45 protein-coding genes are annotated in these 57,671 nt (G+C 65.1%); 24 read left to right on the forward strand and 21 right to left on the reverse strand.

Features of this window, described 5'->3' with window-relative positions; genetic code table 11:
* Positions 1 to 891, reverse strand: an 891-nt coding sequence (locus tag LB515_RS24370; RefSeq protein WP_224709216.1) for an ABC transporter substrate-binding protein, incomplete at its 3' end; no start/stop codon positions are given.
* Positions 892 to 1,170: 279 nt separating this feature from the next.
* The gene (locus tag LB515_RS24375; protein ID WP_224709217.1) at positions 1,171 to 2,088 is read right to left on the reverse strand and encodes an AraC family transcriptional regulator; all 918 of its coding nucleotides are present in this window, start codon (positions 2,086 to 2,088) and stop codon (positions 1,171 to 1,173) included.
* A 241-nt stretch (positions 2,089 to 2,329) separates the two neighbouring features.
* Between LB515_RS24375 and LB515_RS24380 the strand changes: the two genes are divergently transcribed.
* Positions 2,330 to 3,733 (forward strand): MATE family efflux transporter, encoded by a 1,404-nt coding sequence (locus LB515_RS24380; RefSeq protein ID WP_224709218.1) that lies wholly within the window; start codon positions 2,330 to 2,332, stop codon positions 3,731 to 3,733.
* A gap of 39 nt (positions 3,734 to 3,772) precedes the next feature.
* Here the strand turns inward: LB515_RS24380 and LB515_RS24385 are convergent, their stop codons facing one another.
* The 4 genes from LB515_RS24385 to speB all read right to left on the reverse strand — a co-directional run bounded on the left by LB515_RS24385 (position 3,773) and on the right by speB (position 7,159).
* Complete coding sequence (locus LB515_RS24385) at positions 3,773 to 4,420, reverse strand: amino acid ABC transporter permease (protein ID WP_224709219.1); 648 nt, start codon at positions 4,418 to 4,420, stop codon at positions 3,773 to 3,775.
* Complete coding sequence (locus LB515_RS24390; RefSeq protein ID WP_224709220.1) at positions 4,417 to 5,085, reverse strand: amino acid ABC transporter permease; 669 nt, start codon at positions 5,083 to 5,085, stop codon at positions 4,417 to 4,419. The genes LB515_RS24385 and LB515_RS24390 overlap by 4 nt, the downstream gene beginning before the upstream one ends.
* A 77-nt stretch (positions 5,086 to 5,162) precedes the next feature.
* Entirely contained in the window at positions 5,163 to 5,963 is an 801-nt protein-coding gene (locus LB515_RS24395) for a transporter substrate-binding domain-containing protein (RefSeq protein ID WP_140846404.1), read from the reverse strand.
* A 140-nt stretch (positions 5,964 to 6,103) separates the two neighbouring features.
* Positions 6,104 to 7,159 carry an agmatinase gene (speB, locus tag LB515_RS24400; RefSeq protein WP_224631519.1) on the reverse strand — a complete coding sequence of 352 codons (1,056 nt, stop codon included), beginning with the start codon at positions 7,157 to 7,159 and terminating at the stop codon, positions 6,104 to 6,106.
* A 214-nt stretch (positions 7,160 to 7,373) separates the two neighbouring features.
* Here speB and gcvA point away from each other — a divergent pair, with 214 nt between their 5' ends.
* From gcvA to LB515_RS24440, 8 genes are all read left to right on the forward strand, one after another.
* On the forward strand, positions 7,374 to 8,348 hold the full coding sequence (gene gcvA, locus LB515_RS24405; protein ID WP_095768121.1) for a transcriptional regulator GcvA: 975 nt from the start codon (positions 7,374 to 7,376) through the stop codon (positions 8,346 to 8,348).
* Between the two features lie 189 nt (positions 8,349 to 8,537).
* On the forward strand, positions 8,538 to 9,842 hold the full coding sequence (pncB, locus tag LB515_RS24410; protein WP_224604491.1) for a nicotinate phosphoribosyltransferase: 1,305 nt from the start codon (positions 8,538 to 8,540) through the stop codon (positions 9,840 to 9,842).
* Between the two features lie 184 nt (positions 9,843 to 10,026).
* On the forward strand, positions 10,027 to 11,469 hold the full coding sequence (locus LB515_RS24415) for a hypothetical protein (RefSeq protein WP_224709221.1): 1,443 nt from the start codon (positions 10,027 to 10,029) through the stop codon (positions 11,467 to 11,469).
* A gap of 153 nt (positions 11,470 to 11,622) precedes the next feature.
* Positions 11,623 to 12,927: an ABC transporter substrate-binding protein gene (locus LB515_RS24420; protein WP_095768124.1), complete on the forward strand. Its 1,305-nt coding sequence runs from the start codon at positions 11,623 to 11,625 to the stop codon at positions 12,925 to 12,927.
* 16 nt (positions 12,928 to 12,943) lie between these two features.
* Positions 12,944 to 13,825, forward strand: a complete 882-nt coding sequence (locus LB515_RS24425; RefSeq protein ID WP_224629665.1) for a branched-chain amino acid ABC transporter permease — start codon at positions 12,944 to 12,946, stop codon at positions 13,823 to 13,825.
* Positions 13,822 to 14,784, forward strand: coding sequence for a branched-chain amino acid ABC transporter permease (locus LB515_RS24430; RefSeq protein WP_224629666.1), 963 nt, complete (start codon positions 13,822 to 13,824; stop codon positions 14,782 to 14,784). The genes LB515_RS24425 and LB515_RS24430 overlap by 4 nt, the downstream gene beginning before the upstream one ends.
* Positions 14,781 to 15,509 (forward strand): ABC transporter ATP-binding protein, encoded by a 729-nt coding sequence (locus tag LB515_RS24435; RefSeq protein WP_224629668.1) that lies wholly within the window; start codon positions 14,781 to 14,783, stop codon positions 15,507 to 15,509. Before LB515_RS24430 ends, LB515_RS24435 begins: the two co-directional genes overlap by 4 nt.
* On the forward strand, positions 15,502 to 16,230 hold the full coding sequence (locus LB515_RS24440; RefSeq protein ID WP_224629669.1) for an ABC transporter ATP-binding protein: 729 nt from the start codon (positions 15,502 to 15,504) through the stop codon (positions 16,228 to 16,230). The genes LB515_RS24435 and LB515_RS24440 overlap by 8 nt, the downstream gene beginning before the upstream one ends.
* 237 nt (positions 16,231 to 16,467) lie before the next feature.
* Here the strand turns inward: LB515_RS24440 and LB515_RS24445 are convergent, their stop codons facing one another.
* Both LB515_RS24445 and pncA read right to left on the reverse strand, forming a co-directional pair.
* Positions 16,468 to 17,850: a sodium:proton antiporter gene (locus LB515_RS24445; RefSeq protein WP_224629671.1), complete on the reverse strand. Its 1,383-nt coding sequence runs from the start codon at positions 17,848 to 17,850 to the stop codon at positions 16,468 to 16,470.
* Between the two features lie 289 nt (positions 17,851 to 18,139).
* The gene (gene pncA, locus LB515_RS24450; protein WP_224709222.1) at positions 18,140 to 18,754 is read right to left on the reverse strand and encodes a bifunctional nicotinamidase/pyrazinamidase; all 615 of its coding nucleotides are present in this window, start codon (positions 18,752 to 18,754) and stop codon (positions 18,140 to 18,142) included.
* 301 nt (positions 18,755 to 19,055) lie between these two features.
* On the opposite strand from pncA, the gene LB515_RS24455 reads away from it, so the two are divergent.
* The 6 genes from LB515_RS24455 (at position 19,056) to LB515_RS24480 (ending at position 26,180) form a co-directional block, all read left to right on the forward strand.
* Positions 19,056 to 19,913, forward strand: a complete 858-nt coding sequence (locus LB515_RS24455; protein WP_224709223.1) for an FAD binding domain-containing protein — start codon at positions 19,056 to 19,058, stop codon at positions 19,911 to 19,913.
* A gap of 62 nt (positions 19,914 to 19,975) precedes the next feature.
* Positions 19,976 to 22,723, forward strand: coding sequence for a molybdopterin-dependent oxidoreductase (locus LB515_RS24460; RefSeq protein ID WP_224709262.1), 2,748 nt, complete (start codon positions 19,976 to 19,978; stop codon positions 22,721 to 22,723).
* Positions 22,720 to 24,261, forward strand: a complete 1,542-nt coding sequence (locus LB515_RS24465; RefSeq protein WP_224709224.1) for a 6-hydroxynicotinate reductase — start codon at positions 22,720 to 22,722, stop codon at positions 24,259 to 24,261. The genes LB515_RS24460 and LB515_RS24465 overlap by 4 nt, the downstream gene beginning before the upstream one ends.
* The gene (locus LB515_RS24470) at positions 24,261 to 25,145 is read left to right on the forward strand and encodes a UPF0280 family protein (protein ID WP_224709225.1); all 885 of its coding nucleotides are present in this window, start codon (positions 24,261 to 24,263) and stop codon (positions 25,143 to 25,145) included. Before LB515_RS24465 ends, LB515_RS24470 begins: the two co-directional genes overlap by 1 nt.
* A complete protein-coding gene (locus LB515_RS24475; protein ID WP_224545264.1) occupies positions 25,138 to 25,722 on the forward strand; it encodes an amino acid synthesis family protein in 585 nt (194 codons plus the stop codon). Before LB515_RS24470 ends, LB515_RS24475 begins: the two co-directional genes overlap by 8 nt.
* Positions 25,719 to 26,180 carry a MarR family winged helix-turn-helix transcriptional regulator gene (locus LB515_RS24480; RefSeq protein WP_095768135.1) on the forward strand — a complete coding sequence of 154 codons (462 nt, stop codon included), beginning with the start codon at positions 25,719 to 25,721 and terminating at the stop codon, positions 26,178 to 26,180. Before LB515_RS24475 ends, LB515_RS24480 begins: the two co-directional genes overlap by 4 nt.
* Before the next feature lie 261 nt (positions 26,181 to 26,441).
* On the opposite strand, the gene LB515_RS24485 is transcribed toward LB515_RS24480, so the two are convergent.
* Together LB515_RS24485 and LB515_RS24490 are read right to left on the reverse strand one after the other, a co-directional pair.
* On the reverse strand, positions 26,442 to 28,130 hold the full coding sequence (locus LB515_RS24485) for a hydantoinase B/oxoprolinase family protein (RefSeq protein WP_224709226.1): 1,689 nt from the start codon (positions 28,128 to 28,130) through the stop codon (positions 26,442 to 26,444).
* A 1-nt stretch (position 28,131) separates the two neighbouring features.
* Positions 28,132 to 30,204 carry a hydantoinase/oxoprolinase family protein gene (locus tag LB515_RS24490; protein ID WP_224709227.1) on the reverse strand — a complete coding sequence of 691 codons (2,073 nt, stop codon included), beginning with the start codon at positions 30,202 to 30,204 and terminating at the stop codon, positions 28,132 to 28,134.
* A gap of 221 nt (positions 30,205 to 30,425) precedes the next feature.
* On the opposite strand from LB515_RS24490, the gene LB515_RS24495 reads away from it, so the two are divergent.
* The 5 genes from LB515_RS24495 to LB515_RS24515 all read left to right on the forward strand — a co-directional run bounded on the left by LB515_RS24495 (position 30,426) and on the right by LB515_RS24515 (position 37,172).
* The gene (locus LB515_RS24495) at positions 30,426 to 31,253 is read left to right on the forward strand and encodes a ferredoxin--NADP reductase (RefSeq protein ID WP_224709228.1); all 828 of its coding nucleotides are present in this window, start codon (positions 30,426 to 30,428) and stop codon (positions 31,251 to 31,253) included.
* A 448-nt stretch (positions 31,254 to 31,701) separates the two neighbouring features.
* On the forward strand, positions 31,702 to 32,748 hold the full coding sequence (deoC, locus tag LB515_RS24500; RefSeq protein WP_224709229.1) for a deoxyribose-phosphate aldolase: 1,047 nt from the start codon (positions 31,702 to 31,704) through the stop codon (positions 32,746 to 32,748).
* Positions 32,749 to 32,764: 16 nt separating this feature from the next.
* Positions 32,765 to 35,140 carry an aldehyde dehydrogenase family protein gene (locus LB515_RS24505; RefSeq protein WP_224709230.1) on the forward strand — a complete coding sequence of 792 codons (2,376 nt, stop codon included), beginning with the start codon at positions 32,765 to 32,767 and terminating at the stop codon, positions 35,138 to 35,140.
* 280 nt (positions 35,141 to 35,420) lie between these two features.
* Positions 35,421 to 36,152, forward strand: a complete 732-nt coding sequence (locus LB515_RS24510; RefSeq protein ID WP_224638021.1) for an SDR family oxidoreductase — start codon at positions 35,421 to 35,423, stop codon at positions 36,150 to 36,152.
* Positions 36,153 to 36,326: 174 nt separating this feature from the next.
* Positions 36,327 to 37,172, forward strand: coding sequence for a fumarylacetoacetate hydrolase family protein (locus LB515_RS24515; RefSeq protein ID WP_224709231.1), 846 nt, complete (start codon positions 36,327 to 36,329; stop codon positions 37,170 to 37,172).
* A 204-nt stretch (positions 37,173 to 37,376) separates the two neighbouring features.
* On the opposite strand, the gene LB515_RS24520 is transcribed toward LB515_RS24515, so the two are convergent.
* From LB515_RS24520 to LB515_RS24545, 6 genes are all read right to left on the reverse strand, one after another.
* Positions 37,377 to 38,375 (reverse strand): ABC transporter ATP-binding protein, encoded by a 999-nt coding sequence (locus tag LB515_RS24520; protein ID WP_224709232.1) that lies wholly within the window; start codon positions 38,373 to 38,375, stop codon positions 37,377 to 37,379.
* A 15-nt stretch (positions 38,376 to 38,390) separates the two neighbouring features.
* On the reverse strand, positions 38,391 to 39,404 hold the full coding sequence (locus LB515_RS24525; RefSeq protein ID WP_263490402.1) for a Gfo/Idh/MocA family protein: 1,014 nt from the start codon (positions 39,402 to 39,404) through the stop codon (positions 38,391 to 38,393).
* A gap of 130 nt (positions 39,405 to 39,534) precedes the next feature.
* On the reverse strand, positions 39,535 to 40,374 hold the full coding sequence (locus LB515_RS24530; RefSeq protein ID WP_140546948.1) for a carbohydrate ABC transporter permease: 840 nt from the start codon (positions 40,372 to 40,374) through the stop codon (positions 39,535 to 39,537).
* 8 nt (positions 40,375 to 40,382) lie between these two features.
* On the reverse strand, positions 40,383 to 41,312 hold the full coding sequence (locus LB515_RS24535) for a carbohydrate ABC transporter permease (RefSeq protein ID WP_095768146.1): 930 nt from the start codon (positions 41,310 to 41,312) through the stop codon (positions 40,383 to 40,385).
* Positions 41,313 to 41,553: 241 nt separating this feature from the next.
* Positions 41,554 to 42,813 carry an ABC transporter substrate-binding protein gene (locus LB515_RS24540; RefSeq protein ID WP_224709234.1) on the reverse strand — a complete coding sequence of 420 codons (1,260 nt, stop codon included), beginning with the start codon at positions 42,811 to 42,813 and terminating at the stop codon, positions 41,554 to 41,556.
* A gap of 114 nt (positions 42,814 to 42,927) precedes the next feature.
* Entirely contained in the window at positions 42,928 to 43,878 is a 951-nt protein-coding gene (locus LB515_RS24545) for an N-acetylmuramic acid 6-phosphate etherase (RefSeq protein WP_224709235.1), read from the reverse strand.
* Positions 43,879 to 44,078: 200 nt separating this feature from the next.
* Here LB515_RS24545 and LB515_RS24550 point away from each other — a divergent pair, with 200 nt between their 5' ends.
* The 4 genes from LB515_RS24550 to nagA are packed head-to-tail and all read left to right on the forward strand — an operon-like array spanning position 44,079 to position 47,921.
* Positions 44,079 to 44,960 (forward strand): BadF/BadG/BcrA/BcrD ATPase family protein, encoded by an 882-nt coding sequence (locus LB515_RS24550; RefSeq protein ID WP_224545274.1) that lies wholly within the window; start codon positions 44,079 to 44,081, stop codon positions 44,958 to 44,960.
* Complete coding sequence (locus LB515_RS24555; protein ID WP_224531693.1) at positions 44,957 to 45,736, forward strand: GntR family transcriptional regulator; 780 nt, start codon at positions 44,957 to 44,959, stop codon at positions 45,734 to 45,736. The genes LB515_RS24550 and LB515_RS24555 overlap by 4 nt, the downstream gene beginning before the upstream one ends.
* Positions 45,733 to 46,764 (forward strand): SIS domain-containing protein, encoded by a 1,032-nt coding sequence (locus LB515_RS24560; RefSeq protein ID WP_224709236.1) that lies wholly within the window; start codon positions 45,733 to 45,735, stop codon positions 46,762 to 46,764. The genes LB515_RS24555 and LB515_RS24560 overlap by 4 nt, the downstream gene beginning before the upstream one ends.
* Complete coding sequence (nagA, locus tag LB515_RS24565) at positions 46,761 to 47,921, forward strand: N-acetylglucosamine-6-phosphate deacetylase (protein ID WP_224709237.1); 1,161 nt, start codon at positions 46,761 to 46,763, stop codon at positions 47,919 to 47,921. The genes LB515_RS24560 and nagA overlap by 4 nt, the downstream gene beginning before the upstream one ends.
* Before the next feature lie 182 nt (positions 47,922 to 48,103).
* Here the strand turns inward: nagA and LB515_RS24570 are convergent, their stop codons facing one another.
* From LB515_RS24570 to LB515_RS24590, 5 genes are all read right to left on the reverse strand, one after another.
* Positions 48,104 to 49,621 (reverse strand): malonate--CoA ligase, encoded by a 1,518-nt coding sequence (locus LB515_RS24570; protein WP_224709238.1) that lies wholly within the window; start codon positions 49,619 to 49,621, stop codon positions 48,104 to 48,106.
* A 108-nt stretch (positions 49,622 to 49,729) separates the two neighbouring features.
* The gene (locus tag LB515_RS24575) at positions 49,730 to 50,467 is read right to left on the reverse strand and encodes a GntR family transcriptional regulator (RefSeq protein WP_224709239.1); all 738 of its coding nucleotides are present in this window, start codon (positions 50,465 to 50,467) and stop codon (positions 49,730 to 49,732) included.
* 261 nt (positions 50,468 to 50,728) lie between these two features.
* The gene (gene rpe, locus LB515_RS24580) at positions 50,729 to 51,406 is read right to left on the reverse strand and encodes a ribulose-phosphate 3-epimerase (protein ID WP_224709240.1); all 678 of its coding nucleotides are present in this window, start codon (positions 51,404 to 51,406) and stop codon (positions 50,729 to 50,731) included.
* Between the two features lie 292 nt (positions 51,407 to 51,698).
* Entirely contained in the window at positions 51,699 to 55,541 is a 3,843-nt protein-coding gene (locus tag LB515_RS24585) for a DUF11 domain-containing protein (RefSeq protein ID WP_224709241.1), read from the reverse strand.
* Positions 55,542 to 55,552: 11 nt separating this feature from the next.
* Entirely contained in the window at positions 55,553 to 57,514 is a 1,962-nt protein-coding gene (locus LB515_RS24590; RefSeq protein ID WP_224709242.1) for a hypothetical protein, read from the reverse strand.
* Positions 57,515 to 57,671 lie beyond the last annotated feature (157 nt).

Below are 57,671 nucleotides of genomic sequence, written 5' to 3' on the forward strand. Positions count from 1 at the left end.
CCCGCCCGGCAGTGGCGACGGCGGCGGCAGGAAGCCGACCTCGCCGACCACCTGCGAGGTCTTCGGGTCCACCGCCATGCCCGACAGCGGCGTCGATTCGACGAGGATGGCGACCTGGCCGGAGAGGAAGGCGCCGGTCGATTCATCCCAGCTGCCGGTCTGCGTGCCGGGGGCCGAGTCTTTGAACAGCTTGAGATAGGTCTCCGTTGCCTTGACTGCGGCGTCCGAATTGAAAGCCGGCTTGTCGCCGTCGAACCACTTGCCGCCATAGGCCTTGAAGAAAGGCATCCAGCGCCAGACATTGGCGCCCGAGCCGCGCGCGCCGCGCAGCGCGATGCCGTACATGCCCTTGTCGGCATTGGTCAGCTTCGGCACGTCGGCGATCAGCTCGTCCAGCGTCTTCGGCGGCTGGATGCCGGCGGCCTCCAGCACGTCCTTGCGATAGACCATCAGGTCGCCGCCGCCGGTCAGCGGCGCGAACCAGACCTTGCCGTCATAAGTAGCGACCTTCTGGCGGCCCGGATCGAAATCGGCGAAATCGTATTCAGCCGGATAATAATCGGTCAGCGGCGCGATCCAGCCCGAGGAAGCGAACAGCGCGACATTGGCCTCGTCGACATAGTAGACATTGTAGTTGCCGACGGTGGAGGCGTCGGCGCGCGACTTGGCGCGGCGGTCGTTCTCGTTGAGATAGTCGATCTGGAACGAGGCGCCGGACAACTTCTTGAACTCGTCCTTGGAGTCCTCCAGAAGCGTCAGCCCGTCGCGCGGCTGCGCCAGCACCTTGACCGGCGCCGAGCAGACCGGCGCTTGCGCCAGTGCTGCGGTTGAAACGGAAGCGGTAAGCACGAAAGCTGCACCGAGGCTGGCAGCGAGCCGGGTTGATTTCATTGATGTTTCTCCTCCAGGAACAAGCAAGTCCGCGGGCTAAGCGACCCTCACCGTCGCCCGCATGACTGCGACCCGCCGCCAAAATGAGGAGTTGGAAGGGGCGAAACTAGAAGCCCCGTTGCAGCAGACCTGTACTTTTATGCATTGTGCGGCGCAAAAAACGGCGCCGGCAGAGTCTGCTCGTCACACGAGTATCAGTACGATCAGAGCAATTCCAGGAAAAGTGCGCAGCGGTTTTCCGTCCGGAATTGTGATGAAACAAAAAGCTAGGTGACGAAATCAGGCCCGCAGCGTCAGCCGCTGTCGCGACAGCCTGCGGTAGGATGACGGCGTCATCTTGTGCTTGCGCAGGAAGGCGCGGTTGAAGTTCGAGATGTTCATATAGCCGACCTGGAAGCAGATGTCAGTGATCGGGATCTCGGTGTCGGCGAGCAGCTTGCAGGCCTGCCAGAGCCTGAGCTTGGCGACGTGGTCGCTGAACGAATTGCCGGTGTTCTTCTGGAAGAAGCGCGAGAAAGTGCTTTCGCTCATCCCGGCCAACGCCGCCACCTCCGGCAGCTTCAGATCCTCGGCAAAGTGCTGGAACAGATAGGTCAGCGAGCGCTGGATAATATCCAGCGATTCCGCGTCGAGAAGCGGAGAAAAATCCGGCGACGACAGAAGCTCGTATTCCTGGGTGGTGGCCAGAAGGTCCAGCAGTTCGAGGAACATGCGGAACCTTGCCAGCCCATGCACCTCGCCCATTCGTTCCATCAGCTCGGCGCCGTCGAGCGCCGTCTGGCCATGGAAGACCATGCCGCGCAGCGAGCGTTCCAGGAACGGCTCCAGCTCGCGCAGCTCCGGCAGCAGCCCCGAGGAGCCGCGCAGCCGTTCGGGATCGAATTGCAGCACGATATCGCGGCCTTCGATAAGCTCGCCGGGTTGCACTGCCGTCACCCAGTCATGCGGCAGCCCGCCGCCGACGATGGTCAGATAGCCCGGCCCGAACTCGCCGATATGGTCGCCGACCAGCACGACGCCGGACGATTTCCGCAAGAGATGGATTTCGTATTCGGGATGGAAATTCCAGACATTGCGCTCCCACGGATAATCGTCCAGCCGCCACAGGAAGCTCTCGCTGGCCTCCGTCACGATGTGCTCGAAGGCGGGCGCCGTGCGCGGGATCGCGGCTGTGTTCTTTCTGCGCCTGAACGGCATTCGTTCCTCCCGGCATGGCGCGCCGGCTGCATATGCCAGGGCATCCGTAGCAGCCCCCGGCCGGCAAATGAAAGAGGCGTCGCGGAATCCCGGCTTCGCCTGGATCAATCGCTAGCCGGGCCTCTGCCCTTGCCATGATGTCGCATTTCGTTCACAAGGCGACGCAAATGGCGCCATTTTGCGCCGTGTGTGCGGCTTCCGGCCCTTTGGCCGACGCGCCGTGTTCTGAAAGAGCGGAACAATGTCTGCGATCGAAGCCGGCGCTCGCGCGCCGGAAAACCTTTGGCGTCAGGAAATCAGGGCAACGATCGCGCTCGCCTGGCCGATGGTGCTGACCAATCTCGGCCAGACCGCTATGACCGCGACCGACGTCATGATGATGGGCCGCCTCGGGGCCGATACGCTCGCCGCAGGCGCGCTCGGCTCCAACCTCTATTTCATGCCGCTGATCTTCGGCCTCGGCCTGATGCTGGCGACCTCGCCGATGATGGCGACCGAGCTCGGCCGCCGCCGCCATTCCGTGCGCGACCTGCGCCGCACCGTGCGCCAGGGCCTGTGGCTGGCGATCCTCATCTCGATCCCGATCTGGATTTTTCTCTGGCATGGCGAAGCGGTGCTTCTGGCCATGGGCCAGAAGCCGAAGCTCGCGCATGAGGCCGGCATCTATCTGCATTGGCTGCAATGGGCGGTGCTGCCTTTCTATGGCTATATCGTGCTGCGCTCCTTCATCTCGGCGCTGGAACGGCCGGGCTGGGCGCTGATCATCGTTTTCGTCGCGGTCGCCTGCAACGCCTTCTTCAACTGGGTGTTCATGTTCGGCAATCTCGGCGTCAGGTCGATGGGCATCGCCGGCTCGGGCCTCGCCACGACTTTGTCCAGCACCCTGATGTTCGTCGGCCTCGCCGCCGTGGTGATCAAGGAGAAAAAGTTTCGCCGTTACCGTCTGTTCGGCCGCTTCTGGCGCGCCGACTGGCCGCGCTTCCGCGGCCTGTTGAGGCTCGGCCTGCCGATCGCTGGCATCCTCGCCTTCGAGGTGACGATCTTCAACGCAGCGGCCCTGCTGATGGGCCTGATCGACGCGGGTTCGCTGGCCGCCCACGCCATCGCCATCCAGATCGCCTCGATCTCCTTCATGGTGCCGCTCGGTCTCAACCAGGCGGTCACGGTCCGGGTCGGGCTGGCGCATGGCGCCGGCAACCCGGAAGGCGTATCGCGCGCCGGCTGGACCGCCTTCGTCATCGGCGTGTCCTTCATGGCGCTGATGGGATTGGTGATGATTCTCTGGCCGCACACGCTGATCAGCGCCTTCATAGATCTTGCCGATCCCGCCAATGCCCGGGTGATCACGCTTGCCGTCTCGTTCCTTGCCTTCGCCGCGCTGTTCCAGATTTTCGATGGCGCCCAGGCCGTTGCGGCCGGCATGCTGCGCGGCTTGCACGACACGAAGGTGCCGATGATCTACGCCGCGATCGGCTATTGGGGCGTCGGCCTGCCGCTCGGCGTGCTGCTCGCCTTCCATTTCGGCCTGAACGGCGTCGGCATCTGGATCGGCCTGGCCTCGGGACTGGCCGTGGTGGCGGCGCTGCTGCTCGCGCGCTGGCTCAGGCGCGACCGCATCGCGCCGGCGCTCGCCTTCGGGCATTGATCGACAAGGCTGCGGGTCCAGTCGGCAGCCTTCGTCGGCTCAGCGCACCCCCGCGCGTTGCTCCAGCCGCCGTGCGTATTGCGTCAGCGGGAAGCACATGACGAAAAAGATCAGCGCCACCAGCCCGTAGACCTTGAACGGCTCGAAGGTCGCATTGTTGATGGCGTTGGAGGTCCTGACCAGTTCCTCGAAGCCGATGATCGAGGTCAGCGCCGTCGATTTGATGAGCTGCACCAGGAAGCCGACGGTCGGCGCGCGGGTGATGGCGAAGGCCTGCGGCAGGATGATCAGCCTGAGCTCCTGCAGATAATGCAGCCCGAGGCTGGCGCCGGCGTCCCACTGGCCGCGCGGCAGCGCGTCGACGCCGCTGCGCCAGATTTCAGCCAGATAGGCGCTGGCGAAAAAGGTGAGGCCGAGCGCCGCTGCTGTCCACGGTTCGATGCGCAACCCCAGCATCGGCAGCCCGAAGAACATCAAAAAGAGCTGCATCAAGAGCGGCGTGCCCTGGAAGAGCGCGATATAGCCCGAGGCTATCCGTTTGACCCATTTGTTCTTGGCGATGCGAAAGAACAGCACCGCCAGCCCGACCAGCGCGCCGCCGATGAACGCGGCAAGCGACAACAGCACCGTCCAGCGCGCGGCGAGCAGCAGGTTGCGGACGATGTCCCAGAAGGTGAACTCGATCATGACACGCCCGCCCCCAGAACACGGCGGCCGCCGCCGACCAGCAGCCGGCGCAGCCCCATGGACAGGCCGAGATACACCATCGTCACCACGAAATAGGTCTCGAAGGCGCGAAAAGTGCGTGCCTGCAGCATGTCGGCCTCGTACGTCAATTCGCGCACCGCGATCTGCGACACCACGGCCGATTCCAGCATCATGATGACGATCTGGCTGGTCAGCGCCGGATAGATCACTTTCAGCGCCTGCGGCAGCACGATCTTGACGAACACCTGGCGGGGCCTGAGGCCGAGCGCCAGCGCGGCTTCACTCTGGCCGCGCGGCACGGCGTCGAGCCCGGCGCCGACGATCTCGATCGTATAGGCCGCCATGTTGAGCGTCATCGCCAGCATCGCGGCCAAGATCGGGTCGAGCCTGACGCCTAGACTGGGCAGCCCGAAGAAGATGAAGAACAGCTGCACCAGGAATGGCGTGTTGCGCATCACCTCGACATAAATGCCGATCGCCAGCTGAAGCGGCTTCGGGCCGTTTCTCTTGCCGGCGGCGCCGAGGATGCTGAGGAACGTGCCCGCCAGCGTCGTGACGGCGATCAAAAGCAGCGTCATCGCCGCGCCGCGCGCGATAACGCCCGCCGCACCCGCAAGCCAGCCGAAGTCGAGGCTGTAGCCCATGGCGATTGACCTTGTTGGAGGTGCCTGACCTAAGAGAGGGGTTCGGCGCCCCTTACGACGCCGAACCGGTAGGCAGATCAATCCTTGAGGTTGTCCGGATTGAGCGGCGTCTTCAGCCAGGCCTTCGAGCTCTCGTCCAGCTTGCCGTCGGCCAGCATCTTGGCGACGGCGTCGTTCACCGCCTTCTTCAGCCGGTCCTCATTCTTGTTGAGGCCGATATGCGAGGGCGAGGTGAGCAGCTGGAATTTCTGCTCCGGCTTCAGTGCATCCTGCTTGGCCAGCACCTGGGCGCCGACATCGTTGCCGACCACCATCAGCTGCGTCTGGCCGGAGATGAAGGCCTGGATGACGGAATTGTAGTTGTCGAAGCGGCGGATGTCGGCGGAAGCCGGCGCCGCCTGGGTCAGCGAGGTATCCTCCAGCGTGCCGCGATTGACGGCGACCGACTTGTCGGCGAGGTCTTCCTTGCCTTTGACGGCAAGCTCGGCCGGGCCGATCACGGCGATGTAATAAGGCGCGTAGGCTGCAGCGAAGTCGATCACCTGCTCGCGCTCCTTGGAGTAGCCGACGCTCATCAATATATCGACACGCTTGTCGGTGAGATAAGGGATGCGGTTCTGGCCGGTGACGCTGACCAGGTTGAGCTTCACCTTGAGTGAATCGGCGATCGCCTGCGCGACGTCAATGTCATAGCCCTTGATGCTCATATCGGCGCTGGCCGAGGAGAAGGGCGGGAAGTCGGAGAAGATGCCGACATTGATGGCGCCGGCCTTGGTGATGTCGTCGACGGCGTCCGCTTTCGCCTGCGTGGCGAGGCCGGCGGCGCTGAGTATCATCGCCGCTGTGATTACGGATTTCAGTGCGTTGCGAAGTAACATTGTTATTCCCCTGCTGGAAGCTTGTTGTTGAAACCGGCCGCCGGCTCCAGCGCGGCGGTCGTGTTGGTAGAGCAATTCCGGAAGACGCGGTTTAGGCTTGGCGCCTTCGCCATAGCTTCCGTCCGGAATTGCGCGAGGCATCAGCCCTTCTTGATCGCTGGGCTGAACACCATCAGGCTCAGAATCTCGAACAGGACTTGGGCGCCGACATGGGCGGTGTTGGTGGTCGCGTCATATTGCGGCGCCACCTCGACCACGTCGCCGCCGACGATGTTGAGGCCCTTCAGGCCGCGCAGCAATTCGAGCACCTCGCGCGTCGTCAGCCCGCCGACTTCCGGCGTGCCGGTGCCGGGCGCGAAGGCCGGATCGATGCTGTCGACGTCGAAGGAGATGTAGGTCGGACCGTCGCCGACGATTTTCCGAGCCTTCTCGATGATGGCAGGAATGCCGAGCCCGGTCACCTCCTCGGCATGCACGACGGTCATGCCGGACTCGTAGGTGAACTCCCACAGATATTCCGCCGAGCCGCGAATGCCGATCTGGATGGTGCGCGACGGATCGAGCACGCCGTCCAGCACCGCGTTGCGGAACGGACCGCCATGATGGAATTTAGTCATGTCGAACAGCCCGCTGGTATCGCAGTGGGCGTCGATATGGATCATGCCGACCGGCGCCTTTTTTCCGACCGCCTTCAGGATCGGATGGCTGATCGAATGGTCGCCGCCGACCGAGAGCGGCAGCACGCCGGCGTCGACGATCTGGTTGGTGCGTTTTTCGATATCCTCATGGCTGATCTCCAGCCGGTAGCGGCTGCGGAACGGCGTGTCGCCGATATCGGCGACGCGCAGCTCATGCGTCGGCGCGCATTCCAGCACATGGTTATAGGGGCCGATGCGCTCGATGGCGCGCAGCGCGCGCGGCCCGAAGCGCGAGCCGGGACGGTTGGTGACGCCGAGATCCATCGGCACGCCGATCATCGCCACCTGCAGGTCGCCAAAATCCGGATTGTCGGCCGCGATCTCGCGGTAGGGCGCGGCGAGGAAAGTCGGGATGCCGGAATAGGGGGCGAGGCGGGTGCCCGACTTGTTGAAGATCTTGTCGGCGACCTTGCGGAATTTCGGGTCGAACATCTCGCCGCCATGGCTCTCGCCATATTTGCGGCGCAACGCTTCGAGCTTGCCGCGATCGTAACCCATGTCCGGTCCTCCTCTTGCTACCTGCAGCGCTGACGCCACGAACGATTTGCCAAGCCAGCCTGTTGTGCGGCTGGATCGTTGCCCGCCGCTGCGCTGCGGATTCCACGTCTCTTGAAGCTGTTCCGGACAAAAGTGTCGGGCAGCCGCATTGAAAAATCAATTGATATTGTTAGGGTCTAGGCTGTGAGAAAATCTCACAAAGGAGGAGCTCACCATGGCCAAGCGCCTGCCGCCGCTGAACCCGCTGCGCGCCTTCGAGGCCACGGCACGGCACGCCTCGCTGACCAAGGCGGCGGGTGAGCTCAATGTCACGCATGGCGCCGTCAGCCATCAGATCAAGGCGCTGGAGCAATCGCTGGGCGTGAAGCTCTTCGAGCGCAGCGGGCAGCGCGTGAAGCTGACGCCCCATGGCGCCGAATTCCTGCCGGCGGTATCGGCCGCCTTCGAGGGCATTGCCGCCGCCACCCAGCGCATGACGCGGCCGGCAAGCGCCGGCGCGCTGTCGGTCTCCTGCGTGCCGGCGCTGCTCTTGCTCTGGATGACGCCGCGGCTCGGCTCCTTCACGGCGCAATATCCGGACATCCAGCTGACGCTGATCCCGTCCAACGATCCCAAAGACATCCGCGCCGCGGACATTGACGTCTGCGTGCATTATGGCGACGGCAGCTGGAGCGACTGCTGGATACGCAAGTGGTCCGGCCTGGAGCTGTTTCCGGTTGTCAGTCCGACGCTGATCAACAACCGCCCGATCCGCAGCGTCCGCGACCTCGCCGACCACGTCTTCCTGCATGGCGACGATGGCCGTGAATGGCACACCTGGCTGGCCGCCGCCGACGCGCTCGATCTCGAACGCGGCCGCCGCCACCGTCTGGGCGATGCCCGCATGGCGACGGAGGCCGCCGTGCACGGCCATGGTGTGGCGCTCGGCGATTCCGTCACCGCGCGCGCCTTGCTCGCCAGGGGCATGCTCGTGGCGCCCTTCAGTTTGTCGGTTCCGGCGGTCGACGATTTCTACGTCGTCTGCCGCAACGAGATGCGCTCGGCGCCGATCGTCCAGCTCTTCATCGACTGGCTGTTCGCCGAGAAGGAGCAGGACGAGGCCCGCGCCGATGCGCCGGTCGCCGGCCGCGTGCCGAGTCGCAGAAAACGCCCCGCCCTCAAGGTCATAGGCGCGAGGACCGCGTCCTGATGGCTGGACTTGCATAGCTGCTTTTTGTCGGGCCAGCTTGCAAAGCAGCAAGCGCGTTCGGAAATACGGTGCTAAGAGGCAGTTGCTAAAGCAATTCCGTGCAACGGGGTTCCGGCCGGAATTGATCGAACAAGGATTTGAAGCGTGGCGCCCGCGTTCCCGTGCGTTGTGCTTTATGGGTGAGCGAGCATGGCAAAGACGGATATAGCGCGGCGCGTCTACAACCACACCTGGAAGCTCGATCCGATCGTCCGCAGCCTGCTGGATACCGACTTCTATAAGCTTCTGATGCTGCAGATGATCTGGGGCATGTATCCCAAGGTCGATGCCACCTTCACGCTGATCAACCGCACCACGTCGGTGCGGCTGGCCGATGAGATCGATGAGGGCGAGTTGCGCGAACAGCTCGACCACGCCCGCACCTTGCGTTTCTCGAAGAAGGAGATGATCTGGCTGGGCGGCAACACCTTTTACGGCCGCAAGCAGATCTTCGAGCCGGAATTCCTCGCCTGGCTCGAGAATTTCCGCCTGCCCGAATACGAGCTTTCCAGGCGCGACGGCCAGTTCGAGCTCTCCTTCGCCGGGCCCTGGATGTACACGACGCTCTGGGAGATCCCGGCACTTGCGATCATCAACGAGCTGCGCTCGCGCGCGGCGATGCGCTCCTTCGGCCCGTTCGCGCTCGACGTGCTCTACGCCCGCGCCAAGGCCAAGATGTGGGCCAAGACCGAGCGGCTGAAGGCGCTGCCCGGCATCCGCATTTCCGACTTCGGCACAAGACGCCGCCATTCCTTCCTGTGGCAGCGCTGGTGCGTCGAGGCGCTGAAGGAAGGCATCGGCGATGCCTTCACCGGCACCTCCAACGTGCTTTTGGCCATGGACAACGACCTCGAGGCTTTGGGCACCAACGCGCATGAACTGCCTATGGTCTTCGCGGCGCTTGCCAATTCCGAAGAGGAGCTGAGGCAGTCACCCTACAAGGTGCTGCAGGACTGGCAGCGCTACTATGGCGGCAATCTGCTGATCGTGCTCCCCGACACTTTCGGCACGGCTGCGTTCCTGCGCGATGCGCCGGACTGGATCGCCGACTGGACCGGCTTCCGGCCGGACAGCGCGCCGCCGATCGAAGGCGGCGAGAAGATCCTCTCCTGGTGGCGTGAGAAAGGCAGGGATCCCAAGCAGAAGCTGCTCATCTTCTCCGACGGCCTGGAAGTCGAGACCATCGAGGAGACCTACAAGCATTTCCGCGGCAAGGTGCGCATGTCCTTCGGCTGGGGCACCAACCTCACCAATGATTTCGAGGGTTGCGCGCCGACCGAAACCAAGAGCCTCGATGCCATCTCGCTCGTCTGCAAGGTCAGTGAAGCCAATGGCCGGCCGGCGGTAAAGCTGTCGGACAACCCCGCCAAGGCGACTGGGGACGAGAAGGAGATCAAGCGGTATCTCAGGATTTTTGGCGAGAAGGGCCGGGTGGAGCAGCTGGTGAAGGTGTAGAGGCTTAAGGCCCGGACGAATGGAATTCCCGGATAAGCCGAGTTCCTTCGCGCCCCCCTCTGTCCTGCCGGACATCTCCCCCTCTAGGGGGGAGATTACGCTGTCATCTCCGCTTTCGCCAATCTCCGACGTTGCAGGAGGAGAGCTGGCGCCGAAACTGCTAATCTCCCCCCAAGAGGGGGAGATGCCCGGCAGGGCAGAGGGGGGCGCCGTAGAGCGCCAACCTTGGAGGTTGGCCTTTCTCGCAACTCCCTTGGCGGCCACTCTCCCCACGCCCTCCTTCGCCCATGCCTCCGACCGCGGCCACGTCCTGCTCCTCCCGACCGGTTACTACATCGCCGGCGGCGCGCTGGCGGTGGCCGTCAGCTTCCTCGTGCTGGCGCTGCTGCCGCCTGCCGCCCTCGACAATTTCTGGCGTCGGCGCCTGCCCCTGTTCACCTTCAGCGACACCCCCCGCATCGTCGTCAGCCTGATTTCATTTGCCGGCTTTGCGCTTCTCATCGCTGCCGGTCTCTCCGGCGGTCGCGACCCGCTTTCCAACCCTCTCCCACTGGTGATTTGGACGCTGCTCTGGGCCGGCTTCACCCTGCTGCAAGGCATGCTCGGCGACCTGTGGGCGTGGCTCAACCCATGGTATGGGCCCTGGCGCGTCGTGAGCCGGCTTGTGGGCGACCGATGGAGCGAAGCCCAGCCGTCACATCTGCCGTTAAGACTCGGCTACTGGCCGGCCTTCGTGCTGTTCTTCGCCTTCACCTGGTTCGAGCTGATCGATCCGGCACCCGACGATCCGGCCCGCCTGGCCCTTGCCGCCGGCCTCTACTGGCTGGCCAGCCTCGTCGCGATGCTCATCTTCGGCTACGACGCTTGGAGCCGGCGCGGCGAATTCCTCACTGTCTTCTTCGCCATGGTGGCCCGCTTCGCGCCTGCCGAACGCCTCGATGGCCGGCTCTCGCTCTGCTGGCCCGGTGCGAAGCTGCTTGCCGGCGACCCGCTGCCGCTGAGCGGCACGGCCTTCCTTCTGCTGGCGCTGTCGTCGGTGTCCTTCGACGGCCTGTCGAAAACCTTCTTCTGGCTTGGCCTGTTCGGCGTCAATCCGCTGGAATATCCCGGCCGCACCGCGCTGATCGGCATCGGCAGTTTTGGCTTGGTGCTCAGCTTCGTCTTGCTGGCGGCGGTGTTCGCCCTGGCCGTCTTTCTCAGCCAACGCCTCGCCGGCGACAGACATTCTTTCGGCGAGGCGGCCGGCCTGCTGGTCTGGTCGATCGTGCCGATCGCGCTCGCCTACCATATCGCGCATTACCTCGCCGTGCTCCTGGTCGACGGCCAGTATGCGCTGGTCGCGCTCTCCGATCCTTTCGCGCTCGGCTGGAACCTGTTCGGCACGGCCAACAGGATGGTCGAGGCCGGTGTCGTCGCCGGCGCCGAGTCCGCCTGGTGGCTGTGGAACCTGCAGGCCGGCGTCATCATCGCCGGCCATGTGCTGGCGGTCCTCGTCGCGCATGGCCTTGCCTGGCGTCTCTATCCTCAGCCGTCGCGTGCGGCGCTCAGCCAGCTGCCGCTCACGCTGCTGATGATCGCCTACACGATCTTCGGCCTGTGGCTGCTTGCCACGCCAACGGCGGGATGAGACAAGGGCCGCCGTCATGACGCGAGGGAAGCTAGCTTGCCACGTCGCGGCTTTGGTGATTTAGTTTGTACACATGCAATTTTCCATCCTTCGCAAGAGGATGGTTTACGCCGCCTTATCGCTGGTCAAGACTGAAAAAACAGGGGAACCGACATGGCTGACAAGAACGGATTTTTCGACCTCTCCAAGACGACGCTGTCGCGCCGCACCGCGCTGAAGGGTATCGCCGCCGGGGCCGGCCTGGCGCTGGCGCCGGGCTTCGTCCGCTACAGCCAGGCGCAGAGCTCGGCGCCGATCAAGATAGGTTTTCAGTTGCACCGCACCGGGATCGGCGCCGCCTATGGTCGCTGGTACGAGAAGACCAGCGCTGCCGCTGTCAAGGCGATCAACGACGCCGGCGGTATCGGCGGCCGCAAGGTCGAGCTGGTCATCGAGGATGACGGCACCGATCCGGCGCGCGGCGCCGAGGTGGTCAACAAGTTTGCCAAGCAGCACAAGACCGACATCGTCTTCGGCACCTTGTTCTCGCATGTCGTGATCGGCTCGGCGCCCGCCGCCGGCGAGAACAAGATCCCCTATTTCGTCGTCAGCGAAGGCCATCACGTCGCTTCCACCAAGCTCAACCGCTACGTCTTCCAGCCCGGCATCACCGACGTGAAGAGCCAGATCCAGTCGATGGCGCCGTGGATCGCGGCGAACGCGGGCAAGAAGGTGACGCAGATCTTCCCCGACTTCGCCTTCGGCTACGACCATCGCGACTACCTGCCGCCGGCGCTGAAGGCGCAGGGCGCCGACGTGATCGCCCAGATCGCCATCCCGCCGACGGAGTCGTCCTTCACGAAATATTTCCCGCAGATCCCGGCCGAGACCGAGGTGATCTACCATGTCATGGTCGGTCCGGCCGTGCTCACCTTCGTCAAGGAGCTCGGCGAATTCTATGGTTCGCAACGGCCGCAGCTCTTCGGCTTCATCGACTCGCTCGAAGCCGTCGACATCAACAGCCCCGGCCTCGAATTCCTCGACGGCAGCCATTTCTGGGAAGGCTCGCCGCGCTATGCGCAGCCTGACGATTCTGCGGCGCAGAAAGCCTACCGCGCCGCGGTCGGCATCGACGACAACGGCGCCGCGGTCGGCGACCCCAAGGACGTCTCCACCGCCGCCCACATGTTCGGCTGCTGGGAAACGCTCTACGTGGTCAAGAAGGCGATGGAAGACGCAGGCTACAAGGGACCCGAAGACCGCGCCAAGCTGGTCGAGGCGACCGAGGCGCTGAAGGAGTTCGCCGAAGGGCCGGAGCATCCGCAGGGACCGAAGACCTTCAACGGCAAGATCCACCAATGCTTCGGCGTCCAGAACATCTCCAAGGTCGAAGGCGGCAAGCTCAAGGTCGTTCACAAGACCAAGATCGAGGACGGTCTCTACGAGCCGGAAGGGGACTACACGACGCAGGCGCTGTGAGCTTAGCTCATAGCATATGCACTTCGGACCCCATCTCCTCCTCGCCGCCCTCGAAGGCCTCGTCACCTCCGCCGTGCTGGCGCTGACGGCGCTTGGCCTGTCTCTGGTGTTCGGCGTCATGCGCGTCGTCAATGTCGCGCATGGCGAGTTCTTCATGCTGGGCGCGGTGCTCGCCTGGGCGGTTTCGACGGCGATTTCCGGCCACCCGGCGATCGGTTTCGTCGCCGCGCTGGTGATCGCGCCCTTGCTGGTCGGGCTGGTCGCGCTGATTGCCGAACGCCTGGTGCTGCGCCGCCTCCACTACAATCCCGAAGGCACCATCGTCGCCACCATCGGCATGCTCTACATCATCCAACAGCTGGCGCTGACCTTCTATGGTCCCGAGGCGCGCCCGGTCGAGCCGCCTTTCAGCTACCGCATTCTCCTGCCGTGGTTCGGCTATTCCGGCTACAAACTCTCGGTGGTCGTCGCCTCCGCCATTCTGCTGGTCATCACCTGGCTGGTGCTGACGCGAACGAAGATCGGCCTGATCATGCGGGCAACCCAATATGACCGCGAGACGGCGCAGGCCTTCGGCATCCCGGTCGAGCGCGTCTATGCCGGCGTCTTCGCCGTCGGCGCCATGCTGGCGGCGATCGCCGCGGTGCTGATCGTGCCGATCAGCCAGGCCCATTACCTGATGGGGCAGGATCCGCTGCTGCTCTCCTTCATCGTCGTCATCATCGGCGGCCTGGGATCGCTGCGCGGCACCGTGGTGGCCGCCGTCCTGATCGGCCTTTCCGACGGCATCATCTCGATGTTTTTCTCGCCGACCCTGGCGAAGATTATCGCCACGCTGGTCGTCGCCATGGTGCTGGTGTTCCGGCCGCAAGGCCTGTTCGGGACCACGCCGCGATGAGGGATGCGTCGCCGGCAAAGACCTATGCGCTGCATGTCGGCGTCATCGCGCTGCTGTTCGCGCTGAACTTCGTCCTGCCGGACTACCACCAGGGCCTGTTCGCCCGCATCATGGCGCTCGCCGTCTTCGCCATGGGCTACAATCTGCTCTTCGGCTATGTCGGCCTGCTCAGCCTCGGCCATGCCATGTTCTTCTCGGCCGGCCTCTACGGCGCCGGCTTGACCGTCTATCACCTCGGCTGGGGCGTGCCGGCAGCTTTTGTCGCCGGCGTCGCCTGTGGCGCGCTGCTCGCCCTGGTCATCGGCCTGCTGGCGCTGCGCACCTCCGGCGTCGCCTTCATGATCGTCACCATGATGTTCGCCCAGGTCTTCTATCTGCTGATCCTCTATTTCGCCGCCTGGACGGGCGGCGACCAGGGCTTGGTCATCCAGCAGGCGTCGCGGGTGATCGCGATCGGCGGCGCATCCTTCGACCTGACCGATCCGACCGTGCGCTACATCAGCGCCCTGGCGCTTTTCTCGATCATTCTGCTCGTCACTCTAGCCGTCGTCCGCTCCCGCTTCGGCCGCGTGCTGGTCGCCATTCGCGAGAATGAGGAGCGCACCAAGATGCTCGGCTACGACGCGGTCGCCAACAAGCTCGCCGCAGTCGTCGCCTCCGGGGCCATTTGCGCAGCCTCGGGCGCGGCCTATGCGCTGCTGTTCGGCTATGTCGGCTCGAGCTTCGCTTCCGTGCAATATTCCATCTTGCCGCTGCTCTGGGTGCTGCTCGGGGGTGCCGCGACCACGCTCGGGCCGCTGATCGGCACGCTGTTCATGTACTATGTCACCGACATCACCAGCGGCTTCACTTCCGCCTATCTGCTGATCGTCGGCGTGGCGCTCATCCTGTTGGTGTTGTTCTTCCCGAAAGGCATATTGGGCAGCATCCGCGAGCGCTGGCTGGGGTGGCTGCCATGACGCCGCTGCTTACCACCAAGGGCCTGTCGCGCCATTTCGGCGGCCTGCGCGCCGTCGACGGCGTCGACTTCGCGCTGATGCCGGGCGAGATCCGCGCCATCATCGGCCCCAACGGCGCCGGCAAGACCACTTTCGTCAGCCTGCTCTCGGGCCGCATCCGGCCGTCCTCCGGCATGGTCGTCTTCGACGGCGCCGACATCACCGCCATGCCGGCTTACAAAAGGGTTCGCCTCGGCGTCGCCTATACATTCCAGATCACCAGCGTCTTCGCCAATCTCACCGCCTTCGACAATGTCGCGCTGCCGGTGCAGCGCACGTTGACCGACGGCCGCACGAAGGGCCAGGTGAGAAGCGGCGTGATGGCGGCACTCGAACGGACCGGCCTCGCCGACCGCGCCGGCACGCCGGCCGGGCAGCTTTCCTATGGCCACCAGCGCCTGCTCGAAGTCGCGATGGGCCTGGCGCTGAAGCCGCGCCTGCTGATCCTCGACGAGCCGACGCAGGGTCTCGCCGACAGCGAGATCGACAATTTCATCACGCTGGTGCGCGAGATTGCCAGGGACGCCACCGTGCTTTTGATCGAGCACAACATGCCCGTGGTCATGCAGCTTGCCGACCGCATCACCGTCTTCAATTCGGGAAAGATCCTCGCCGAAGGAACGCCGGGTGAGATCCGCGCCAACACGCAAGTTCAGGATGCCTATCTCGGGGCGACCCATGGCTGACTCCATTGGAGCCAATGGCGGATTGCTCACCATTTCCGGCCTCGATTGCTTCTACGGCGAGGTGCAGGTGCTCTACGGCCTCGACCTCACGCTGAACAAGGGCGAGGTGCTTTGCCTGTTCGGCCGCAATGGCGCCGGCAAGACGACGACACTGAAGGCGATCATGGGTCTGGTGCCGGCGGCTGCCGGCTCGATCAGGTTGGACGGCAAGGAACTGACCGGGCTCGCCGCGCATGACGTGCCGAAGGCCGGCGTCGCCTATGTGCCGCAGGGCAGGCGATTGTTCGCCGAGATGACGGTGGCGGAAAACATCGAGATCGGCCTGATGGCGCGCGGCAAGGGCAAGCAAACCCGCGAGAGCGTGCTCGATCTCTTCCCGTTGCTCAGGGAGCGGCTGAGGCAACGCTCCGGCACACTCTCCGGCGGCGAGCAGCAGATGCTGGCAATGGCCCGCGCGCTCTGCCTCGAGCCGCAGGTGCTGCTGCTCGACGAGCCGACCGAAGGGCTGATGCCCTCGATGATCGCCAAGATCCGCGAGACGGTGGCGAAGCTGCGCCAGCTTGGGGTCTCGACCATCCTGGTCGAGCAGCGCGTCGACGCCGTGCTGTCGGTCGCCGACCGCGTCTCATTCATCGAGAACGGCCGCAATCGCGAGACGGTAGAGGTCGAAGCACTGCGCGCCGACCCGTCGGCGGTGCGCAGGTATGTGGGGGTGGGATAGGGCGCCGAATGCGCGTCGGTGCCAAGACTATCGGCGGCTGCGCTGCCCCTCATTGCCTACCGGGCATTTCTCCCCGTGAACGGGGAGAAAGAAGCTGGCCGCGACCTCGGCGGTCATTCTGCAACGTTGGTGATTGGCGAAATCGGCGATGCCAGCCCCCTTCTCCCCGTTCACGGGGAGAAGATGGCGGCAGCCAGATGAGGGGCAGCGCCGGCGGTGGAAATTGAGTAGCTCAGCTCATCGAAAAAACATTAACCCGGCGATCAAGAACGTCGGGATCAGCACCAGCCCCGACCACGCCATATAGCCGAAGAAGCCGGGCATCTTGAAGCCGCGATGCCGGGCGATGGCGAAAACCATGAAGTTCGGCGCATTGCCGATATAGGTGTTGGCGCCCATGAACACGGCACCCGCCGAGATCGCGGCCAATGTCGAGGCGGCCTCGGTCATCAAGTGGTGCGCATCGCCGCCGGCAAGCTCAAAGAACACCAGATAGGTCGGCGCATTGTCGAGAAACGACGACAACGCCCCGGTCAGCCAGAAATAGGCGAGGTTGTTCGGCTGGCCGTCGGCGGATGTGACCAGGGCCACCAGCGGCGCCAGAGCGCCGTTATGGCCGGCCCGCAGGATAGCGATCACCGGCACGATGCAGGTGAAGATGCCGGCAAAGAGCTTCGCCACCTCGGCGATCGGCTCCCAGGTGAAGCCGTTCGCCTCGCGGTGGCTCTTGTACGACACCTTGAGGGACAGCAAGGCGAGCGCCATAATGATGGCATCGCGCACCAGGTTCTGCAGCTCGAGGCCGACGCCGAGGATCGGGATGCTGACGCCCGGCTTCCAGCTCGCCGAAAGCAGGATCGCGCCGATCACGCCGGCAAGCAGCGGCAAATTGGCGAGGCCGCGCAGGCGCACCTTCGTGTCCGGCGTCGGGTCCTTGATCTTCGGCATGCCGCCCTCGCGGCGATGCAGCATAAAGTCGAGCGCCAGGAACACGATGAGCACCAGGCCGCCGGTGAACAGCGTCTCGCGCCACAGGTTCGCGGTCGTCCAGAAGAAATCGACGCCGCGCAGGAAGCCGACGAACAGAGGCGGATCGCCAAGCGGCGTCAGCGAGCCGCCGATGTTGGAGACCAGGAAGATGAAGAAGATCACCACATGCGCGTTGAACGGCCGGTTGTCATTGGCGCGCAGCATCGGCCGGATCAGGATCATCGAGGCGCCGGTGGTGCCGATCACCGAGGCAAGCAGCGCACCGATGAGCAGCAGGCCGGCATTGACGAGCGGCGTGCCATGGATATTGCCGGCAAGCAGGATGCCGCCCGAGATGGTGTAGAGCGCGAACAGGAGGATGATAAAGGACAGATATTCGGTAAGCAGCGTGTGCAGCACCGCTTCGCCTGCCGATGGAAGGCCGAAGGCGATCGTCAGCGGCACCACCGCCAGCATGGCCCAGGCAGCGGCGATCTTGCCGTAATGATGCTCCCACGCATGCGGGAAAAGCAGCGGTCCGGTCGCGATCGACAACAGCAGGCCGGCAAAAGGCAATCCCCACCACAGCGGCATCGCGGCGCCCGGCAGCCCGTGAATTTCGGAGGCGAAAGCCTGGACCGGAAGCAGCATCGCGATGGCGAGCGCGATGAATGCGAAAAGCTCCTTCCTTCGGCCGCGGCGCGCCCTCCCCTTCTCCCCTTGTGGGAGAAGGTGGATCGGCGCGTAGCGCCGAGACGGATGAGGGGTGTTCCAGCGGAGTGAGGCGCTGGCGTTCCCTGGAACACCCCTCATCCGTCGCCTTCGGCGACACCTTCTCCCACAAGGGGAGAAGGGGGAGCCCGCATCTTGGCTCCGCAAACTGGTGGCCTCTCCCCACCAGGAAGATACGAAAGGAACCGTCGCTTGCCCCACGATCCGGTCAATCCGCCGAATGGTCTTCGAGCGTCACGCCGGCGTCGCGCATCCGCTTCAGCATCGCCTCGACCGAGCCGTTGAGGTCGATGCCGCGGCAGGCGTCGAGCCGCACGGTCGTCCTGAAACCCTGCTTCACCGCGTCTAGCGCAGAGAAGGCGACGCAGAAATCGGTGGCGAGGCCGACCAGGGTGATCGTGTCGATGCCGCGTTCCTTCAGATAGCCTCCGAGGCCGGTCGGCGTCTTATGGTCATTCTCGAAGAAGGTGGAATAAGAATCGATCGCCGTGCGGAACCCCTTGCGGATCACCAGTTCCGCCTTGGTCCACGCCAGTCCCGAATGGAAATCGGAGCCGAGGCTTCCCTGGATGCAGTGATCGGGCCACAGCGTCTGCGGCCCATATGGCATCTCGATGCCCTCGAAAGGCTGCTTGCCCGGATGGCTGGAGGCAAAGCTCGAATGCCCGGCCGGGTGCCAGTCCTGGGTCAGGATCACGTGCTCCGTTCGCCGGATCAGGTCGTTGACCAAGGGGACGATCTCGTCGCCGCCGGCGACCGCCAGCGCGCCGCCGGGGCAAAAATCGTTCTGCAGGTCGATGACGATGAGCGCTTCTTCGGCCATGCGGCTCCCTCTCGTTTCGGCCCTCTCGTCTGGCTTGGGCACCTGTCCAAAAGCCGCTGACGCGACCGGACACGGAACCTTGACCAGATGGCCGGCGGCGTCAACCTCCGGCGCCATAACAATCGCGTTCAGCTCTTCGCGGCGCCAACTCCGGCTTTGACAATTCCGGCCGGCCTGATATCATTTGCATACGAATGAATTTGACCGGTCCGGAGACCGGCAAGAAGACCTGAAGCGGCACTTCGGGAGGCCTGGGGAAGGCCTAAGGTCTGGGAAGGCGCAATTGTCTGGAAGGCAGAGCGTGATCCGTTACGCAAAACCCACCACGGTCGACGAAACGCTCGCTTTGCTTGGCGAGGACCGCTGGCGCATTCTCGCCGGCGGCACGGATTTCTATCCGGCGCAGGGCGCGAAACCCTTCCGCGACAACGTCCTCGACATCAACGGTCTCGCCGAACTGCGCGGCATCGCCGAGACCGGGGAGCATTGGCGCGTCGGCGCGCGCACGACCTGGACCGACATCGTGCGCCACCCGTTGCCGGCGGCGTTCGATGCGTTGAAATCGGCCGCGCGCGAGGTCGGTTCGGTCCAAATCCAGAATGTCGCCTCGGTGGCCGGCAATCTCTGCAATGCCTCGCCGGCAGCGGATGGCGTGCCGGCGCTTTTGGCCCTCGATGCCGATGTCGAATTGCGCTCGGCGAAAACCATCCGCCATCTGGCCCTCGGTGACTTCATCCTCGGCAATCGCCGCACGGCGCTTCGGCCGGGCGAGATGGTCACCGCCATCTGCGTGCCGAAGCGTTCCGCTGCCGGCAGCTCGGCCTTCGTCAAGCTCGGCGCCCGGCGCTATCTCGTCATCTCGATCGCCATGGCCGCGGCGCGGCTGGTGGTCGAGAATGGCGTCGTCGCCGATGCGGCGATCGCCGTCGGCGCCTGCTCGGCGGTCGCCCGCCGTCTCGCCGGTGTCGAGGCGGCGTTGCGCGGGCGTCCGATCGATGAGGCGCTTGCCGATGCGGTGCTGTCGGCGCCGTTCGATGAACTGTCGCCGATCGCCGATGTGCGTGGCAGTGCGGAATACCGACAGGATGCCGCGCGCGAGATCGTAGCCCGCGCGGTGCGTGCTGCGATCGGCCACGGCGAAAGCAAGGTGGCCGCATGAGCATGACCCAGTCCGGCGCTGCCAAATCCGGCATGGCTCAATCCGCCATGGCCCGGTCCGGTATGGACCGCTCCGAGATCGCCTTCGAGGTCAACGGCGCCGCCGTCAGGGTGTCGGTGCCGCCGGTCAGGCGTCTGTCGCAGGTGTTGCGCGACGAGTTGCGGCTGACCGGCACCAAGGTCGGCTGCGATGCCGGCGACTGCGGCGCCTGCACGGTGCTGGTCGACGGCAATCCGGTCTGCGCCTGCCTGTTGGCGGTGGCCTCCGTGGCCGGCGCCTCCGTCACCACTGTCGAGGGCCTCGCCGATGGCCGGCTGTCCGCCTTGCAGGCCTCCTTCCTCGAACATGGCGCAGCGCAATGCGGCATCTGCACGCCCGGCCTGCTTGTGGCGGCCACCGCGCTGCTGGACCGCAATCCCACGCCGAGTGAGGCCGAGACGCAGGATGCGCTGGGCGGCGTCCTTTGCCGCTGCACCGGCTACAGGAAAATCGTCGCGGCGGTGATGCAGGCCTCGCAGCACATGAACAGCCTGGATCTTCGCCTGCCGGAAGCCGGCCATGCCGTCGGTGCCTCGCCGATCCGGCTCGACGGCGTGCCGAAAGTCACCGGCGACGAAAAATTCGGCGGCGATTCCTTCCCGTCCGACGCACTGGCGGTGCTGGTGGTGCGCTCGCCGCATTATCATGCCCGCTTCAGCTTCGGCGATATCGATGCCTGGACCAAGGCGCATCCTGGCCTCACCGGCGCCTTCACCGCCGCCGACATTCCGGGAAAGAATTGCTTCGGCGTCATCGGCCCCTTCGCCGACCAGCCGGCGCTGGCCGATGGTTTTGCGCGCCTGCGCGGCGAGGCCGTGGCCCTGGTGGCCGGCGAGCGCGAAGCGATCCTCGATCTCGACCTGACGGATTTCCCGATCGCCTGGACCGAGCTGCCGCATATGCTGCAGCCGCGCGATGCGAAAGCTGACGGCGCGGCACTGATCCATCCGCACCGACCGGCAAACCTGCTCACCTCCGGCTATGTCGAGCGCGGCGATCCCGATGGCGCGCTCGCCGGCGCAGCGGTCACTGTCTCCGGCGCCATCGAGACCTCCTTTGTCGAGCACGCCTATATCGAGCCGGAAGCCGGCTATGCTTATATGGACGGCGACACGCTGGTCGTCGTCGCCTGCACCCAGGCGCCCTATATGGACCGCGACGACACGGCGAAAGTGCTGGGCCTTCCTGTGGAGAAGGTCCGTATCGTGCCGACGGCCACAGGCGGCGGCTTCGGCTCGAAGCTCGATGTCTCGTTGCAGCCTCTCATCGGCCTCGTGGCGATGAAAACGGGTCGGCCGGCCGCACTTGCCTACACCCGTAATGAATCGATGATGTCGACCACCAAGCGCCATCCGGCCGAAATGAAGGCGACGATCGGCGCCGATGCCGAGGGCCGGGTCACCGGCATGGTCTTCGAGGGCGATTTCAACACCGGCGCCTATGCCAGTTGGGGCCCGACCGTCGCCAACCGCGTGCCGGTGCATGCCTCTGGCCCTTACCTCACGCCAAACTACCGGGCGACGGGCTACGCCATCCACACCAATGGTCCGATCGCCGGCGCCTTCCGCGGCTTCGGTGTGCCGCAAGCCACCATCATGCAGGAAACGCTCTATGACGAGCTCGCCGCCAAACTCGGCATGGATCGTCTCGATTTCCGGCTTAAAAACTGCCTTCGTAACGGACACGAAACGGTCACCGGCCAGCGCCTGGAATCAGGTGTCGGGATCGGCGAATGCCTGGAACAGCTCAAGCCGCACTGGGCGCGTGCGCTGGCGGACGCGGAGGCGTTTAATGCCACCCATACGGCAAGCAAGCGCGGCGTCGGCGTCGCCTCCTGCTGGTATGGCTGCGGCAACACCTCGTTGCCCAATCCGTCCACCATCAAGGTCGGCATCTCGGCCTCAGGCGACGTCGTCCTGCACCAGGGCGCGGTCGACATCGGCCAGGGCTCCAACACTGTCATCAGCCAGATATGCGCCGACGCGCTCGGCCTGCCGCTGGCCAGTTTCAAGCTGAAGAGCGCCGACACCGCCATCACGCCCGATGCCGGCAAAACATCCGCCTCGCGGCAGACTTTTGTAACGGGCAAGGCGGCGGAGAGGGCAGGCCGCGCCCTGCGCGAGAAGATCCTGCGCTTTGCCAATGTCTCGGAACAAGCGACGATCGCGCTCGACGGCACCAGCATCTCCATCCGCGAAGGCGATGCCGCGCGGCGCATCGATCTCGCGGGGCTGAAGGCCGATGCCGATGGCTTCGTTTTCGCTGCGGAAGAAACCTACGACCCGCCGACGCTGCCGCTCGATGCCAAGGGCCAAGGCAAGCCTTACGCGGTCTACGGCTATGGCGCGCAGATCGCCGAGCTCGAGGTCGATCTCAAGCTTGGCACCGTGAAGCTGATCAAGATCACCGCGGCGCATGATGTCGGCAAGGCAATCAACCCGGTCCTGGTCGAAGGCCAGATCGAAGGCGGCATCGCGCAAGGCATCGGCATGGCGCTGATGGAGGAATATATCCCCGGCCGCACCGAGAACCTGCACGACTACCTCATCCCCACCATCGGCGACGTGCCGCCCATCGAACATATATTGGTCGAGGTTCCGGATCCGGAAGGACCGTTCGGCGCCAAAGGGTTGGGCGAGCATGTGCTGATCCCGACCGCGCCGGCGATCCTCAATGCCATTCGCCATGCCACAGGCGTCCTGGTCACCAAGGTGCCGGCGACGCCGAGCCGCATCCTGGCGGCGATCCGCGAGAAGGAGGCGCGCCGATGAGCGAGCTTGCCGAACGTTTCGAAACCCACGATCCCGGTGAGAAGCAGGTGGCGGAAAAGATCCGCTGCGACGCCTGCCCGGTCATGTGCTACATCGCCGACGGCCGCACCGGCGCCTGCGACCGCTACGGCAATGCCGGCGGCCGCATCGTGCGCATGGATCCGCTGACGATCCTCGACCACGCGGCCGAGACCGGCGGCGCGGTCGTGCCGTTCATTGCCGATGGCGAGGCGTGGAACGGCGAGCTGGTCAACACCGGACGCCGCTTCGTCACGGCGATCGGCGCCGGCACCACCTATCCGGACTACAAGCCCGCGCCTTTCATCGTCAGCCAGGAAGTCGAAGGCGTCGATCTCGTCACCGTCGTCACCGAAGGCATCTTCTCCTATTGCGGCGTCAAGGTGAAGATCGACACCGACCGCCACATCGGCGACGAGACGGCGACCGTGCGCTCCGAATGCGAGGCGATCGGCCATGTCACGACCGGCGAATACGGCTCGCAGATGCTGTCGCTTGGCGGCGTCCATCATTTGACCGGCGGCTCGAAAGCGGAGGGACGTGCCACCTGCGACGCGCTGCTCAATCTCTGCAACCGCAAGCCCGTCGAGCTCACCATCGACGGCGGCGCGACGGTCATCGTCGAAGCCGGCAAGGCGCCGGTCATCGACGGCAAGGTCGAGCATCGCATGCGCGTCGGCTGCGGCTCGGCGACCATCGGCATGTTTGCCACGCAATGGCGCGGCCTCGTTGACGAGGTGGTGGTGGTCGACGACCACATCACCGGCGTCGTCTCCGAGCATCAGGCCGGCAAGGTGCTGGGCTGGGAGGATACCGGGATAAAGATCATCGGCCGCCGCTCGACCCCCGGCCGCTATTTCAAGGTGTCCGAGCCCGGCCTCGGCTGGGGCGGCACCACGATCTCTGACCCGCTGTCGATCCTCGGCGATTGGAACGCCAAGAAGGGCGCGCGTCCCGGCCTGTCGCTGCTGATGGTCTCGACGACCGGCGAGCAGTTCGCCTATTACGAGCTCGACGACCAGCTGAAGCCGGTCCAGAAGCCATTTCCCGAGCGGCTGCAAAAGTCCGTTGGCCTGATCGAGGACAATTGCGAGCCGGCGCTGTGCACGGTTCTGTTCATCGGCGGCGCCGGCGGCTCGCTGCGCGCCGGCGTCACCGAAAACCCGGTCAATCTCACCCGCTCGGTGCAAGGGCTGAAGACCTATGTGACCGTGGGCGGCGCGCCGGTCTATGTCTGGCCGGGCGGCGGCATCACGCTGATGGTCGACGTCACCCGCGTGCCGGAAGGCGCCTTCGGCTATGTGCCGACGCCGGCGCTGGTGGCGCCGATCGAGTTCACCATGCGCCGTGACGACTACGTCCGGCTCGGCGGCTACGAGAACGAGATCCGCAGCATCGAGGACATCCTCGCCAAGGGCGGCGAATATCTCAACCCACGCCGCGGCACGGGCGCGCCGGCCGATAACCCCTGGCCGCCGTTGGCGCAACTGCGCCGCGCCGTGGCAAACGGTGCCGGCTGATGAACGGCCCGCAGGCGCATTGGCTTGCCGACGGCAGGCGGCTCCATCTCAACCATGGGCCGATCGATCTGATCGTCGAGGCCTTTGGGGAAGCGGATGAATGCCGCGCCGCCTATGAGCAGGCGGTCGCCCGCTTTCAGACGATTCTGATCGAGGTGGTCGAAGAGCTGCCCGAATTGCGCCTGCCGGCCTTCTTCCTGGCGCCGCGCGACTTCGCCGGCCCGACCGCGCGCCGCATGGAGGCTGCCGTCATGCCGTTGGCAGAATGCTTCATCACGCCGATGGCCGCCGTTGCCGGTTCGGTAGCCGACGAAATTCTCAGCTCAATGCTCGCCGGCCGCCGGCTCGACCGCGCTTACGTCAACAATGGCGGCGACTGCGCTCTCCATCTTGGCATCGGCCAGACGATGACGGTGGCGATCGCCGGCACCGGGCATGGCATGGCCGACCGCGTCTCCATTCGCGCCGAGGACGGCGTGCGCGGCGTCGCCACCAGCGGCTGGCGCGGCCGGTCGTTTTCGCTGGGCATAGCCGATGCGGTCACGGTGCTGGCGCCGACGGGCGCCGAGGCCGACGCGGCGGCAACGCTGATTGCCAACGCCGTCGATCTGCCCGGACATCCCGCCATTGCACGCGCCGCCGCGCGCGATCTGGCGCCAGACAGCGATCTCGGTGAGATGCTGGTGACGCAAAGTGTCGGCCCGCTTGACGCCGCCGAGATTGCGCGCGCGCTGGACAACGGCCTTGCCGTCGCCGAAGATTTTCGCCGGCGCGGTCTGGTCGCCGCCTCGGCGCTGTTTCTGGCGGGCGAGGCCCGCATCAGTGGCTCGGTGACGCTCGCTGCGCCCAATAAACATAAAGCGAAGGAAACTGCCCATGCCTGACTTTCCGATCCGCAAGGTCGCGGTCCTGACCGAGGAGATTTTTCACGATGGCGGCCCCGTCGCGAAAGAACCCCGCCTGCGCGCGGCCGCTCTCGCCGTGGTCAAGAACCCCTTCGCCGGCCGCTATGTCGAGGATTTGCAGGGCGCGATGGAGGACCTGAAGCCGCTCGGGCTTCTGCTCTCGGACAGGCTGATCGCGGCGCTCGGCGGTGACGTGAAGAAGATCGACGGCTACGGCAAGGGCGCCATCGTCGGCACGGCAGGGGAGCTGGAGCACGGCGCGCTGTGGCATGTCCCTGGCGGCTATGCCATGCGCGAGCGCCTCGGCGACGCCAAGGCGATCGTGCCCTCGGCCAAGAAGGTCGGCGCCTTCGGGTCAAGGCTCGACGTGCCGCTTGGCCACATCAACGCCGCCTATGTGCGCAGCCATTTCGACGCCATGGAGGTCGGCATCAGCGACGGCCCGCGTCCGGACGAGATCCTGTTCTGCCTCGCCATGACCTGCGGCCCGCGTGTCCACAACCGCATGGGCGGCCTGGCTGCCGAGGACATCAAGGCATGGGACGGCCTGAGATGAGCGCCGAGGACAATTTGCTGCGGCTGGTCGAAGCCGAAGACGGCGACGAGAACAACTACCACCTGCAGGACCAGGTCGGCTTCATCCTGCGCAAGGCGCACCAGCGCCATGTTTCGATCTTCGCCTCGCATATCGGCGACCTGACGCCGCCGCAATTTGCCGCTTTGGCCAAGCTTTACGACATCGGCGAAACCTCGCAGAACCAGCTCGGAACGCTGATAGCCATGGACGCCGCGACCGTGAAGGGTGTCATCGACCGGCTGAAGGCGCGCGGGCTGGTCGAAGTTTCCAAGCACGAGGTCGACAAAAGACGGCTGCTGGTCAATCTGACGCCGGAAGGCCGCGAGGCGATCGAGCGGCTGATCCCGCTCGCGCGCGCAATCACCGAGGAGACGTTGGCGCCGCTGACGGCCAAGGAAACCGCGACGTTCCTGCGGCTGTTGGCGAAGCTGGCGTGAAGGGTTGCTTTCGAGAGGGTGGCACCTCTAGACGCTGGAGGGACAGCACCCCCTCTGGCCTGCCGGCCATCTCCCCCGCAAGGGGGGAGATTAGCAGCTTCTCACCCGGTGCCCTCCTAAGGCGCTGGCGATTGGCGAAAGTGCCGGTGACATCGATCTCCCCCCTTGCGGGGGAGATGCCCGGCAGGGCAGAGGGGGGTTGGCGGGAACTCGACGTGGGCGATTGGATTGAATCGCGACCTATCCGCCACGCCTGTCCGCCTACAAGTCCACCCCGAACATCTCCCTGGCCTGCTCCGGCGTATAGTAGCCAAGCCTGACGTCCTCGGCGACCAGCTTCGGGTCGCGCTCGCGCGGATCGCCGTAACCGCCGCCGCCGGGCGTGCCGACACGCACGCGGTCCCCGGCCTTGAGCGCGATGTCCTGTTCCTTGGAAAGATGCGGCGGCACATGCGCTTCGCCGCCCCGGAACACGGTGACGCTGTTCGGCGCGCCGTCCCTGCCGCCGAGCGCGCCTTGCGGCCCGAAGCGGCCGTGATCCATGACGAATGATGCGCGCGCTTCGCCGCGCAATAGCTCGACTTCATAGGCGAGCCCGAAGCCACCGCGATGTTTTCCCGCGCCGCCGGAGCCTTCGCGCAAGGCGTAATGCCGGTAGAGCACCGGAAAAGCCTGTTCCATGATCTCGACCGGGGGCGATTTCGAAATGCCGATCGTCGAGCAGCCATTGCTCAACCCGTCATGGCCGGCATTGCCGCCATAACCGCCGCCCGAGATCTGGTACATGACATAGTCGCGCCCGCGCGCCGGATCGTTGCCGCCGAGCGCGAAATTGCCGCTGGAGCCGGCGGGCGCCGCCGTCACCTTTTCCGGCAGCGCCTGCACCATCGCGGCGAATACGGCTTCGGCGATGCGCTGCGAGACCTCCGCCGCGCAGCCCGAGACCGGGCGCGGATATCTGGCGTCGAGGAACGTGCCTTCCGGCCGCTTGACGTTCAGCGGCTCGAAGGCGCCGGCGCTGATCGGCACTTCTGGAAAAATATGCCGCATGGCCAGATAAACCGACGACAGCGTCGTCGCCAGCACGCTGTTCATCGGCCCGGCGCAGGGTTTCGATGAGCGGGCAAAGTCGAAGGTCAGCGTGTCGCCTTGCTTCTCGACGGCGAGATTGATGGTCAGCGGCTCGTTCACCACGCCGTCGGAATCGACGAAGGCCTGCGAGCGGTAGACGCCGTCCGGGATCACGGCGATCGAGGCGCGCATCTGCTCAGCGGCGCGGCGGCGCAGTTCGGCAATGGCCTCAACGACGGTTTCGTCCCCGTAACGATCCAGGATTTCGTTGAGTCTATCCTGGCCGATCAGCAGCGCCGCAGCCTGCGCGCGGATGTCGCCGATGCGCTGGTCGGCGACCCGGATGTTGGAACAGATGATGGCGTAGATCTCCGGATCGAGCGCGCCCTTCTTGAACAGCTTTACCGGTGGCAGGCGCAAGCCCTCTTGCTCGACCGCCGTGGCCGAAGCGGAGAAGCCGCCCGGCACCGAACCGCCAATATCCGGCCAATGACCGGTGTTGGAAAGCCAGCAGAAGATCTTGCCGCGGCGATAGACCGGCATGACGAAGCGCACATCCATCAGATGTGTGCCGCCGAGATAGGGATCGTTGACGATGTAGATGTCGCCGGGCTCCGGCGGCAGGCATCGTCCGTCGGCGATCATTTCGATGACGGTCTTGGTCGAATATTGCATGACGCCGACGAATACCGGCAGGCCCTGGCTGCCTTGCGCGATCAGCGAGCCGTCGACGGCCGAATAGATGCCGTCCGAGCGGTCATTGGCTTCCGCGATGACCGGCGAGAAGGCCGCGCGCGAGAAGGTCAGGTCCATCTCGTCGCAGACCTGCTGCAGCGCCGCCTGCAGCACCGAAAGGGTGATCGTGTCGAGCTTTGCCATCTTAGCCCTCGCCGATGTCGATGATGATGTTGCCGTCGGCATCCGAGCGCGCCCGGTCGCCGGGTTCGAGCACGGTCGTGGCATCCATCTGCTCGAGGATTGCCGGCCCCACAATTGTTGCGTCGAGCGGCAGCTTTTCGCGGGCATAGACCGAGGTGTCGTGCCAGCGCCCGTTGTACCAGACCGGCCGGATTTCGCGCCGCGCCTCTGTTAGCATTGCCGCGCGTCCCGCCGGGTCGATCAGCCGCGACAGGTCGATCTGCGGCCGCACGCCGGTGACCGAGGTGTTGAGGTTGACGAGGTTGGCGCGGATTTCCGGCAGCTCGACCTTGAAGCGGGCGAAATAGGCTTTTTCGAACAGAAGCTGCAGTGTTTCTCGTGAAACCGACGAGGAGGGCAGCGGCACGTTGATGATGTGCGTCTGGCCGACGAACTGCATGTCGGCCGAATGCGTGACGCGGATCGCGTCGGGTTTCACCGCTTCCTTGGCGATCAGCGCTTCGCCCTCGTTACGGTGCCGTTCCAACACCTCGCGAAGCCTAGCTTCGTCGAGGCCGCCGACCGGCTGGTTGATTGTGTTGACGAAGTCATGCCGCAGATCGGCCACAACGCAGCCGAGCGCGTTGGTGATGCCCGGGCGCGCCGGCACGAGCACTCTCGGCAGGCCGAGCTCGCGTGCGAGCGCCGTGGCGTGCAGCGGTCCGGCGCCGCCGAAGGCGAACAGCGCGAAATCGCGCGGATCGTGGCCGCGCGAGACCGAGACCATGCGGATGGCGCCCGCCATCTTCATGTTGCCGAGCCTCAAGACGGCACCCGCCGCTTCGACACCGGAGAGGCCTGTGCGCTTGCCGATCTTCTCCTCGAAAATCCCGGTGACGCGCTCGACCGTGACCGGATTGTCGACGGCGAGCAATTTCTTCGGCGCCAGGCGGCCGAGCACCAGATTGGCGTCGGTGATGGTCGGCTCGATGCCGCCGCGCCCGTAGCAGATCGGGCCTGGGTTGGCGCCGGCGCTTTCCGGGCCGATCTGGATCAGCCCGGCCGCATCGACGCGCGCGATCGAACCGCCGCCGGCGCCCACCGTGTGCACCGCCACCATCGGCACATGGATCGGCATCGCATATTCGATCTCGATCTCGTTGGAGACGGCGGGTTCGGCGTTACGGATCAGCGCCACGTCGGTCGAGGTGCCGCCCATGTCGTAGGTGACGAGATTGCCGAAGCCGGCGCGTTTTCCCGTATAGGCGGCGGCGATAACGCCGGAGGCCGGGCCGGACATCACGGTCTTGGCCGATTCCTGCGTGACGAAGCGGGCCGAGATCATGCCGCCATTGCCGTTCATGATCAGGAAGTCGCGGGCGTAGCCCTTTGCCGCCAGCTCCTTGCGCAGCCGCTCGACATAGCGTTCGAGGATCGGCTGAACCGAGGCGTTGACTGCCGCGGTGACGCCGCGTTCGAACTCGCGCGCTTCCGAAAGCAGCGCATGGCCGGTGGTGATGTGGCCGTTCGGCCAGAGCTCCGCCGCGATCTCGGCGGCGCGCCGCTCGTGCGAGGGGTTGGCGTAGGAATGCAGGAAATGGATGACCAGCGACTCGCAGCCGGCGTCGAGCAGCATCTTCACCGCATCGCGCATCTCGGCTTCGTCGAGTTGAATGCGCACGGCGCCCGACGCCTCGACCCGCTCCGACACTTCCAGCCGAAGGTCGCGGGGAATGACGGGGACAAAAGTGCCCGTCATTCCATAGGCCTGCGGCCTTGTGCGGCGCCCAAGCTCAATCACATCGCGAAAGCCTCGGGTGGTGATCATGCCGGTCCGCGCCAGGCGACGTTCCAGCACGGCGTTGGTCGTAGTCGTCGTGCCATGCACGATGAGGTCGATGCCGTCGATCGGAAAACCGGTGGCGCCAAGTGCCGCGACGACGCCGAAGGCCTGGTTTTCCACCGTGGTCGGTGTCTTTGCGATATGGACCTTGCCGCCCGCCTTGCCGTCGATCAAAAGCAGATCGGTGAAGGTTCCGCCGACATCGATGCCAGCCACGACGTTTCCCGCCGACGCCGAAAATTTCTCATTCATTGCCGAAACCCGAAATGCCAGGACTACGGATATGCCTCGGTTTGGAAAGGCGTTTTACGCCGCCATCTTGACCTGGAGATCATTTGTATACTAATAAATTCCGGACACAAGAGCTTACCGCTTGACAGTGTGCAGGGAGCACGCCGGAACCTGACCGTTCGGGCGCGCAGGAGAAGGTTTGGCGCCAGAAGGTTCCGTCTGGGCCGGAAAGTTGGGTTGGAATGAACACGACATCCGCGTTGAACGTCGCCGGCGCAAAGCCGCTGCAGTTCCCGATCCCGGCCAATGTCTATGCCGAGACCGTGGTGTCGGTGAAGCATTATACCGACCGGTTGTTCTCCTTCCGCATCACCCGTCCGCAGTCGCTGCGCTTCCGCTCCGGCGAGTTCGTCATGATCGGCCTGCCCAATGCCGAGAAGCCGATCTTCCGCGCCTATTCGGTCGCCAGCCCCGCCTGGGACGACGAGCTCGAATTCTTCTCGATCAAGGTCCCTGACGGTCCGCTGACCTCCGAGTTGCAGAAGATCGAGGTCGGCGACACCGTCATCATGCGCCAGAAATCGACCGGCACGCTGGTGCTCGACGCGCTGACGCCCGCCAAGCGCGTGATCATGATCTCGACCGGCACCGGCATCGCGCCCTTCGCCAGCCTGCTGCGCGACCCCGATACCTACGAGAAGTTCGACGAGGTCATCCTCACCCACACCTGCCGCGACAATGCCGAGCTCACCTATGGCCAGGAATTGGTGGCCGGGCTCGAGAGCGACCCGCTGATCGGCGAGCTGACCGGCGGCCGCGTCACGCTCTACAATTCGACGACCCGCGAGGAATCGGCGCGCATGGGCCGCATCACCGCGCTGATCGGCTCGGGCAAGTTCTATTCCGACCTCGGCATCGACAAGCTCAACCCAGAGACCGACCGCATCATGATCTGCGGCTCGATGCACATGCTGAAGGACGTCAAGGAACTCGCCGAAAGCCTCGGCTTCCAGGAAGGCTCGCTCAGCCATCCGGCCAGCTTCGTCGTCGAGCGCGCCTTCGTCGGCTGAGACATATCGCGGTCCGCCTGCTCTGTTGGAGGCGTCTGAGATTAGCGACGGCATTCGCGCTTCGTCATTCTAGGGCGGAGCAAGGAGCGGAGCGACGCGCGCAGACCCTCCATGTCGTTACGCTAAGGCATTGCGGCGGTTACGGAATTCTGCACCGTTGCACTCTGCGGCAGAGGTCACGGCATGGATACTCGGGTCAAGCCCGAGTATGACGAACCCGAGCATGGCGAAGGGATGGGCATTTCGACCAATCTCTAACGCATGGAGCGCCTACCCAGCATGATGTTTTGACCATACGGTCAAAAATCTGCTGCCTGAGCGGGCTTTTTGCGCTATGACCCTTTGAAAGACTCGTGAAGCATCGCTTCACGGGCTATCTTCGTTCGTGCCACCCAATGACACCCACGAAGGCATAAAAGCGCAAAGGCGCTGAGTGAAAGGGCAGGAGATGAGCACGATCCGCGAGGCCGGCGCAGGCGCGCCCAAGGTGATGCCGCTGCCGGCGCGCGCCGCCGCCAACACGCCGCTGCCGCTGGAACACGGCATCGCCCGCAACCCCGGCATGAAGCTTGATCTCGGCTTTCTGGAATCGGTGCGCAGCGTCAACCGCTCGGCGCTGGAGCGTCGGGTCGCGACGCTCACCAAGCGGCGCTCGATCAAGGCCGACAATCAGGCCGCCTGGCTCTTGCGCGCCATCGCCTGCATGGACCTCACCACGCTGAACTCCAACGATACCGACGAGCGCGTGCGCCGGCTTTGCGCCAAGGCGATCAACCCACTGCGTCGCGATATCGTCGAGGGCCTCGGCATATCAGGCGAGGCGATCCGTCCGGCGGCGATCTGCGTCTACCATCCCTTCGTCGCCACCGCGGTCGACGCCGTGCGCGGCACCGGCATCCACGTCGCCGCCGTCTCGACTGCTTTCCCGCACGGCCTTGCGCCGCTCTCCACGCGCCTGCAGGAGATCGAAGCATCGGTGAAGGACGGCGCCGACGAGATCGACGTCGTCATTCCGCGCGGCCTGGTTTATGGCGCCAAATGGCGCGAGTTGTTCAACGAGATCGTCGCCATGCGCGCCGCCTGCGGCGATGCGCATCTCAAGGTCATTCTTGGCACCGGCGACCTCGCCACGCTGCGCAACGTCATGCTCGCCTCGATGGTTGCGATGATGGCGGGCGCCGATTTCATCAAGACGTCGACCGGCAAGGAAAGCGTCAACGCCACGCTTCCTGTCGGGCTTGCCATGGTGCGCGCCATCCGCGCCTATTTTGAGGAGACCGGCTATCTCATCGGCTTCAAGCCGGCCGGCGGCATTTCGACGGCAAAAGTCTCGCTCGACTGGCTGGTGCTGATGAAAGAGGAGCTCGGCCGTCCCTGGCTCGAGCCGGACCTGTTCCGCTTCGGCGCCTCTAGCCTACTCACCGACATCGAGCGCCAGCTCGAACATCATTTGACCGGCCACTATTCGGCCAACCACCGCCACGCGATGGCGTAGGCTACGAGTGCGCCCCATGAACATTCTCGAACGCTATCACGCCATGGAATACGGCCCGGCGCCGGAGGCCCGCAATGAGGCGGATGCCTGGCTCGCCGCACGCGATTTCTCCAAGGCGCTGTTCATCGACGGCGGCTGGAAGCCGGCGGCAAGCGGCAAGACTTTCGACACCAGCGAGCCGTCTTCCGGCAAGCTTCTGGCCGAGATCTCGGATGCCGGCGCCGCCGATATCGACGCGGCGGTCGCGGCGGCAGCAAAGGCGCTGCCAAAATGGTCGGCATCCTCGGGCTACGCCCGCGCGAAAGTGCTCTATGCCATCGGCCGCGCCATGCAGCGCCACCAGCGCCTGTTCGCGGTGCTGGAATCGATCGACAACGGCAAGCCGATCCGCGAAAGCCGCGACATCGACGTGCCGCTGGCGATCCGCCACTTCATCCATCATGCCGGCTGGGCGCAGACGCTGGACAAGGACTTTCCCGACCATAAGCCGGTCGGCGTCGTCGGCCAGGTCATCCCTTGGAACTTCCCGCTGCTGATGCTCGCCTGGAAGATCGCGCCGGCCTTGGCCGCAGGCTGCACGGTGGTGCTGAAGCCGGCCGAATTCACGCCGCTCACCGCCATATTGTTCGCCGAGATCTGCGAGCGGGCCGGCGTGCCGAAGGGCGTCGTCAACATCGTCCAGGGCGGACCGGAGGCCGGTGCGGCCATCGTCAATCATCCCGGCGTCCAGAAGATCGCCTTCACCGGCTCTTCGGAAGTCGGCAAGATCATCCGCAAGGCCACCGCCGGGTCGGGCAAGAAGCTTTCACTGGAGCTTGGCGGCAAGTCGGCCTTCATCGTCTTCGAGGATGCCGATCTCGACAGCGCCGTCGAAGGTCTGGTCGACGGCATCTGGTTCAACCAGGGCCAGGTCTGCTGCGCCGGCTCGCGCTTGCTGGTGCAGGAAGGCGTTGCGGAGGCCTTCATCGCCAAGATCAAGGTCAGGATGAGCCGGCTGCGCGTCGGCAGCCCGCTCGACAAGAACACCGATATCGGCCCGCTGGTCGACCGCACCCAGCTCGACCGCGTCAAGGGCCTGATCGCGGAGGGCGCGAAACAAGGCGCCGTCTGCTGGCAGCCGGACGCCGCTTTGCCATCCTCCGGCTATTATCACTTGCCGACGCTGGCGACGGGTGTTTCGCCGGCTAATATTCTGGCGCAGGAAGAGGTCTTCGGCCCGGTTCTGGCGACGATGAGCTTCCGCAACACCGAGGAAGCGATCGAGCTTGCCAACAACACGCGCTACGGCCTTGCCGCGTCCGTTTGGAGTGAGAACATCAACCTTGCCTTGCATGTCGCGCCGCAATTGAAGGCGGGCGTGGTTTGGGTCAACGGCACCAACATGTTCGACGCCGCCTGCGGCTTCGGCGGCTATCGCGAAAGCGGCTTTGGCCGTGAAGGCGGCCGCGAAGGCATGTTCGAATATCTCGCCGCCAAGCTGCCGGTCGGCCCCGCCATCAAGCCGGCCGCGGCCGGCTCGGCCCAGCCGGTCGAGCAGGCCGACGGCTTGGCCATCGACCGCACGGCAAAACTGTTCATCGGCGGCAAGCAGGTGCGCCCGGATGGCAATTACTCGATCGCCATTGCCAGCGCCAAGGGCAAGCTGGCAGGCGAAGTCGGTCTCGGCAACCGCAAGGATATCCGCGACGCCGTCGCAGCCGCGCGTGGCTGCAAGGCCTGGCCGGAGGCGACGGCCTTCAACCGCAGCCAGGTGCTTTATTACTTCGCCGAGAACCTGTCGGGCCGCGCCGACGAGTTTGCCGCGCGCCTTGTCCAACTCACCGGCGTCGGCGCCAAGGCCGCGCGCGAAGAGGTCGAGCAGTCGATCGAGCGGTTGTTCCTGTATGCCGGCCTCACCGACAAGTTCGAAGGCCGCGTGCACCAGCCGCCGGCCCGTGTCGTGACGCTCGCGCTGCATGAGCCCGTCGGCGTCGTCGGCATCGTCGCGCCGGACAACCAGCCGCTTTTGGGCTTCATCTCGCTGGTCGCGCCGGCGCTCGCCATGGGCAACACGGTTGTTGCCGTCCCGTCGGAGCGCCACCCGCTGCTGGCCACCGACCTCTACCAGGTGATCGAATATTCCGACATTCCGGCCGGCGCGATCAACATCGTCACCGGCCGCAGCGCCGAGCTTGCCGGCGTGCTGGCCAAGCATGACGACGTCGACGGGCTCTGGGTCTTCGCCGATGCCGACACCTGCGCCAAGGCTGAAGCCGACTCCATCGGCAATCTCAAACGCGTCTGGACCGGCAATGGCCGCAGCCTCGACTGGGCCTCGGGCGAGGCGGCCGGCGAGGCCATCCTGCGCCGCGCCATCGAGGTCAAGAATGTCTGGGTGCCTTACGGCGATTGATCGCTTACGAAGCGCGGCGTGCCCGAATGGTCCCGGGCAGCGGAACTTGTTGCCCGGTTGTCATACAAGTCCTTGCGCCGCGACAGACTATATGCATTAAAGCAGCTGCCGCGAAGGTGATGGCGTTCGGGCTTGACGCTTGTGCGGGTGTTCTTTAACCAGAAAAAACATCTTTATCTATGGGCAAGAACTTAGGCCGTACGGTGCTGACGGTCTGGCGCATGACGCCCGGACTGGCCATCAATAGACGCGGACGCACCAGGCAGGTGAGGAGAAAAGCATGGCGGATCTGGCAGGTAAGGTGGTCGTCGTCACCGCGGCGGCGCAAGGCATCGGCCGGGCGAGCGCGCTGGCTTTCGCCAAGACGGGCGCGACCGTTCACGCCACCGATATCAACGAGCCGCTGTTGGCCGAGCTGGGCAAGACGCCTGGCATCAAGATACGCAAGCTCGATGTGCTGAACGATGCGGCCGTCGCTACTGCCTTCGCCGAGATCGGCCAAGTCGACGTGCTGTTCAACTGCGCCGGTTTCGTCCATGGCGGCTCCATCCTCGAGATGAAGGACGAGGATCTCGACTTCGCGCTCGACCTCAATGTCCGTTCGATGATCCGCACCATCCGCGCCGTGCTGCCGGGCATGCTGGAGCGCGGCGACGGCTCGATCATCAACATGGCCTCGCTGGCAAGCTCGCAAAAGGGTGTGCCGAACCGCTTCGTCTACGGACTGACCAAAGCAGCCGTGGTCGGCCTGACCAAGGCGGTTGCCGCCGATTATGTCGCCAAGGGCATACGCTGCAACGCGATCTGCCCGGGCACGGTCGAAAGCCCGTCGCTTCAGGACCGCATGCATGCCCAGGGCGACTATGAGGCAGCGCGCGCGGCCTTCATCGCCCGCCAGCCCATGGGCAGGCTTGGCACGCCTGAGGAGATCGCCGATCTCGCCGTCTATCTTGCTGGCGCAACCTACACGTCGGGGCAGGCCTATAATATCGATGGCGGCTGGTCGATCTGACGAGAGGCTCGGATATCGGTGGGGCGGTCGGATCGAAACGTCTGAAAATCTCGACGATTTGGTCGGCATAGCAGCGAGGCTTGCTTGCCGTGGACGGGGTCGGCAACTACGGTCCGCTGGCTTTGATGGGAATTTGCAAAACCGGCCCTTGGCCGCAAGGTGGAGAACGTTGAGATGAAGTTGTTGCGCTATGGCGAAGCTGGCAGCGAGAAGCCCGGCCTGCTCGATGCGGATGGGGTGATCCGCGACCTTTCGGCTCATGTCGCCGATATCGCCGGCACGGCGCTTCATCCGGCCTCGCTGGAGATGCTCTCGAAGCTCGATCCGAAGTCGCTACCGGTGGTCCCCGGCAAGCCGCGCCTGGGCGCCTGCGTCGCCGGCACCGGCAAGTTCATCTGCATCGGCCTGAATTATTCCGATCACGCTGCCGAGACCGGCGCCACCGTGCCGCCGGAGCCGATCATCTTCATGAAGGCAAGCTCGGCGATCGTCGGGCCTGATGATGACGTGCTGATCCCGCGCGGTTCGGTCAAGACCGACTGGGAAGTCGAGCTCGGCGTGATCATTGGCAAGACGGCAAAATATGTCTCGCAGGATGACGCGCTGGACTATGTCGCCGGCTATTGCGTGGCGCATGACGTCTCCGAGCGCGCCTTCCAGGCCGAGCGCCAGGGCCAGTGGACCAAGGGCAAGTCCTGCGACACCTTCGGCCCGACCGGCCCCTGGCTGGTCACCAAGGACGAGGTCGCCGACCCGCAGAACCTCAAGATGTGGCTGACCGTCAACGGCAAGACCATGCAGAACGGCTCGACCAGGACCATGGTCTTTGGCGTGAAATATCTGGTCGCCTATCTCAGCCAATTCATGTCGCTGCATCCCGGCGACATCATCTCCACCGGCACCCCGCCCGGCGTCGGCCTCGGCATGAAGCCGCAGGTGTTCCTGAAGCCCGGCGACGTCGTCGAGCTCGGCATCGAAGGGCTCGGCCAGCAGAAGCAGACCTTCAAGGCGGACGAGTGACGCCGACCTCGCCTTCTCCCCTTGTGGGAGAAGGTGGATCGGCGCGCAGCGCCGAGACGGATGAGGGGTGCTCCAGCGGAGTGCCGCCTTGAAGATTGAAGATATCCCACGCTACATTCTGCCGCGACGAGATCCTTCCAACACCCCTCATCCGGCCGCTTCGCGGCCACCTTCTCCCACAAGGGGAGAAGGGGAAGCCGCCGCCTACCTCAGCACCTTCCCATCCGCCCCAAACCGATACGTCTTCGCCGCATCCGGGGTCGCGTAGAGCGTCGCGCCCGGCTCGGCGTTGTAGACGCCGAAGATGCGCACGGTGATCAGCCCGGCCTTCTCGCAGTCGAGATAGAGGTTGGTGTCGGCACCGAGATGCTCGGCATGCACGACCGTGCCTTTCCAGGCGCCCGACGTTGCGTCGACTGTGACGTGCTCCGGCCGCACGCCGATGGTCTTGGCCGTCTCGCCAAGCCTGGCACCGTCGATGAAATTCATCTTCGGCGAGCCGATGAAGCCGGCAACGAATTCGTTGGCCGGCGAATTGTAGAGCTCCATCGGGCTGCCGATCTGCTCGATGCGTCCGGAGTTGAGCACCACGATCTTGTCGGCCAGCGTCATCGCTTCGACCTGGTCGTGGGTGACGTAGATCATCGTCGCCTTCAGCCGCCGGTGCAGCTGCGCGATCTCAAGTCTGGTGTTGACGCGCAACGCGGCATCGAGGTTAGACAATGGTTCGTCGAAGAGGAACAGCTTCGGCTCGCGCACCACGGCGCGGCCGATGGCGACGCGCTGGCGCTGGCCGCCCGACAGTTCCGCCGGGCGCCGCTCGAGATAGGGCTCCAGCGACAGCATCGCGGAGGCGATCTTGATGCGCCGCTCGATCTCGGCCGCCGGCGTGCCGGCCTGCTTCAGGCCAAGCGCCATATTGTTCTTCACCGTCAGATGCGGGTAGAGCGCGTAGGTCTGGAACACCATGGCGATGCCGCGTTTGGCCGGCGGCGTGACGGAAACGTCCGTGCCGTCGATCAGCACGCGGCCGGAGGTCGAATCTTCCAGGCCGGCGATGACGCGCAGCAGCGTCGATTTTCCGCAGCCGGACGGGCCGACGAAGACGACGAACTCGCCGTCCGTCACTTCGAGGTTGATGCCCTTCAGCACCTCGACCGGCCCGAAAGCCTTCTTCACATTCTCGATCTTCAGCGAACCCACGGCGTCTTCCCTGTTCTAGAGTTTCACGGCGTTGCCGCTGTGCACGCTCTCGTCGGCGGCAAGGCAGACGGCGAGCGATTTCACGGCATCGTCCATGTGGCGGGTGAGGTCGATGTTTTCGCGGATGGCCTTGAGCAGGAAGGCCTGTTCGAGCTCGCAAAGCTCCTGGTGGCCCGGTTCGCCTTCCATCGACAGCAGCTGGTCTTCCGTAGCGAATTTGCCGTCCGGCCCAGTCGCCGCGCTATGCAGCCTAATCGTCGAGGTCTTGGTATGGGTGTCGATGTCGTCGGACCTGACGCCCTCCTTCATCACGATCGAGACGCAGCCCTTGGGCGACATGACGTCCTTCACGAAGAAGGCCGTCTCCGAGATCATCGGCCCCCAGCCGGCCTCGTACCAGCCGACCGAGCCGTCCTCGAACAGCACCTGCAGGTGCCCGTAATTGTACATTGACGGCGCCACCTCGTCGCTCAGCCGCACCCCCATGCCGCGTACTTCGACGGGTCTCGAGTCGGTGATCTGCAGCATCACGTCGAGATAATGCACGCCGCAATCGACGATCGGCGACGTCGTCTGCATCAGCTGCTTGTGCGTCTCCCAGGTGTGGCCGGAGGATTGCTGATTGAGGTTCATGCGGAAGACATATGGGCCGCCGAGCTTGCGGGCCTCGGCGATCAGCCGCACCCAGGACGGATGGTGACGCAGGATATAGCCGATCACCAGTTTCTTGCCGTTGGCCTTCGCGGCATCGACGACTCGCTTTGCGTCGGCAACCGTGGTCGCCAGCGGCTTCTCGACGAAGACATGGCAGCCGGCCTCGAAGGCCCGCACCGCATAGTCGGCATGGCTGTCGGAATAGGTGGCGACCGCCGCGACATCCGGCTTCTCGTCCCGCAGCGCGTCGTCAAAGGAGCGCCTTATGCCGTAGCCGGCGAGCCCGTCCGGCAGCGGCACGTCGGAACGGTTGACGAGTGCGGCGATCTCGAAGCCTGGGTTGCTGTGGTAGGCGAGCGCATGGCTGCGGCCCATATTGCCGAGGCCGGCGACGACTACCCGTAGAGGATTTGCGACACGAAGAGAGGTTTTATCGCTCACCTGACTGCTCCATTTTTTCCTGAGAGGGTGAAGCGCAGCCCTATCAAAAGTTGGCTATTGCGGCTCACTTCACCGCTCCCGACGTGATGCCGCGGATCAGCTGCCGCGAGAAGATGACATAGAGGATCAGCACCGGCAGGATCGCCAGCGACAGCGCCGCGAGGATCGCGTTCCAGTTGGTGACGAACTGACCGAGGAAGAGCTGCGCGCCGAGCGTCACCGTCTTGGTCTCCTCCGAAGGCGCCAGGATCAGCGGGAACCACAGATCGTTCCAGATCGGGATCATGGTGAAGACGGCGACGGTCGCCATGGACGGACGCACCAGCGGCAGCACCAGCCGGAAGAAGATCGTGTATTCCGAAAGCCCGTCTATGCGGCCTGCATTCTTCAGGTCGCTGGACACCTGCTTCATGAATTCCGAAAGGATGAAGATCGCCAGCGGCAGGCCTTGCGCGGTATAGACCAGGATCAGCGCCGTCAGCGTGTTGACCAGCCCGGTAGCCACCATCAATTGCAGGATGGCGACAGTGCCGAGCCTAATCGGGATCATGATGCCGAGCGCGAGGTAGAGCCCCATCATCGTGTTGCCGCGGAAGCGGTATTCCGACAGCGCGAAGGCAGCCATCGCGCCGAACAGAAGCACGAAGAACAGCGAGGCGACGGTGACGACGAGGCTGTTCTGGAAATAGTGGATGAAGTCGCCCTGGCCGATCACCGTGGTGTAGCCGATCAGGTCGAAGGTCTTCGGCGTCGGCGGCGTCAGCGGCGCGCCGAAGATGCCCGCGCGCGACTTGAACGAATTCATCACCACCAGGATCACCGGAAACAGCGCGATCGCCGTGTAGGTCAGGAGGATCGCATGCGCGCCGATGGCGCGGGGAAGCGAACGTGTGGCTGTGCTCATGGTGCGCCTCAGAACTGGTAGCGACGCAGGCGCGTCTGCACGAGGAACAGATAGACGCAGACGCCGGCGAGGATGATCAGGAACATGATCGTGGCGATGGTCGCGCCCATGTTGGGATCGCCGACCTGCAGCTGGAAGCCGAAGAAGGCGCGGTAGAGGAAGGTGCCGAGGATGTCGGTCGAATAGTTCGGCCCGGCCAGCGCCCCTTGCGCCGTGTAGATCAGGTCGAAAGCGTTGAAATTGCCGACGAAGGTCAGAATCGAGATGATGCCGATCGAGGGCAGGATCAGCGGCAGCTTGATCTTCCAGAACTGCGCCATGCCGGTGACGCCGTCGCATTCGGCCGCCTCGATCACCTCGTCGGGGATCGACAGCAGCGCTGCATAGATCAGCATCATCGGGATGCCGACGAACTGCCAGACCGAGACCAGGCTGAGCGCGGTGAGCGCATATTGCTCCTTGCCGAGCCACGGCGTGAAAAAGCTCTTCAATCCGACGAAATCCATCAGATGCGGCGCCACGCCCCAGATCGGCGACAGGATCAGCTTCCAGGCGAAACCGACGATGACGAAGGACAGGATCGTCGGCACGAAGATCGCCGTGCGGTAGAAGGCGGTGAAGCGCAGCCGAGGGCTGGAAAGAAGCGCCGCCAGAAGCACACCGATCGGGTTCTGCACCAGCATGTGGATGATGAAGAACCAGACATTGTTCCTCAGCGCGTTCCAGAAATTCACCGACCAGTTCGGATCGCCGAACAGCGTGCGGAAATTGCCCAGTCCGACAAAGACCTGGGACTGCTCGATGTTGCGGAACAGCGAAAGCTGCAACGTGCCGAACAGCGGCAGGATCATGAATGCGGTGTAGACCAGCACCGCCGGCGCCAGGAAAACGCCGACATGCCAGCGGATCGCTCTTTTCGGTCGCGTTTCTGCAGCCATGAGTTCGGTAGCCATGAGTTCGGGTCCCCGCCGTCTCTGGGTTCCAGGTCGGTTGATGCTAGCTGATGCCTCGATGCACGGCTTGGCTGTCCCCTTGAGGAGAAAGACAAGGCCAGCGACAGATCGGCTCCGTCTTCCCCGCACGGGGAGGGTAAGACCGGGAGGCTGCGCCGACAATCGCTATCGGGAACTGTTGAACGCCGGCCGGGCCCGAGCCCGGCCGGTATTGCAATCGATGCTCTTACTTCGCCGGCTTGTACCAGCTGTCGAGGCCGTCCTGCAGCTTCTTGGCCGCGGCTTCCGGCGTGTCGGTGCCGTTGATCACATTGGCTGATTCAACCCAGGTCTCGTTCTCGAGGTTCGGCGTGCCGCGCGACAGGATCTGGTAGGTCGAGCGGATCGTCGACTTGCACTTGCCGCGCCAGGAGACGAACTCCTGCGCCAGCGGGTCGTCCATCTTCACCGGCGAGGAGTTCAGGCTGAAGAAGCCGGGCAGCGCGTTGGCGTAGATGGTGGCGAAATCCGGCGAGGCGACCCAGGACAGGAACTTCTTGGCCTCTTCCGCATGCTTCGATGCCGCATTCAGGCCCATGCCGATGTCGGTGTGGTCGGAGATGTAGCAGGTGTCGCCTGCCTTCTCGACCGGCGGCGGGAAGGCGCCCATCTTGAACTGCGCCTGGGTGTTGAACAGGCCGATTTCCCACGAGCCGGCCGGGTAGATGGCGGCGCGGCCGAGCGTGAACAGGTTCTGGCTGTCCGGATAGGTCTGCGCCTCGAAGCCGTCGCCGAGATACGGCTTCCACTTGGCCAATTCCTTGAAGGGCTCGACCCACTGCGGATCGGTGAGCTTCTGCTCGCCCTTGATCAGCGCCTGGCGGCCTTCCTCGCCCTTCCAGTAGTTCGGGCCGACATTCTGGTAGCCCATGGTAGCGGCTTCCCAGAGGTCCTTGGTGCCCATCGCCATCGGGATATAGGTGCCGTCCGCCTTAATCTTGTCGAGCGCCGCGAAGAACTCGTCGCGGGTCTGCGGCACCTTGATGCCGAGCTTGTCGAAGGCATCCTTGTTGTAGATGAAGCCGTGGATGACCGAGGCCATCGGCACGCAGAAGCTCGACTTGCCGTCGTCGGTCTGCCAGGCGGCCTTGGCGACGGGCGAGAAGTTCTCCATGCCAGGCAGCGAGCTCAGGTCGGCGAGGTTGCCCTTCTTGAACAGCTCCAGCGACTTGTCGAAGGGGCGGCAGGTGATCAGGTCGCCTGCCGAGCCGGCGGCGAGCTTGGCGCCGAGGGCCGCATCGTATTCGGTCGGCGCCGAAGGCGCGAACACCACCTTGATGCCGGGGTTCTTGGCTTCGAAAGCCGGGATCAGCTTGTCCTTCCAGATAGTCAGGTCGTCGCCGCGCCAGCTTTCGATGTTGAGCGTCACGTCCTCGGCCAGCGCCATCCCGGTCGTGCCGAGGATGCTTGTGCCGAGCAGAAGGGCCGTCAGTAGTTTGGTCTTCATCTTCAGTCTCCCTGTTGACCTTTTTCAGGTTCGGTTTTGAGAACAGAGGCTCAGCGCCCCTTGCTCCCCTCGCAAGCCCGTTTCACCCCGATGGAAATCGGGATGAAAAGGGCCCTACCTCTTTGTTAGGGCATGATCTTTTCCGAAAAGCGGGTTCCACTTTTCGGAATCATGCCCCAGTGCGGAAAGCGCCGGCCTGAGCTTCTGGCCGGTTCCTTCCAGTATCTTCTCGGCCGCGTCGGCGCTGGCGGCGCCCGCGGCGAGCAGAATGGCGGTCTTGACGCCGCCGCGGCTCTCCTCGAGCAGGCGGGCGGCGTCGTCGCGGCTCTTGCCGCTGATGGCGGCGACCATGCGCACGGCGCGGTCGCGCAGCTTGATGTTGTCGGCGGTGAGATTGACCATATAGCCGTCATGGACATGGCCGAGATGGATGGCGGTGAGCGTCGAAAGCATGTTGAGCGCGATCTTCTGCGCGGTGCCCGCGCCCATACGCGTCGAGCCGGCGATCAGCTCAGGCGGCGTTTCGAGCAAGATGGCGACGTCCGCCTGCTTGAACAGGACGGCGCCCCGATTGTTGGCAATCGCGATGGTGGCGGCGCCCCGGCTGCGCGCGTCCTGCAGCGCCTGGACGGCATAAGGGGTCGAGCCGCTGGCCGAGATGGCGATCAGGCAGTCGCCCTTGCCGATGGCGGCCGCGGCAACCGCCGCCGACGCTTCGTCGGTGTCGTCCTCCGGCCCGCCTGCCAGCGTGCGGAAGGCGTCGTCGCCGCCGGCGATGAGGATAGCGATGCGGTCGCGCGCAATGCCGAAGGTGCCGGGCAGTTCCAGCGCGTCGGCCACCGCCATCAGGCCGGAGCTGCCGGCCGCCGCATAGGCGAGCTTGCCGCCGCTCTTCAATTGCTTCGCGATGAGTTCGGCGGCAAGGGCAATCGCCGGAATGGCGCCGTGCACGGCCTTGCCGGCCTCGATCTGGGCGCTGGCCAGGAACGCCAGAATGGTTTCGGGGGCCTGGACATCCAGCCCCTCGGCATTCTGGTGGAGCGCTTCGGTGCGCGTCTCGGCCATGCATTTTCCTCCGATTGAGCGAACAATACCAAAAAAATACCACTTGTCCACACGCATTAATGAATTTCAGGCGGCGGACCTCCCTTGTCGGCAAATTAACGTGATTTTTCAACAAAATGCGCCTTAATCTTTTTCGAACAGAAATTAACTCTTGGCTATTGGTATTTTATTGGTATTATCCGGCCCCGAGGAGAAATCGCGTGAAATTCGTGCTTGGCATCGATGGCGGCGGCACCAGCTGCAGGGCGGCCCTTGCGACCGTCGGCGGCGCCGTTGTCGGCCGCGCCAAGAGCGGCGCCGCCAACATCCGCACCGATCTCACCGGCGCCCGTGCCAACATTGTCGAGGCGGCCAGGCAGGCTTTTCTGGCCGCCGGCGCGGATCCGGAACTGATTCCCCAAACGCCGGCCATTCTCGGTCTCGCCGGCGCCAATGTCGGCACTTATCGGCAGCAGCTCGAGGCGATCCTGCCCTTCAGCCGGAGTCGTGTCGAAACCGACGCCGAGATCGCGCTAGAGGGCGCGGTCGGCTCCGGTGACGGCGCCATGGCCATTCTGGGCACCGGCACCGCCTATATGGCGCGTAAGGACGGCAAGTCGCGCGCCATCGGCGGCTGGGGTTTCCAGGTCGGCGACCAGGGCAGCGGCGCCCGCATCGGCCGCGACCTGCTGGAACAGACGCTGCTTGCCTATGACGGCATCCGTCCGGGCTCGCCCTTGACCGACGCCATGCTCGCTGTCTTCCGCAACAATCCCGAAGACGTGGTCGAATTCACCACCAACGCCAAGCCGGGCGATTTCGGCGGCTTCGCGCCAAAGGTTTTCGAGCATGCAGAAAAGGGCGACCTCGTCGCCAATTTCATCCTCGGCAAGGCGGTCGCCGATGTCGAGGCCTCGCTCAACGCGCTCGAGCTTGCCGACCATGCTCCGCTCTGCCTGCTCGGCGGCCTGGCGCCGCTTTACGCGCCGCGCCTTTCGGCACGCTATCAGGCGCTGCTCAAGGCCCCGCTCGACGATGCGCTGGGCGGCGCCGTGCAGATGGCCGTGCGCATCTTTGCCAAGGGTCCGGAGGCCGCCCGATGAGCGCCGCCGACCAGATCTTCTCCATGCTGAAAGAATCCTCGCAGAGCGGCGCGCCGCTCTATTTGCAGCTCAGGCGCAGCATCGAGGAAGCGGTCAATCGCGGCCTGATCGGTCCGGGCGACGCGTTGCCCTCCGAGCGCGACATCGCGAGCAAGGCCGACATCTCGCGCGTCACCGTGCGCAAGGCGGTGCAGGACCTGGTCAAGGGCGGCATCCTCGTTCAGCGCCACGGCTCGGGCACCTTCGTCGCGCCGCGTATGGAGCGCGTCGAGCAGTCGCTGTCGCGGCTCACCTCCTTCACCGAGGACATGGCGCGCCGCGGCATGAACGTGCGCTCGGTCTGGCTCGACCGCGGCCTCTATGCGCCGTCGCCGGACGAGATGATGGTGCTGGGCCTCTCCTCGACCGAGCTGGTGGCGCGCGTGGCGCGCCTGCGCATCGCCAACGACACGCCGCTGGCGATCGAGCGCGCGGCGCTCTCGGCCAGCGTCCTGCCCGATCCCGAAGCGATCGGCTCCTCGCTCTATGCGGCGCTGGAAACGACCGGCAATCGCCCGGTCCGCGCCGTGCAGCGCATCTCGGCCACCAATCTCGGCGACGCCGATGCGCGCCTCTTGGAAGTGCCTCCGGGGGTTGCCGGACTGCAGATCGAGCGCATTTCCTATCTGGCGAGCGGCAAGGTGATCGAGTTCACCCGCTCGGTCTACAGGGGCGACGCCTATGATTTCGTCGCGGAACTCCGGCTGACCGGGCCGGGAGAGGAGCTCCGGCCATGAATGCCAGCACCACCCATATGCGGCGCGAGATCAACGAGATCCCAGAAGCGGCCGCGCGCCTTCTCGACGGCTCGTCCGCCATGTTGGCCGAGGCCGGTCGCGGCCTTCGCGAGCGGGATCCGCATTTCGTCGTCACCGTGGCGCGCGGCTCGTCCGACCATGCCGCGACCTTCATGAAATATGCCGTCGAGCTGACGGCAGGCCTGGCGGTCGCCTCCGTTGGGCCGTCGATCGCGTCGATCTATGGCGCCAGGTTGAGGCTCCGGGGCTCGGCCTGCTTGGCGGTCTCGCAGTCGGGCAAGAGCCCCGACATCGTTGCCATGGCCGAAACGGCAAGGGCCGGCGGCGCGCTCACCGTCGCCATCACCAACACGGCGGACTCGCCGCTGGCGCGGGCCTCCGACTATGCCATCGATATCTTGGCCGGACCTGAGCGCAGCGTCGCGGCCACCAAGACCTTCGTCAATTCGGCCGTCGCCGGCCTTGCGCTGATGGCGCATGCCACGGATGACCAAGCATTGATCAAGGCGCTCGCCGGCCTTCCCGGCCATTTCGAGAAGGCGATCGCCTGCGACTGGATGGCGCTCGCCGGCGCTTTGGAGAACCCGCAATCGCTGTTCATCCTCGGCCGCGGCCCGTCCTTCGCGATCGCCAGCGAGGCGGCGCTGAAATTCAAGGAAACCTGCGCGATGCACGCCGAGGCCTACAGCGCCGCCGAGGTCATGCATGGGCCGCTGGCGCTGGTCGGCCCCGGGTTCCCGGTCCTGGCGCTTGCCGCCCGCGATGCGTCCGAACCCTCGGTCGCCGAGGCGGCCGACGGCCTGACGGCCAAGGGCGCCGCCGCCTTCATCACATCCGACAAGGCGAGGGCCGCGCGGCTTCTTCCCCATGTCGCCACCGGCCACCCGCTGACCGATCCGCTGCCGCTAATCGTGTCCTTCTACGGCTTCGTCGAGGCCTTCGCGCGCCATCGCGGCCTCGACCCCGATGCGCCGCGCAACCTGCGCAAGGTGACGGAAACCGTATGAGCGACCGTTTCGCACTCACCGGCGCCCGCATCTTCGACGGCGCCGACTGGCATGACAACGCCTCCCTCGTCGTCAAGGGCGACGTCATAGAGGCCATCCTGCCCACCGGCGCCATTCCGTCCGGCGTTTCGACGGTCGAGACCGGCGGCGGCCTGCTTGTGCCCGGTTTCGTCGACATCCAGGTCAATGGCGGCGGTGGCGTGATGCTCAACGATCATCCCGATGTCGCCTCGATCACGACCATCTGCCGGGCGCACGCGCCCTTCGGCACCACCGCGCTGCTGGTGACGCTGATCACCGACACGCCGGCGATCACCACCGCGGCGACCGCTGCTGGCGCTGAGGCCACCCGGGAGAAGGTGCCGGGCTTCCTTGGCCTGCACCTGGAAGGGCCGCATCTCTCGGTGGCCCGCAAGGGCGCGCATGATCCGGCGCTGATCCGGCCGATGACCGACGCCGACCAGGCGGCGCTTATCGCGGCGCGCAAACAGCTTCCCGTCCTGCTCACCACGATCGCGCCGGAATCGGTCGAGCCGGCCCGTGTCGCGGCGCTGGCCAAGGCCGGCATCGTCGTCAGCCTCGGCCATAGCGACACCAATTACGCGACGGCCACCGCCTTCGCCGAAGCCGGCGCCACGGTGGTAACGCACCTTTTCAACGCCATGAGCCAGATCGGCAACCGCGAGCCGGGCCTGGCCGGTGCGGCGATCGACACCGGCGGCCTGTATGCTGGGATCATCGCCGACGGCATCCACGTTCATCCGGCGACGATGATGCTTGCGCTGCGCGGCAAGCAGGTGCCTGGCAAGATCGTGCTGGTCACCGATGCCATGGCGACGATCGGCACCGACATGACATCGTTCACGCTCAACGGCCGCACCATCTACCGCAAGGACGGGAGCCTGCGGCTTGCCGACGGCACGCTGGCCGGCGCCGATCTCGACATGATTTCCGCCCTGCGCTACGTCCATCGCGTCGTCGGGCTCGATCTCGACGAGGCTCTGCGCATGGCCTCGCTCTATCCGGCCGAGGCGATCGGCCAGGCCCACCGCCTCGGCCGCTTCGCCAACGGCACCGCCGCCGACATTGTCCGCCTGTCGGAGGACCTGGATGTCAGCAACGTCTGGATCGGCGGCAGGAAGGTGTTTGGAGCGTAGGCCTTCGCGGTTTTCGTCATCCTCGGGCTTGACCCGAGGATCCATTCCGCGACCTCTGCCGCAGAGCGCAATGGTGCAGAATTCTGTAACCGTTGCAATGCCTTAGCGTAACGGCATGGATCCTAGGGTCTGCGCACGTCGCTTCGCTCCTTGCTTCGTCCTAGGATGACGACGCAGTGTTGTTAGCCGGCTGTATAGATATCCTTATACGCCTCGCGCAGCACGTTCTTCTGCACCTTGCCCATCGTGTTGCGCGGCAGCTCGTTGACGAAGATCACCTGCTTCGGATGCTTGTATTTCGCCAGCCGCCCGGCGATGGCGCCGGCAATGTCGGCGGCGCTGATCGCCGAGCCCGGTTTGCGCACCACCACCGCGGTGACGCCTTCGCCGAAATCGGGATGCGGCACGCCGATCACCGCGCTTTCGCCGACACCGTCGAGCGCGTCGATCTCGCTCTCGATCTCCTTCGGATAGACATTGTAGCCGCCGGAGATGATCAGGTCCTTGCCGCGCCCGACGATGTGGACATAGCCGTCGGCATCGATCAGGCCGAGGTCGCCGGTGATGAAGAAGCCGTCGTCGCGGAACTCGGCCTTGGTCTTGTCGGGCATGCGCCAATAGCCGGCAAAGACGTTCGGTCCCTTGACTTCGATCATGCCGATCTCGCCCTGGGCCAGCGGCTTGGCCGTCTCGGGATCGGTGATGCGAAGCGAAACGCCGGGCAAGGGGAAGCCGACCGTGCCGGCGCGCCGCTCGCCGTCATAGGGGTTGGACGTGTTCATGTTGGTCTCGGTCATGCCGTAGCGCTCGAGGATGGCGTGGCCGGTGCGCTCGCGCCAGGCCTTGTGTGTTTCGGCGAGCAGCGGCGCCGAGCCGGAAATGAAGACCCGGATCGTCTTCGCCGCCTCGCGTGTCAGGCCGTCCTGCTGCAACAGCCGCACATAGAAGGTCGGCACGCCCATCAAAGCCGTCGCGCGCGGCATCAGCGACAGAATGCGCGCGGGATCGAATTTCTGCTCGAAGAACATTGTCGCGCCGGCCATCAAGACGACGTTGGTGGCGACGAACAGGCCGTGTGTGTGGAAGATAGGCAGCGCGTGGATCAGCACGTCGTCGGCGCCGAAGCGCCATTGCTCCACCAGCACGCGGGCATTCGAGGCGAGATTCTCGTGGCTGAGCATCGCGCCTTTGGAACGGCCAGTCGTGCCGGAAGTGTAGAGGATCGCGGCAAGATCGTCCGGCCCGCGCGCGACATCGCTGAAATCCGTCGCCTGCCGCGAAGCCTGGCTGGCCAGCGTTCCCTGCCCATCGCGGCCGAGCGTGAGCACTGTCGCGCCGACCGCCGCGGCAAGCGGCTCGACGCCCGAAAGGCGGTCCGGATCGCAAACGATCAGTTTCGGCTCGGCATCACGGAAGAAATAGTCGAGCTCGGGCAGCGTGTAGGCGGTGTTGAGCGGCAGGAAGACCGCGCCGGTGCGTAACGAGGCGAGATAGAGCAGCATCGCCTCCGGGCTCTTCTCGACCTGGACCGCGACGCGGTCGCCGGGCTCGACGCCGGCCTGCGCGAGGGCATGCGCCAGCTGCGCCGATTTCGCCAGCATGTCGCCATAGGTGATCGAACGGCCGTCATCCGTCTCCATCAGCAGCCGGCCGGGCGCCGGCATGCGGGAGCGGAAAGCGCTGAAGAGATGATTGGTCATGAGATGTCCTCAAAGCGGACGAAGGCCGAATGGCGCATGCCTTGCGCTCGCCTGAGCGAATACCAGATTTGGCGCCCGGAGCAAAAACTGCGTTGATTTTTCGATCCGCTATTTACGGCCGCGTTGGGACTTGCCGGCCTTCGGATCATAACCCTGGGCGAGGCGTTCCATGCACATCGCTGCGGTGAGGCGGTAGTGATTGAGAAGCGCCTCGACCGCGCCGTCGGCGTCGCCGTCCAGCGTGCGTTCGGCGATGATGCGGTGCTCGCCGAGATCGTCGCGCCCCGTGCCTGGCGCGTTTTGCGCGATCAGGCGGTAGCGCGAGGCCTGGTCGGAAAGCTGGTCGCAAAAGCCGATCAGCCAGTGCGACCTGCAGGCCGCGATCAGGGCGCGATGGAAGGCGCGGTGCAGCTTTTCCCATTCCGGATTGTTGGTTGCCGGGTCGTCCGGCAGGCGCCGCTCGGCGCGCGCCAGGCGGTGCAGGGCAAGCACCAGTTGCTCTTCCCATTCTGCGGTGCGGTGCGCAATGGATTCGCGCAGCGCCCGCTCCTCCAGCCAGCAGCGCGTACGCGTCAGCTCCTCCAGTTCCGCGGCGCTGACCGGCATCAGGAAGAAGCCGCGTTGGTCGTGACGGCCGAGCAGGCCCTCGGCGGCCAGGCGGTTGAGCGCCTCGCGCACCGGCGAGGCGCCGGCGCCATAGCGGGAAACGACCCACTCGACACGCAGTTTCGTCTCGGACTCCAGGGCTCCGCGCAGCAAGTCGTCGCGGAGTTGCTGGTAGACCGAACTGGCAAGCGTGCTTTTGGCTCCCTTGCGCTCGCCCGGCTCGGTGCTTCCGTTTGTCAATCGAACTCCTGTTGCTTTGCCCCTGGTTTGCCAGGGCCCCGCGGCGAAGCAATTCCCGTACATGTATCATACAGCCGGGCAATGTGGTGTCTCAAGCGGAAGATGACGATATTCGACTTTAAGACAAGCGGATCGTCTATTTACTGAACAAAGTAGAATCTCAGGGAAAAGTCGATGTTCCTGCGTCGCTTAATAGAATGAACAATCGTTCAATCCCTGTCGCGGTTGTACAATTCCCGCGAGGCTCGCACCGTTATATGTTTATCTGGCGGCCCTGTCGGCAGCCGTTCGAATTGCTTCGATATTTGCCCTATAGGCTTCGACGCTGCCGCCCTTGAAGACTGCGGCGCCCGCTACCAGCACATTGGCTCCGGCCGCGGTCACCAGCGGCGCCGTTTCGGCCGAAACACCGCCGTCGATCTCGATACGGATCGGCCGACCGCCGATCAGCGCCTTCACCCGTTTCACCTTGTCCACGATCGCCGGGATGAAGGCCTGCCCGCCGAAGCCCGGATTGACGGTCATGATCAGGATGAGGTCCAGCCGATCGAGCACATACTCGATCGCCGTTTCCGGCGTTGCCGGGTTGAGCGAGACGCCTGCCTTCTTGCCGAGGTTCTTGATGGTTTGGAGCGAGCGGTCGAGATGTGGCCCGGCCTCGGCGTGCACCGTCATGCCGTCGCAGCCCGCTTCGGCGAAGGCCGCCAGGTAAGGATCGGCCGGCGCAATCATCAGATGGCAATCGAAGAAGGCCTTGGTGCGGTTGCGGATCGCTTTGATCACCGGCGGGCCGAAGGTGATGTTAGGCACGAAATGGCCGTCCATCACGTCGAGATGGATCCAGTCGGCGCCGGCCGCCGCGACGGCCTCGACCTCATCGCCCAGCTTCGAAAAATCCGACGCCAGCACTGATGGCGCGATCAGGGTCTTCTTGCTCATGGCGCAAATTCTCCCGGCGGTCCTGCGCGCGTGGTCGCGCGCCTGTCAGGGCGATTGCCTAGAGCAATTCCAGGAAAAGTGCGAGCGCTTTTCCGTCCGGAATTGCGTGAAAACAAAGAGATAGGGCGTTCACCGTTTTCGTGAAACGGTGAAACGCCCTCGACCATGATCCGGCCAAAGGGGGGGCATGTTTTCGACGGGCGCACTGGCCCGCCTGCCGTAGAGCTTTCTTCGATGTGGAAGAGAAAACCCGCCGGATCGCTCCGGCGGGTCTCGATCTTCAGCCGCACGATTACGGCTTGAAGTTCTGGATGTTGGCGCCCGCCGGATCCTGCAGCATGCGGCGCGGCTGGCGCTGCGGCACCAGTTGCTGCAGCACATTCGGGTTGAGCAGGATGCCGGGGTTGATCTCGATGTCCGGCTGCCTGCGGATCGGGTAGCAATCCGGATACTGTCCGGCCGTTCCGGCCGGGCAGCGCCGCCGGGTGAAAACCGGCTGGCACTGTCCGTCGATGAACTCCGCACCCGGTGCGCATTCCACCGACGCCTTGCGGCAGGCGCCGTTGCGGATTTCGGTCCCGCGCGGGCAGACGCAGTCACCCCGCTTATTGTGGACCTGGCCGCGGATGGCGCACTGCTCCTGGCTCGGCTTCGGCCGCTGGCAGGCCTTGCCCCGCACCACCATGCCGTCCGGGCAGGCGCAGTTGCCGTTGGCGTCGCGCAGCTGGCCGCGGACCGGGCACTGCTTCGACACGATCGGCCGGCAGGCGCCGCCGCGCACCTCCATGCCGCTCGGGCAGACGCAATCGCCATCGGCGTTGCGGGACTGGCCGCGGATACGGCACTGGGCGGGCGACTCCCTGTCAGGCACGCAAGCCTTGGCGGCACGGTCGAGATGCGTGCCTTTCGGGCAGACGCAGCCGTCCGTCGTCAGCACTGCGCCACGAATCGTGCATTTTGGCGGGACGACCTGGCACACGCCGTTCACCAGCTCGCCGCGGCGGCAGACGCAGTTGCCGTTCTGGTCGCGGTACTGGCCGGGACGTAGCGTGCATTGCGGCTCCTGCGGCTCTTCGCCCCGCACGCATCTGCCGTTCTCCAGCTCGGTGCCGCGCGGGCAGACGCAGCGTCCGTCCTCGGTGCGGACCTGGCCCTGCAGCAGGACGCAACGCTGCGGCAGCGGCAGAAGCTTGCTGCCACCGGACGAGCATTGGCCGTCACGGAAGGTGGTGCCTTCCGGACAGACACAACGGCCGGCCGAGTTCAGCACCATTCCATACAAGCACTGGTTCTTAACCTCTCGGCTGACGGTGAAGGGATGGCACGCATAGGCCTTGCCGCGATCGCCCTGCATGCCGCTCGGCGTGCGCGACAGCACGTCGCCGCCGCTTTGCACCGGCGTATTCGGCGAGAGCACGCCGACGCAGTTCTGTCCGCTGACCGTGCCCTTGAGACCGGCAAGCCGCCTGTCGTCGGGAAGCGTCACCGTGACATGGTGCTTGCGGCTTTCGCCGGCGCCGAGCGCCAGGTTCGCGATGCAGGACGCCGGCAGCGTCGCCGGCTCCGGCGAGCAGCCGAAGGGCGGGTCGATCGCGGTGATCCGGACGCCTTCCAGCCTGCCGATGCCGTCGATGCCGATCGCATCGCCGATGCGGACCGGACCGGAGAAGGGGGTAGGCCCATCGTTCGTGATGGTGATCTCGAACGAGCAGGGCTCTCCCAGCCGGCATTCGGCATCGCCGGTCTTCCCGACGCGCATGGTCGAGCCGCCGCCGCCCTTCGCGCAGGCCTGGCCGATCGGGTAGACGATGTCGTCGCCCGGCGCAGGCCCGTAGGAGCCGCGCGCGCAATTCTCGAACGCGCCATTGCCGCTCACCGTCACGTCGAAGTGCCGGCTGGTTCCGGGCGTCATCGCGGCGCCGGGAATCTGGCACGACAGCGTGTTGGCAGGCACTGGTCCGCAAGCCCAGTCCGCACCGCCGAGGGTGACGCTCTGGATTTGCACAGGCGCTCCGCCCGATACCAGCGTCGCGGCATCGCCGACCCGCACCGGTCCGGTGGGGGCGGCGGTGCCGGCATTGGTAACGGTGATGCGGCAGGAAACAACCGCAGCGCCAGCCAGCGAGCCATCGCAGGTCTTGGTGATGCGCAGGCCAGGCTGGCCGCCATTCGGGTGGCGGATGCGCTGGGTGGCGCAAGCCTTGTTGTTGGCAAGGTCGACCTCGCCGGCAATGCCCTTCACCTCGGCGCAGTTCTCCACCGTGTCCGGCCGGTAGTTCGTCGGCATCACCGCTCTGACGACGATCGGCGTCGAGGCGCCCGCAGGCAGCGAGATGCCGGCATTGTCGCAGCGGAACTGGCCAGGGCCGCTCGGTCCGCAGGCCCATGGCGGGCTCGGCCCGAAGGTCGACGAGGTCGGCGCGCCGCCGGGGTAGGTGTCGATCACGGTCAGCGGCCCGTTATAGGTGCCGGTGCCGTTATTGATGATGTCGATCACGAAAGTGCAGGCGCCGTCCGGCGTGCACACCGGGGTACGGGCGCGCTTCTTCAGGATCAGGTCGACCTTCTTCTCGACCGGCGGATTGCACTGCGGATCGCGATCGCCACGGCGGCAGATCGGGATCGAGGCGCAGCCGCGGTCGTTCTGCTGGCTGCCGAACAGCGGCTTGCCGCTGGCCTGGTAGTCATAGGCGGCGCAGTTGCGCAGCACGCCGCCTTGCCAGCCGCCCGCCGGCTTGAAGCCGAGCTTGAGGTTGACGGAGGCGCCGAGGTTGAGCGTAGTCGCCGGATAGGTGCAGGTCATCGGCGTCGTGCCGGGCGCGCAGACCCAGGGCGCGTTCGGCCCGGAGGTCAGCACCGAGCCTGCCGGCAGCGTCACCTCGTCGAGCACGATCTTGCCGTTATAGGGCGCGTCGCCGACATTGGTGACGGTGATGGTGAAGTCGCAGCCGCCGGCCATCGTGCAACGCGGCACGTCCGCATGTTTTTCGACCTTGAGGTCCGGCTCCTTGTCCTTCGGCGGGCATCTCAGGTCACGCGGGACGACGATGTCGATCACCTGCGTGCAGCAGAGCCCCCAGCCTTCCTTCGGCCCGGCATAGGTCTCGATGCCGGTGACGACGAGGTGGATGGTTTCGCCGGGCGAAGCGCCGATGATCTTCCAGTTCAGCACGCCGCCGCCGATCGGCACCTTCTGCATGTCGGGAACGATGCTGACGCCGGGCGTCGTCGTCGACACCTGCACCCATTTGTCGCCCATCTCCGGGCCGACCGGCATATGATAGATGAAGGCGCCGCCGCCTGGCACGCAATCGACCGTGCCGCGCTCGACTTTGAAACATTCCTTGCCGGGAGGTGGTGGCGGCGGGTTGCACTTGATCAAGTCGATCTTGATCGAGGTCTTCACGCCGGTCAGGAAATCACCGTCGTCCGGTCTGTCCGGATCCTGCGAGTGGATCGTTGTTGCCGGACCGCCCCTGAAGGCCACCTCGATCTCACCCTGGTTGTCGACCGTCGTCGGCACGGGAAAGGTCGCATGGTCTATCCTGGCGGTGATGCGGAAGGTGATGACGCGTTCGTTCGCAGCACCCGCGCCATCGAGGTTGGCAGCGCTGATGCGGAAGTTGGAAACGCTGGCCGTGTCGTTCGAGCTGGCCGACGTGCCGATTGAAGCAGCGGGCAGCGGTCCGCCCGAGGCGCTGGTGCCGTCGCCGGAGACATCGACGCCGACAATCTGCAGGCCGTGCGGCAGCTGGTCCTTGAAATCGAGCCTTGTCGCTTTGAGCAGGGCGGCCACGCTTGGGCGGTCGAAGTCCTGCGGGTCGCCATGGATGCCGAAGCTCAGGACATACTCGACCGTATCGCAGCTTTTCTGGCTGCCTTTCTTGGTGAAGAAGGGCACGATCCGGGCGAGCTCCGCATTGATGCCGCGGGATGCTGGATTGGCGGCCTGATTGGCCGTGGCCGGAGCCTGGTCCTGGGCGAGCGCCGGCAGTGCCGGCATCATGGCGACCGCGATACCGGCCGCCATCAGCCAGCGCGCGCCGCGCCTGGCATATGACAGGGGTTTCATGATCGTCTCCATGACGGGTTTCGGGTTGCTCGAAACGAAGCGGGAAAGGGCGAGATTGCTCATCTGTCCCTCCCTCAACGTTCGCAGCTGACGGCTGGCGTTCTGAGCGGCAGCGTCATCTTGCAGCAAGGGTAGTAGCCACCCTTGTCCTGGTCGGACTTGCGGTAGAAGCAGAGCCCGACATTGACGGTGTCGCCCGGATCATGGCCGGTGATGTCGATCGTGTAGGGCTTGCCCGGAACATGCGACATGGGGGTTGATACCCCGACGCCGGGCGTCCTGGACTGCGCCTTGATCGAATCGCCGCCGAAGCCGGCATGGTCATGGAGATAGAGTTCGGCCCGCAGACCGCGTGGCGTGCAGTAATAATGCACGTCGTCGACATCCACGCAGGGCGGCAGGTTGCCGGGCGGTGGGAAGTCCGGCGGATAGAACGGAGGCAGGTAGCCGCCGCCGGGGATTTCCTCATAGTAGCCGGCGCGGCCCTCACAGGGGCGCCAGACCCTTACGTCGCCGACATGGCCTTGGACGTCCGGGTCTTCGAAATAGCCGTCGAAGTCGACGAACCATGAGCCGAAGGGCGGAACGTTCGCCGGCTTGACCAGCGCGCTGGGCGTCAGCTGGACGCCATGCACGGCAAGCGGCCCGCCGGTGGCGAGGCGCTCGGCAAGTTCGGGATTGTCGCGCAACTTGTCGCCGGTGTTGACGACGGTGTCGGTGCAAACGGAAGTGTCGAGATTGCCGTCGGCGTCATAGCGATATTGCAGGTCGACGCCGCCGGCCGACTGGCGGTTGCCTTGCGGGAAGCCGACGGCATATTCCTGCGGCACCTCGACCCAGGCCGATTCCGTTGCCGGATCGTCCGGATCCTCGCGCCAGTAGCGTATCAGCTCGCCTTTGCCGGAATCGGCGAAGCGGCTGTAATCGTAGCGGTTCTCGACCGGGCCGCGCTGGGCGAGATACATGAAGCCCTTATTGTCGAAGGCGATGTCGGTGACGGCATAGTCCTGGTCCGCCTTGACCGTCAGTTCCCAGCGCGGACCGCCGGCAAAGCCTCCGTCGCTCGCGATGCCGACCGACCAGATTTCGGCCTTCTCGCCGACGGAATAGTAGAGCCGGCCGCCATGATAGGCGACGGCCCAGACCCGGCGCGCATCCTGCGTGTAGCCCCAGGTCTCGGGGTCCTCGCTATCGAAAGCGGCAGCCTGGATGTCCATCAGGGCGCCGTCGTCGGGGACAGGGGCGAGCCTATGCGCGGGGCGCCCGGCGACGCCATGGTCGAAGCTGTCGATCAGATTGCCCTCGATATCGATGCGGTGAATCAGCCCGGTATCGAGATCCGAAGCGAAGAACTGGCGATGGGTAGCATCGAAGGCGAGGTTGCCGATGCCGGGGCCGCTGTTGGTGTCGATGTCGGCGAATTTCGAGACCGCGCCGGTGACGCCGTCGATCTTCCAGATCGTGCCTGGACCGCCGCCATTCTCGGTGCCGAACTGGCCGTCCATGAAGGTGGCGCCCGCGGTGCCGCGGCGCTGCCGTTCCGGCCTGCCGTCATGGTCGGCGCCCGGCGTGACGATCTCGATGCCATGCAGCGAGGTCGCAGCCGCGTAGAGGTTAGGAACGCCTGAGGGCACGCCGTCGCGCACGCCATCGTCATAGGCGAGGCCGAACACCTCGCCGATCTGCCCGGCCGTCACCTCGAAGGGCGGCCGCGTGTTGACGAGTTGGCCGGAAGCGGGCCCGCCGAGATGCGAGACGTCGAAAATGCGCAAGGATGCGCGGGACGTATCGATGAAGGTCTCGTCGACCGGGTCGACGCCGGGGGGCAGACCCTGATCGAAATCGGGAATGGTGGTGCCCGGAAAGCCGGTGACCGCCATCGAACCGGGATAGATGATCTGGGTTTCCTGCGCCTTCGCCGCGCCGAGCCACAAGCCGGCGGACAGCGCCAAAGCCAGAATTCCGCCGCTTGTTGCGATTGCGCGGCGCAAACGGCGGCCACGGGAACGCAGGAACGAGCCGCGAACGCCAGACATTGAACTCCCCCCGAAGCCGCTGGAAGGAACGTCCGCCTCTACCGCGCCAACCAGGGCAAGGCGCGGCGTTGCGGCACGTTCTTCCCCGTTCGAATTGTCTGTTTTCCTCTTTGTGACGATACGCCGGCTGCTGGGCAGGGTCAACGGAATCAGCCGG

It is taken from the genome of Mesorhizobium sp. CA15, from assembly GCF_020165215.1.
In the GTDB taxonomy this organism is placed as follows: domain Bacteria; phylum Pseudomonadota; class Alphaproteobacteria; order Rhizobiales; family Rhizobiaceae; genus Mesorhizobium.

Excerpts from the sequence above, each read along its gene's own strand:
- LB515_RS24505 (WP_224709230.1), top strand. The coding sequence starts at position 32,765 with ATGAACATTCTCGAACGCTATCACGCCATGGAATACGGCCCGGCGCCG.
- LB515_RS24555 (WP_224531693.1), top strand. The coding sequence starts at position 44,957 with ATGAGCGCCGCCGACCAGATCTTCTCCATGCTGAAAGAATCCTCGCAG.
- LB515_RS24560 (WP_224709236.1), top strand. The coding sequence starts at position 45,733 with ATGAATGCCAGCACCACCCATATGCGGCGCGAGATCAACGAGATCCCA.
- LB515_RS24470 (WP_224709225.1), top strand. The coding sequence starts at position 24,261 with ATGAACGGCCCGCAGGCGCATTGGCTTGCCGACGGCAGGCGGCTCCAT.
- LB515_RS24495 (WP_224709228.1), top strand. The coding sequence starts at position 30,426 with ATGAACACGACATCCGCGTTGAACGTCGCCGGCGCAAAGCCGCTGCAG.
- LB515_RS24385 (WP_224709219.1), bottom strand. The coding sequence starts at position 4,420 with ATGATCGAGTTCACCTTCTGGGACATCGTCCGCAACCTGCTGCTCGCC.
- LB515_RS24525 (WP_263490402.1), bottom strand. The coding sequence starts at position 39,404 with ATGGGCCGCAGCCATGCGCTCGCCTACCACAGCAACCCAGGCTTCGAG.
- LB515_RS24420 (WP_095768124.1), top strand. The coding sequence starts at position 11,623 with ATGGCTGACAAGAACGGATTTTTCGACCTCTCCAAGACGACGCTGTCG.
- LB515_RS24590 (WP_224709242.1), bottom strand. The coding sequence starts at position 57,514 with ATGTCTGGCGTTCGCGGCTCGTTCCTGCGTTCCCGTGGCCGCCGTTTG.
- LB515_RS24530 (WP_140546948.1), bottom strand. The coding sequence starts at position 40,374 with ATGAGCACAGCCACACGTTCGCTTCCCCGCGCCATCGGCGCGCATGCG.
- LB515_RS24485 (WP_224709226.1), bottom strand. The coding sequence starts at position 28,130 with ATGGCAAAGCTCGACACGATCACCCTTTCGGTGCTGCAGGCGGCGCTG.
- nagA (WP_224709237.1), top strand. The coding sequence starts at position 46,761 with ATGAGCGACCGTTTCGCACTCACCGGCGCCCGCATCTTCGACGGCGCC.
- LB515_RS24425 (WP_224629665.1), top strand. The coding sequence starts at position 12,944 with ATGCACTTCGGACCCCATCTCCTCCTCGCCGCCCTCGAAGGCCTCGTC.
- LB515_RS24375 (WP_224709217.1), bottom strand. The coding sequence starts at position 2,088 with ATGCCGTTCAGGCGCAGAAAGAACACAGCCGCGATCCCGCGCACGGCG.
- LB515_RS24435 (WP_224629668.1), top strand. The coding sequence starts at position 14,781 with ATGACGCCGCTGCTTACCACCAAGGGCCTGTCGCGCCATTTCGGCGGC.
- LB515_RS24475 (WP_224545264.1), top strand. The coding sequence starts at position 25,138 with ATGCCTGACTTTCCGATCCGCAAGGTCGCGGTCCTGACCGAGGAGATT.
- LB515_RS24510 (WP_224638021.1), top strand. The coding sequence starts at position 35,421 with ATGGCGGATCTGGCAGGTAAGGTGGTCGTCGTCACCGCGGCGGCGCAA.
- LB515_RS24480 (WP_095768135.1), top strand. The coding sequence starts at position 25,719 with ATGAGCGCCGAGGACAATTTGCTGCGGCTGGTCGAAGCCGAAGACGGC.
- speB (WP_224631519.1), bottom strand. The coding sequence starts at position 7,159 with ATGGGTTACGATCGCGGCAAGCTCGAAGCGTTGCGCCGCAAATATGGC.
- LB515_RS24585 (WP_224709241.1), bottom strand. The coding sequence starts at position 55,541 with ATGAGCAATCTCGCCCTTTCCCGCTTCGTTTCGAGCAACCCGAAACCC.
- pncA (WP_224709222.1), bottom strand. The coding sequence starts at position 18,754 with ATGGCCGAAGAAGCGCTCATCGTCATCGACCTGCAGAACGATTTTTGC.
- LB515_RS24390 (WP_224709220.1), bottom strand. The coding sequence starts at position 5,085 with ATGGGCTACAGCCTCGACTTCGGCTGGCTTGCGGGTGCGGCGGGCGTT.
- deoC (WP_224709229.1), top strand. The coding sequence starts at position 31,702 with ATGAGCACGATCCGCGAGGCCGGCGCAGGCGCGCCCAAGGTGATGCCG.
- pncB (WP_224604491.1), top strand. The coding sequence starts at position 8,538 with ATGGCAAAGACGGATATAGCGCGGCGCGTCTACAACCACACCTGGAAG.
- LB515_RS24465 (WP_224709224.1), top strand. The coding sequence starts at position 22,720 with ATGAGCGAGCTTGCCGAACGTTTCGAAACCCACGATCCCGGTGAGAAG.
- LB515_RS24540 (WP_224709234.1), bottom strand. The coding sequence starts at position 42,813 with ATGAAGACCAAACTACTGACGGCCCTTCTGCTCGGCACAAGCATCCTC.
- LB515_RS24440 (WP_224629669.1), top strand. The coding sequence starts at position 15,502 with ATGGCTGACTCCATTGGAGCCAATGGCGGATTGCTCACCATTTCCGGC.
- LB515_RS24515 (WP_224709231.1), top strand. The coding sequence starts at position 36,327 with ATGAAGTTGTTGCGCTATGGCGAAGCTGGCAGCGAGAAGCCCGGCCTG.
- gcvA (WP_095768121.1), top strand. The coding sequence starts at position 7,374 with ATGGCCAAGCGCCTGCCGCCGCTGAACCCGCTGCGCGCCTTCGAGGCC.
- LB515_RS24415 (WP_224709221.1), top strand. The coding sequence starts at position 10,027 with ATGCCCGGCAGGGCAGAGGGGGGCGCCGTAGAGCGCCAACCTTGGAGG.
- LB515_RS24545 (WP_224709235.1), bottom strand. The coding sequence starts at position 43,878 with ATGGCCGAGACGCGCACCGAAGCGCTCCACCAGAATGCCGAGGGGCTG.
- rpe (WP_224709240.1), bottom strand. The coding sequence starts at position 51,406 with ATGAGCAAGAAGACCCTGATCGCGCCATCAGTGCTGGCGTCGGATTTT.
- LB515_RS24430 (WP_224629666.1), top strand. The coding sequence starts at position 13,822 with ATGAGGGATGCGTCGCCGGCAAAGACCTATGCGCTGCATGTCGGCGTC.
- LB515_RS24570 (WP_224709238.1), bottom strand. The coding sequence starts at position 49,621 with ATGACCAATCATCTCTTCAGCGCTTTCCGCTCCCGCATGCCGGCGCCC.
- LB515_RS24380 (WP_224709218.1), top strand. The coding sequence starts at position 2,330 with ATGTCTGCGATCGAAGCCGGCGCTCGCGCGCCGGAAAACCTTTGGCGT.
- LB515_RS24460 (WP_224709262.1), top strand. The coding sequence starts at position 19,976 with ATGGACCGCTCCGAGATCGCCTTCGAGGTCAACGGCGCCGCCGTCAGG.
- LB515_RS24535 (WP_095768146.1), bottom strand. The coding sequence starts at position 41,312 with ATGGCTGCAGAAACGCGACCGAAAAGAGCGATCCGCTGGCATGTCGGC.
- LB515_RS24490 (WP_224709227.1), bottom strand. The coding sequence starts at position 30,204 with ATGAATGAGAAATTTTCGGCGTCGGCGGGAAACGTCGTGGCTGGCATC.
- LB515_RS24395 (WP_140846404.1), bottom strand. The coding sequence starts at position 5,963 with ATGTTACTTCGCAACGCACTGAAATCCGTAATCACAGCGGCGATGATA.
- LB515_RS24445 (WP_224629671.1), bottom strand. The coding sequence starts at position 17,850 with ATGCTGCTTCCGGTCCAGGCTTTCGCCTCCGAAATTCACGGGCTGCCG.